53 protein-coding genes, 1 tRNA gene and 1 other RNA gene (1 of these 55 running past the window's edge) are annotated in these 57671 nt (G+C 54.7%); 32 read left to right on the forward strand and 23 right to left on the reverse strand.

Annotation, left to right across the window (positions count from 1 at the left end; all coding sequences use genetic code 11):
- From VJ369_RS02890 to VJ369_RS02920, 7 genes are all read left to right on the forward strand, one after another.
- Positions 1 to 1193, forward strand: a 1193-nt coding sequence (locus tag VJ369_RS02890) for a pseudouridine synthase (protein WP_324090644.1), incomplete at its 5' end; no start/stop codon positions are given.
- A 3-nt stretch (positions 1194 to 1196) separates the two neighbouring features.
- The gene (locus VJ369_RS02895; protein WP_324090645.1) at positions 1197 to 2300 is read left to right on the forward strand and encodes a prephenate dehydrogenase; all 1104 of its coding nucleotides are present in this window, start codon (positions 1197 to 1199) and stop codon (positions 2298 to 2300) included.
- Positions 2282 to 2980, forward strand: coding sequence for a (d)CMP kinase (cmk, locus tag VJ369_RS02900; protein WP_324090646.1), 699 nt, complete (start codon positions 2282 to 2284; stop codon positions 2978 to 2980). The genes VJ369_RS02895 and cmk overlap by 19 nt, the downstream gene beginning before the upstream one ends.
- Positions 2981 to 3083: 103 nt before the next feature.
- A complete protein-coding gene (gene der / locus VJ369_RS02905; RefSeq protein WP_324090647.1) occupies positions 3084 to 4616 on the forward strand; it encodes a ribosome biogenesis GTPase Der in 1533 nt (510 codons plus the stop codon).
- A 100-nt stretch (positions 4617 to 4716) separates the two neighbouring features.
- Positions 4717 to 4790 (forward strand) — tRNA-Pro (locus tag VJ369_RS02910).
- Positions 4791 to 5074: 284 nt separating this feature from the next.
- Positions 5075 to 6784, forward strand: a complete 1710-nt coding sequence (locus VJ369_RS02915) for an ABC-F family ATP-binding cassette domain-containing protein (RefSeq protein ID WP_324090648.1) — start codon at positions 5075 to 5077, stop codon at positions 6782 to 6784.
- Between the two features lie 247 nt (positions 6785 to 7031).
- Positions 7032 to 8921 (forward strand): FAD-binding monooxygenase, encoded by a 1890-nt coding sequence (locus VJ369_RS02920; protein WP_324090649.1) that lies wholly within the window; start codon positions 7032 to 7034, stop codon positions 8919 to 8921.
- A 244-nt stretch (positions 8922 to 9165) separates the two neighbouring features.
- Here the strand turns inward: VJ369_RS02920 and VJ369_RS02925 are convergent, their stop codons facing one another.
- Together VJ369_RS02925 and VJ369_RS02930 are read right to left on the reverse strand one after the other, a co-directional pair.
- Positions 9166 to 9525 (reverse strand): DUF488 domain-containing protein, encoded by a 360-nt coding sequence (locus VJ369_RS02925; RefSeq protein WP_324090650.1) that lies wholly within the window; start codon positions 9523 to 9525, stop codon positions 9166 to 9168.
- A 15-nt stretch (positions 9526 to 9540) separates the two neighbouring features.
- Positions 9541 to 10125, reverse strand: coding sequence for a hypothetical protein (locus tag VJ369_RS02930; protein WP_324090651.1), 585 nt, complete (start codon positions 10123 to 10125; stop codon positions 9541 to 9543).
- A 175-nt stretch (positions 10126 to 10300) separates the two neighbouring features.
- Between VJ369_RS02930 and VJ369_RS02935 the strand changes: the two genes are divergently transcribed.
- The 4 genes from VJ369_RS02935 (at position 10301) to VJ369_RS02950 (ending at position 12900) form a co-directional block, all read left to right on the forward strand.
- Complete coding sequence (locus VJ369_RS02935; protein WP_105678854.1) at positions 10301 to 10753, forward strand: FHA domain-containing protein; 453 nt, start codon at positions 10301 to 10303, stop codon at positions 10751 to 10753.
- A 77-nt stretch (positions 10754 to 10830) separates the two neighbouring features.
- On the forward strand, positions 10831 to 11586 hold the full coding sequence (locus tag VJ369_RS02940) for a MerR family transcriptional regulator (protein ID WP_324090652.1): 756 nt from the start codon (positions 10831 to 10833) through the stop codon (positions 11584 to 11586).
- Positions 11587 to 11626: 40 nt separating this feature from the next.
- A complete protein-coding gene (locus VJ369_RS02945; RefSeq protein WP_324090653.1) occupies positions 11627 to 12109 on the forward strand; it encodes a bifunctional nuclease family protein in 483 nt (160 codons plus the stop codon).
- Positions 12110 to 12309: 200 nt separating this feature from the next.
- The gene (locus VJ369_RS02950) at positions 12310 to 12900 is read left to right on the forward strand and encodes a MerR family transcriptional regulator (protein WP_324090654.1); all 591 of its coding nucleotides are present in this window, start codon (positions 12310 to 12312) and stop codon (positions 12898 to 12900) included.
- A gap of 85 nt (positions 12901 to 12985) precedes the next feature.
- On the opposite strand, the gene VJ369_RS02955 is transcribed toward VJ369_RS02950, so the two are convergent.
- Positions 12986 to 13801: a ParA family protein gene (locus VJ369_RS02955; protein ID WP_096256455.1), complete on the reverse strand. Its 816-nt coding sequence runs from the start codon at positions 13799 to 13801 to the stop codon at positions 12986 to 12988.
- A gap of 348 nt (positions 13802 to 14149) precedes the next feature.
- Between VJ369_RS02955 and VJ369_RS02960 the strand changes: the two genes are divergently transcribed.
- Both VJ369_RS02960 and VJ369_RS02965 read left to right on the forward strand, forming a co-directional pair.
- Entirely contained in the window at positions 14150 to 17602 is a 3453-nt protein-coding gene (locus VJ369_RS02960) for a pyruvate carboxylase (protein ID WP_324090655.1), read from the forward strand.
- Positions 17603 to 17818: 216 nt separating this feature from the next.
- The gene (locus tag VJ369_RS02965) at positions 17819 to 18364 is read left to right on the forward strand and encodes a hypothetical protein (protein ID WP_324090656.1); all 546 of its coding nucleotides are present in this window, start codon (positions 17819 to 17821) and stop codon (positions 18362 to 18364) included.
- Here the strand turns inward: VJ369_RS02965 and VJ369_RS02970 are convergent.
- From VJ369_RS02970 to VJ369_RS02980, 3 genes are all read right to left on the reverse strand, one after another.
- Positions 18337 to 20148, reverse strand: a complete 1812-nt coding sequence (locus VJ369_RS02970) for an AMP-dependent synthetase/ligase (protein WP_324090657.1) — start codon at positions 20146 to 20148, stop codon at positions 18337 to 18339. The genes VJ369_RS02965 and VJ369_RS02970 overlap by 28 nt on opposite strands.
- Positions 20149 to 20254: 106 nt before the next feature.
- Complete coding sequence (locus VJ369_RS02975) at positions 20255 to 20686, reverse strand: hypothetical protein (RefSeq protein WP_324090658.1); 432 nt, start codon at positions 20684 to 20686, stop codon at positions 20255 to 20257.
- Entirely contained in the window at positions 20683 to 21441 is a 759-nt protein-coding gene (locus VJ369_RS02980; protein ID WP_324090659.1) for an alpha/beta hydrolase, read from the reverse strand. The genes VJ369_RS02975 and VJ369_RS02980 overlap by 4 nt, the downstream gene beginning before the upstream one ends.
- 127 nt (positions 21442 to 21568) lie before the next feature.
- Here VJ369_RS02980 and VJ369_RS02985 point away from each other — a divergent pair, with 127 nt between their 5' ends.
- Together VJ369_RS02985 and VJ369_RS02990 are read left to right on the forward strand one after the other, a co-directional pair.
- A complete protein-coding gene (locus VJ369_RS02985; protein ID WP_324090660.1) occupies positions 21569 to 22243 on the forward strand; it encodes a lysophospholipid acyltransferase family protein in 675 nt (224 codons plus the stop codon).
- Between the two features lie 96 nt (positions 22244 to 22339).
- Positions 22340 to 23731, forward strand: a complete 1392-nt coding sequence (locus VJ369_RS02990) for a class II 3-deoxy-7-phosphoheptulonate synthase (protein ID WP_324090661.1) — start codon at positions 22340 to 22342, stop codon at positions 23729 to 23731.
- Positions 23732 to 23806: 75 nt separating this feature from the next.
- Here the strand turns inward: VJ369_RS02990 and VJ369_RS02995 are convergent, their stop codons facing one another.
- Together VJ369_RS02995 and VJ369_RS03000 are read right to left on the reverse strand one after the other, a co-directional pair.
- Entirely contained in the window at positions 23807 to 26086 is a 2280-nt protein-coding gene (locus VJ369_RS02995; protein ID WP_324090662.1) for a Stk1 family PASTA domain-containing Ser/Thr kinase, read from the reverse strand.
- A gap of 176 nt (positions 26087 to 26262) precedes the next feature.
- Positions 26263 to 26511, reverse strand: coding sequence for a WhiB family transcriptional regulator (locus VJ369_RS03000; protein WP_096256388.1), 249 nt, complete (start codon positions 26509 to 26511; stop codon positions 26263 to 26265).
- Between the two features lie 356 nt (positions 26512 to 26867).
- Between VJ369_RS03000 and VJ369_RS03005 the strand changes: the two genes are divergently transcribed.
- Positions 26868 to 27272 (forward strand): hypothetical protein, encoded by a 405-nt coding sequence (locus VJ369_RS03005; protein WP_324090663.1) that lies wholly within the window; start codon positions 26868 to 26870, stop codon positions 27270 to 27272.
- Here VJ369_RS03005 and VJ369_RS03010 read toward each other — a convergent pair.
- Positions 27269 to 30931, reverse strand: coding sequence for an FHA domain-containing protein (locus tag VJ369_RS03010; RefSeq protein ID WP_324090664.1), 3663 nt, complete (start codon positions 30929 to 30931; stop codon positions 27269 to 27271). The two genes, VJ369_RS03005 and VJ369_RS03010, sit on opposite strands and share 4 nt — an antisense overlap.
- Positions 30932 to 31214: 283 nt before the next feature.
- On the opposite strand from VJ369_RS03010, the gene VJ369_RS03015 reads away from it, so the two are divergent.
- From VJ369_RS03015 to VJ369_RS03090, 16 genes are all read left to right on the forward strand, one after another.
- Positions 31215 to 32441 (forward strand): CpaF family protein, encoded by a 1227-nt coding sequence (locus VJ369_RS03015; protein ID WP_324090665.1) that lies wholly within the window; start codon positions 31215 to 31217, stop codon positions 32439 to 32441.
- The gene (locus VJ369_RS03020) at positions 32438 to 33289 is read left to right on the forward strand and encodes a type II secretion system F family protein (protein WP_324090666.1); all 852 of its coding nucleotides are present in this window, start codon (positions 32438 to 32440) and stop codon (positions 33287 to 33289) included. Before VJ369_RS03015 ends, VJ369_RS03020 begins: the two co-directional genes overlap by 4 nt.
- Entirely contained in the window at positions 33286 to 34227 is a 942-nt protein-coding gene (locus VJ369_RS03025; protein ID WP_324090667.1) for a type II secretion system F family protein, read from the forward strand. Before VJ369_RS03020 ends, VJ369_RS03025 begins: the two co-directional genes overlap by 4 nt.
- An 81-nt stretch (positions 34228 to 34308) precedes the next feature.
- Positions 34309 to 34515: a hypothetical protein gene (locus VJ369_RS03030; protein ID WP_324090782.1), complete on the forward strand. Its 207-nt coding sequence runs from the start codon at positions 34309 to 34311 to the stop codon at positions 34513 to 34515.
- Between the two features lie 15 nt (positions 34516 to 34530).
- Positions 34531 to 34947: a TadE family protein gene (locus VJ369_RS03035; RefSeq protein ID WP_324090668.1), complete on the forward strand. Its 417-nt coding sequence runs from the start codon at positions 34531 to 34533 to the stop codon at positions 34945 to 34947.
- Positions 34940 to 35380 (forward strand): hypothetical protein, encoded by a 441-nt coding sequence (locus tag VJ369_RS03040; RefSeq protein ID WP_324090669.1) that lies wholly within the window; start codon positions 34940 to 34942, stop codon positions 35378 to 35380. The genes VJ369_RS03035 and VJ369_RS03040 overlap by 8 nt, the downstream gene beginning before the upstream one ends.
- Complete coding sequence (locus VJ369_RS03045) at positions 35373 to 35837, forward strand: hypothetical protein (protein WP_324090670.1); 465 nt, start codon at positions 35373 to 35375, stop codon at positions 35835 to 35837. Before VJ369_RS03040 ends, VJ369_RS03045 begins: the two co-directional genes overlap by 8 nt.
- Positions 35838 to 35885: 48 nt before the next feature.
- On the forward strand, positions 35886 to 37001 hold the full coding sequence (gene prfB, locus VJ369_RS03050) for a peptide chain release factor 2 (protein WP_324090671.1): 1116 nt from the start codon (positions 35886 to 35888) through the stop codon (positions 36999 to 37001).
- A gap of 660 nt (positions 37002 to 37661) precedes the next feature.
- Entirely contained in the window at positions 37662 to 39371 is a 1710-nt protein-coding gene (locus tag VJ369_RS03055; RefSeq protein WP_324090672.1) for a sodium:solute symporter family protein, read from the forward strand.
- On the forward strand, positions 39371 to 39496 hold the full coding sequence (locus VJ369_RS03060) for a putative transporter small subunit (RefSeq protein ID WP_324090673.1): 126 nt from the start codon (positions 39371 to 39373) through the stop codon (positions 39494 to 39496). Before VJ369_RS03055 ends, VJ369_RS03060 begins: the two co-directional genes overlap by 1 nt.
- A gap of 350 nt (positions 39497 to 39846) precedes the next feature.
- Positions 39847 to 40641 (forward strand): cell division ATP-binding protein FtsE, encoded by a 795-nt coding sequence (gene ftsE, locus VJ369_RS03065; RefSeq protein ID WP_188686595.1) that lies wholly within the window; start codon positions 39847 to 39849, stop codon positions 40639 to 40641.
- Positions 40638 to 41552 (forward strand): permease-like cell division protein FtsX, encoded by a 915-nt coding sequence (gene ftsX, locus VJ369_RS03070; RefSeq protein WP_096256401.1) that lies wholly within the window; start codon positions 40638 to 40640, stop codon positions 41550 to 41552. Before ftsE ends, ftsX begins: the two co-directional genes overlap by 4 nt.
- A gap of 59 nt (positions 41553 to 41611) precedes the next feature.
- Positions 41612 to 43075 carry a peptidoglycan DD-metalloendopeptidase family protein gene (locus tag VJ369_RS03075; protein WP_096256402.1) on the forward strand — a complete coding sequence of 488 codons (1464 nt, stop codon included), beginning with the start codon at positions 41612 to 41614 and terminating at the stop codon, positions 43073 to 43075.
- Between the two features lie 54 nt (positions 43076 to 43129).
- Positions 43130 to 43609 (forward strand): SsrA-binding protein SmpB, encoded by a 480-nt coding sequence (smpB, locus tag VJ369_RS03080; protein WP_096256403.1) that lies wholly within the window; start codon positions 43130 to 43132, stop codon positions 43607 to 43609.
- A gap of 106 nt (positions 43610 to 43715) precedes the next feature.
- Positions 43716 to 44084: a transfer-messenger RNA gene (gene ssrA, locus VJ369_RS03085) on the forward strand.
- Positions 44085 to 44198: 114 nt separating this feature from the next.
- The gene (locus tag VJ369_RS03090) at positions 44199 to 45332 is read left to right on the forward strand and encodes a site-specific integrase (protein WP_324090674.1); all 1134 of its coding nucleotides are present in this window, start codon (positions 44199 to 44201) and stop codon (positions 45330 to 45332) included.
- Here VJ369_RS03090 and VJ369_RS03095 read toward each other — a convergent pair.
- The 14 genes from VJ369_RS03095 to VJ369_RS03160 all read right to left on the reverse strand — a co-directional run.
- Complete coding sequence (locus VJ369_RS03095; protein WP_324090675.1) at positions 45329 to 45667, reverse strand: hypothetical protein; 339 nt, start codon at positions 45665 to 45667, stop codon at positions 45329 to 45331. The two genes, VJ369_RS03090 and VJ369_RS03095, sit on opposite strands and share 4 nt — an antisense overlap.
- Before the next feature lie 177 nt (positions 45668 to 45844).
- Complete coding sequence (locus VJ369_RS03100; protein ID WP_324090676.1) at positions 45845 to 46048, reverse strand: hypothetical protein; 204 nt, start codon at positions 46046 to 46048, stop codon at positions 45845 to 45847.
- A 3-nt stretch (positions 46049 to 46051) separates the two neighbouring features.
- On the reverse strand, positions 46052 to 46912 hold the full coding sequence (locus VJ369_RS03105) for a peptidoglycan-binding domain-containing protein (RefSeq protein WP_324090677.1): 861 nt from the start codon (positions 46910 to 46912) through the stop codon (positions 46052 to 46054).
- 2 nt (positions 46913 to 46914) lie between these two features.
- A complete protein-coding gene (locus VJ369_RS03110) occupies positions 46915 to 47049 on the reverse strand; it encodes a hypothetical protein (RefSeq protein ID WP_324090678.1) in 135 nt (44 codons plus the stop codon).
- Between the two features lie 62 nt (positions 47050 to 47111).
- A complete protein-coding gene (locus VJ369_RS03115) occupies positions 47112 to 47414 on the reverse strand; it encodes a putative phage holin (protein WP_324090679.1) in 303 nt (100 codons plus the stop codon).
- A complete protein-coding gene (locus VJ369_RS03120; protein WP_324090680.1) occupies positions 47411 to 47611 on the reverse strand; it encodes a DUF7620 family protein in 201 nt (66 codons plus the stop codon). The genes VJ369_RS03115 and VJ369_RS03120 overlap by 4 nt, the downstream gene beginning before the upstream one ends.
- Positions 47608 to 47883, reverse strand: a complete 276-nt coding sequence (locus tag VJ369_RS03125) for a hypothetical protein (protein WP_324090681.1) — start codon at positions 47881 to 47883, stop codon at positions 47608 to 47610. The genes VJ369_RS03120 and VJ369_RS03125 overlap by 4 nt, the downstream gene beginning before the upstream one ends.
- Positions 47884 to 48005: 122 nt before the next feature.
- Positions 48006 to 49085 carry a hypothetical protein gene (locus VJ369_RS03130; RefSeq protein WP_324090682.1) on the reverse strand — a complete coding sequence of 360 codons (1080 nt, stop codon included), beginning with the start codon at positions 49083 to 49085 and terminating at the stop codon, positions 48006 to 48008.
- A gap of 413 nt (positions 49086 to 49498) precedes the next feature.
- Positions 49499 to 51754: a hypothetical protein gene (locus VJ369_RS03135; RefSeq protein ID WP_324090683.1), complete on the reverse strand. Its 2256-nt coding sequence runs from the start codon at positions 51752 to 51754 to the stop codon at positions 49499 to 49501.
- A complete protein-coding gene (locus VJ369_RS03140) occupies positions 51755 to 52555 on the reverse strand; it encodes a hypothetical protein (RefSeq protein WP_324090684.1) in 801 nt (266 codons plus the stop codon).
- A gap of 53 nt (positions 52556 to 52608) precedes the next feature.
- Positions 52609 to 56307: a peptidoglycan DD-metalloendopeptidase family protein gene (locus VJ369_RS03145; RefSeq protein WP_324090685.1), complete on the reverse strand. Its 3699-nt coding sequence runs from the start codon at positions 56305 to 56307 to the stop codon at positions 52609 to 52611.
- Positions 56308 to 56383: 76 nt separating this feature from the next.
- Positions 56384 to 57124, reverse strand: a complete 741-nt coding sequence (locus VJ369_RS03150; RefSeq protein WP_324090686.1) for an HNH endonuclease — start codon at positions 57122 to 57124, stop codon at positions 56384 to 56386.
- A 119-nt stretch (positions 57125 to 57243) separates the two neighbouring features.
- Positions 57244 to 57480, reverse strand: a complete 237-nt coding sequence (locus tag VJ369_RS03155; RefSeq protein WP_324090687.1) for a hypothetical protein — start codon at positions 57478 to 57480, stop codon at positions 57244 to 57246.
- 143 nt (positions 57481 to 57623) lie between these two features.
- Positions 57624 to 57671, reverse strand: the 3' portion of a protein-coding gene (locus VJ369_RS03160) for a hypothetical protein (RefSeq protein ID WP_324090688.1). 255 nt of this gene lie beyond the right edge of the window; only the last 48 of its 303 coding nucleotides appear in the window; its start codon lies off the right edge, out of view; the stop codon is at positions 57624 to 57626.

Below are 57671 nucleotides of genomic sequence, written 5' to 3' on the forward strand. Positions count from 1 at the left end.
CCTACGGTGATAAGCCTTACGGCAATCGTTCCGAGGGTGGCAAGTCCTACGGTGATAAGCCTTACGGCAATCGTTCCGAGGGTGGCAAGTCCTACGGTGATAAGCCGTATGGCAATCGTTCCGAGGGTGGCAAGTCCTACGGTGATAAGCCGTATGGCAACCGTTCCGAGGGCGGCAAGTCCTACGGAGGCAACCGCTCTGAGGGTGGCAAGTCCTACGGTGATAAGCCTTATGGCAACCGTTCCGAGGGCGGCAAGTCCTTTGGCAACAAGCAGGGCCATCGTTCCGGCCGACCAGGAGCAAGCCGTGACAAGTCCAGCTCCTCGGCATTTGGCAAGAACTCCGAGGCAGCCTTCGGTAAGGAACGTTTCGGTAACTCGGTGCAGTCAAACTACGCCCGACCAACCCAGCGTGCCCGGGCTCAGGCTCGCGTCGAAAACCAGGCAAACCGCACTGACAGCCAGGACGGCGTCCGTCTGCAGAAGGCCATGGCCAACGCCGGAGTCGCATCCCGCCGCGTCTGTGAAGAAATGATCACCGAAGGCCGCGTTGAGGTCAACGGCAAGCTCATCGTCGAACTCGGTGCCCGCGTGGATCCGACCAAGGATTCCATCCACGTCGACGGCATGCGTTTGCAGTTGAACCAGACAAACAAGTACTTCGTTTTCAACAAGCCAAAGCACGTGATGTGCACGATGGATGATCCTGAGGGTCGTCGTACCATCGCTGACTACTTCCGTCACGAGCACGCTCAGTTGCGCCTCTTCCATGTGGGCCGACTGGACTACAAGACCGAGGGTCTGCTGATCCTGACAAATGACGGGGAACTGGCTAACCGCCTGCAGCACCCGAAGTATGAGGTTCCAAAAACTTACCTGGTACAGGTTCCTGGCCCAATTTCGCGTGCCGCGAGCAATGCTCTGCGCGAAGGTGTGCGCCTGGAAGACGGCTGGATCAAGGTTGACGATCTGAAGGTCATCGACACCACGCCGAAGTCCGTGATGGTTGAGGTGACCCTGCACTCCGGTCGCAACCGCATCGTGCGTCGTATGTTCGATGCAGTCGGACACCCAGTAGAGCGCCTCGTGCGCGTGGGTATCGGCCCGATCCAGCTCGGCGATCAGAAGCAAGGCGTCATCCGACCTCTGGGTAACCAGGAAGTCGGACATTTGATGTCCATGGTGGGGATGTAACCTATGCCCACTTCTCACCTTGCCGGCCCAGTGCTGGTGATTGGCACCGGACTACTGGGCACCTCGGTGGGTCTGGGGCTGCGCGCTAAGGGCGTAGCGGTTTACCTGCAGGACATTTCGCCGACCGCACAAGCTGTCGCTCATGACATCGGCGCCGGTCAACCACTGGATTCCGAGGCGCGAATTGCCCCGGAACTGGTGGTCATCGGTGCTCCGCCTGATGTCACCGCGACACTGGTGGCCGAATCGTTGTTAAAGTACCCGAATTCGACGGTGGTCGACATCGCTAGCGTGAAGGGTTCAATCCTCGCCGCGGTGAATGCCGATGCGCGGTTGAGCGACGCGGATCGTGCCCGCTATGTGGGTACGCACCCGATGGCAGGACGTGAGAAATCAGGTCCCGCCGCCGCGCGTGGAGCGTTGTTTACCTCGATGCCGTGGGTGATCTGCGCGCACCAGTTGGCTTCCGCCGCGAGCGTGAAAACCGCCGAGGCGTTGGCCATCGATCTGGGGGCGACCCTGCACCGCATGGACGTCACCGCTCACGACGAATCGGTCGCGCTGACCAGCCATTTTCCACAGGCAGCCAGTTCGATGATCGCATCGCGATTGTTAAACGCTCAAGCCCACCAGTTGGGTTTGGCCGGCAACGGGCTGCGGGACATGACGCGCATCGCTGCCAGCGATGAAAAGTTGTGGATCCAGATTTTCTCACACAACGCGAAAGCGTTGATCCCGATTCTTTCGGGTATGAAGGAAGACCTGGACCGGCTGATCAATACGTTGAACAATCCAACGGGCCATGGCGCCTTACTGGATTTGTCGCAATTGATGAGCGAGGGCAACGCCGGGCAGGCTCGAATTCCGGGCAAGCACGGTGCCCCACCGCAGGCATTCGCACTGGTTACCGTCGTCGTTGATGACAAACCGGGGCAGATCGCGGCACTCTTGGCAGATATCGGCGAGGCAGGTATCAACCTCGAGGATATGCGCATGGAGCACTCCGCCGGACACCAGGTAGGACTGGTGGACGTGTCGGTATTGCCCGGACGGCGCGATGAATTGATCAACGTATTGACGAACAACGGATGGAAAGTAGCCCAGTGACGCACGCAGCTAACCTAGAGAACCTGGTCATCGCCATTGACGGACCCAGTGGTTCGGGCAAGTCCTCGGTTTCCAAGGCAGTGGCCCGCGCACTAGGCGCTGCCTACCTGGACACCGGAGCAATGTACCGGGCGATCACCTACTCGGTGCTCGACGCGGGAACTGACCTATCCGATGGCGCAGCCATAGCTACCGCGGTGCGCGAAGCAAAACTCGAAATCTCGGTGGATCCGGATCACGAACACGTGGTCATCGGCGATACCGTGGTGACCGAAGCGATTCGTGAACCTCGCATCTCAGAGCAGGTTTCGGCGGTGGCAACCAATTTGGAAGCCCGTGCCGAGCTGGTCCGTCGACAGCGTGAAATCATCGCAGCCAACGCGCGCATTGTCGCCGAGGGCCGCGATATCACCACTGTTGTTGCCCCCGAAGCACATGCTCGAATTCTGCTGACGGCTTCCGAAGAGGCGCGCCTGCGCCGCCGCGGAATCCAGCTTGGCGGAACTCAGGACGCCAGCGCGCTTGCATCCCAGGTGCTTGAACGCGATAAGAAAGATTCGACGGTTGTGAACTTTACCCAGGCCGCCGATGGAGTGATTACGGTTGACTCCTCGGATCTGGATTTTGAGCAGACCATCAACGCCGTGCTTGACGCAATCAACACGGCTGCGAAAAAGTAGTACTAACTAAGCCTTAACCGGCGCCCATCCTCGGCGAGAGCCGATGAAGATTCACGTTCCGCCCGCCACCTTGGGCAGGACCTATCGCCTTGAAGGGAATATCATGAGCGACCACAACAACTCCCACGATGGGGAATACACCCCCCTCGTAGACGACGATATCGCCGAGCGCCTAGCCGAACTGAGCGAGGAAGACGCGGAAATCCGCACTCGCGCACTGCTTTCCGGACTCGATGACTACGATCTGGACGCCGAAGACGCCGCGCTGCTCTCCGGTCTGGACGACGACTCCGAGGATGATGCAGACGTCATCATCCCGCCGGTTCTGGCCATCATCGGCCGCCCCAACGTAGGCAAATCGACGTTGGTCAACCGCATCCTTGGCCGCCGCGAAGCCGTAGTGGAAGACGTTCCGGGTGTCACCCGTGACCGCGTTTCCTACTCCGCCGAGTGGCTAGGCCGCCCGTTCACCGTGGTGGACACCGGTGGCTGGGAACATGACGCGAAGGGCATCCACGCCTCGGTCGCCGAGCAGGCTGAAATCGCCGCAGACGTAGCCGATGCAATCCTCTTCGTAGTCGACTCACATGTGGGCGCTACCGCGACCGACGAGGCCGTAGTGAAGATGCTGCGCAAAAAGCGCAAGCCAGTCTTCCTAGTCGCCAACAAGGTCGATGATTTTAATCAAGAAGCCGAAGCAGCCTCGCTGTGGGGTCTGGGCTTTGGCCAGCCTTGGCCAGTTTCCGCACTACACGGCCGCGGTACCGCGGACTTGTTGGACGCGGTCATGGAAAAGCTTCCCGCCCACTCGGCCTTCGGTGGAATGATTCCTTCCGGTGGTCCGCGCCGTATCGCGCTGATCGGCCGGCCAAACGTGGGTAAGAGCTCGCTGCTGAACAAGCTTGCAGGTTCCGAGCGCGTGGTTGTTGACGACTTTGCCGGCACCACCCGCGACCCAGTCGATGAGCTTCTAGAACTAGGTGGCGAGGTCTGGCGCTTCGTGGATACCGCAGGTATCCGCCGCCGGCAGCACATGGCTCAGGGCTCGGATTACTACGCATCGCTGCGAACCCAGACTGCCTTGGAAAAGGCCGAAGTTGCCGTAGTTCTGCTGGCCGCGAATGAGACCGTTTCCGAGCAGGACGTACGCATCATCCAGCTGACCATCGAAGCCGGCCGCGCGCTGGTACTCGTGTTCAATAAGTGGGATGAAGTCGACGAAGATCGCCGCTACGTCCTGGAACAGGAAATTGAGCGCGATCTGGCCCACATCGAGTGGGCGCCGCGTGTGAACATGTCGGCGTTGACCGGCTGGCACAAGGACAAGATTGTTGCCGCCCTGCATACCTCGCTGGATTCGTGGGATAAGCGCATTCCAACTGGCAAGCTCAACGCGTTCCTTGGCGAGCTCGTTGCGGCGCACCCTCACCCGGTACGCGGTGGTAAGCAGCCACGCATCCTGTTCGGCACCCAAGCATCTTCGCGTCCGCCGAAATTCGTGCTGTTCACCTCCGGATTCCTGGATCCAGGCTACCGCCGTTTCATCGCGCGACGCCTGCGTGAAACCTTCGGTTTTGAGGGAACTCCGATCGAGGTATCCATGCGTATTCGTGAGCGTCGTAGCCGCAATCGGTAACGGTTCGAATATTATGCCTCTCTTGAGGTAGGGTAATTAAGGAGCTTTTCGTAGACGGCACCCTCGCCGTAAGGCGCAGGGATAACGGCTGCGAGAGCATCGGGCTATGGCGCAGCTTGGTAGCGCGCCTGACTGGGGGTCAGGAGGCCGTGGGTTCAAATCCCGCTAGCCCGACCGGCTGAAAACCCCGACGAAAATTCGTTTTCGTCGGGGTTTTTTCGTGCTTAAAATCTTCCTTCGCGCGCCACACCCTTGGCAGGTCGAATGCCCGAGCGTAGTGTTTAGCGTATGGGAACACTGTTTTTATAAACTAGATCGTCACGTTGAGTCCTACTCCGTGGCGAAATCTGCGCTGCCGCACCGAACTTTCGTTCGCGTTCCAGAGTTCCCTTTTCGGCCCGTGGCCAACAATCTTTTGCTAACTACGCAGCCTTGCCGAGGTCACTAAGGAGTATCAGATGACCCGCGAACCTCTAGTTGTACCTCCGACTCCTTCTCAAAATCATGGCTCCGATGATTTTGTTTGTTCCCTGCACCAAGTCTGCGTCAGCTTTGCTGAACGAGATGTTTTGAAAGTGGTAGATCTACATCTTGGTGCCCAGCAAAGAATTGCGGTGTTAGGAGAGAACGGTGCAGGAAAATCGACTTTGCTGCGTGTGCTCGCTGGAACACTTTCACCGACTTCGGGCCATCGCCACATGCAAGTGCCTGGTGGTATCGCGATGGCCAGCCAAAACCCAATGTTTGCGCAGAAGGCTACGATCCAAGACGTCATCGACGGGTACCATCATAGATTTCGCGACCTGGAACGACTGATCGAGGCCATTGGCACGCGGCTGGAACGCGCAGAGGAAGAAGCCTCTGAACACCTACTAAATCAATTGTCGCAAGTGACTGAGCTATATGAGTCGCAGCAAGGTTATTTGGTGAACCAGAGGCTGATGGTCGCCTTAGAACAACTTGGCCTTGGCGCCCTCGATAGAGGAGACGAGGTGGCAACACTGTCGGGAGGTCAACGTTCCCGGCTTGCCTTAGCAGCTGTGCTTTGTGCAGAATCTCAGCTCCTCTTACTCGACGAACCAACTAACGACTTAGATGACACCGCCCTAGCGTGGTTGGAAGACAAACTACAAAATTATCGCGGTGCCATGGTGGTGGTTAGCCACGATAGAGTTTTCCTGCGAAAGTTCGCACAAGATATCTTGCAAATCGAACAGGGCATGCCTCGGCATTATCGCGATGGTTACGATGGTTTCCTGCGAGCGAAAAAGCTGGAACGGGAACAAACTATCGCAATGCATCAAACGTGGACTCAGGAATTGGAACGCGCACGTCGACTTGTCGTGAAAAATACCCATCGAGTTGCTGCGGTCCCACGTAAACAGGAAAAAGCGGGGTATGGGCATGGGGCCTTTCGACAGCGCAGTCGCACGCATGGATCGATGAGTCGGATTCGGCAAGCAAAGTCTCGGATTGATGAACTCACTGCGCAACCGGCAATCGTTCCACCACAGCAGCTGCACTTTGCACTTCCGAGATCCACTGCAGAATATGAAGAGCCACGGGAAAAATTGATCGCCCTAGAGGCCATCTCACGATGCAATTTTCCGAAGCTTAGCGTTGACAGCCTGACTATTCGGGCAGGGGAGCGGTGGTTGATTTCAGGAGCAAACGGCGCCGGGAAAACTAGTCTCCTAAAAGTCTTGGCTGGACAGTTATCGGTGGAAAGCGGAGGAGTGTTTCACGCGCCAGGACTGAGCGTGCGTTGGCTTCGACAGGATCTGCAAAGTCTACCGGGTGACAGCCTGATTGAGGCCTTTGCTTTGGCCGTCGACGCTTATCTGCCGGAGGCATGGTTGCAATTGGCGGCATCGGGACTATTCGAACCGCAGGACTTCACCCGCCATCCGCGAACCCTTTCGGTAGGACAGCAGCGGAGGCTGGAGCTGGCCGTAGCGATATCTAGCGAAGCAGAGATCCTGCTACTAGACGAACCGACTAACCATCTGTCGCCGGAACTAGTAGAACAGGTGGAAAATGCATTGACTACTTACCCTGGAACCGTCATCACGGTTACCCACGACCGGCGTTGGCAACAAAAACTCATGGAGCACTCCCATGCTCATAGGCTGACGGTAGACGCAGGAGCAGTGGTTATCCGGGCCTAGCCGGGGCGCCTGAACTTGATGTGCTGCAGTTCTCTGTTTTCCTCAGCAACGATGCGAGTTGCCGGTGGCGCAATTTAATTTCTATTTTTGGAGCTTGACTTCGGCAAAGTTGAGACGAAGCCAATGCGGGCTTGTGTCGACGTTCACAATAGACTTATAGTTAGTGTGCGATATGCGAATCTGACGTTCTATTATCGAACACAAGAGTTTTGAATCTAAGCGTTCACAGAGAAGTGAGGATGAAGCTGTGCAGTTTCACCACAATGGATATGTTTCCGCGGATCCACGGGTCCAACCAGCAGCAGGAACCGGACTTAACCGTCCCGAGGAAATGCCTGACGTGATGGATGTGCTGATCGTTGGCGCTGGTCCGGCCGGCATTATCACCGCTGCCCAGCTCTCACAATTTCCAGATGTCCACACTCGGATTCTCGATCGCCGCCCGGGCCGATTGGAGATTGGCCAGGCCGATGGCATCCAGTCACGCACTGTGGAGACTTTTCAAGCCTTCGGATTCGCCAAGCACATCACCAATGAGGCGTACATCATCAAGGAGACCACCTTTTGGAATCCTGATCCGGCGAACCCAGAAAATATCATCCGCACCGACCGCACGGCTGATGATCCGACCGGCGTCAGCGAATTCCCGCACTTGGTAGTTAACCAAGCGCGAGTTATTGATTACTTTGCCGAGTTCGCCGAAAACTCGCCGGCACGAATCACCCCAGACTACGGCTGGGACTTCAAAGAACTATCAGTCGAAAATGGTCAGGAATACCCTGTCAAGGTCACCCTAATTGGATGCGGCGAGGACAACGAGGGCGTCGAGCGCATCGTTCGCGCGAAATACGTCGTCGGTTCTGATGGCGCTCGAAGTAATGTGCGTCGCTCTATCGGTGCCAAGCTCTCTGGTGACAAGGCCAACCACGCTTGGGGTGTCATGGATACACTTGGGCTAACCGACTTCCCCGACGTGCGCACCAAATGTGCCATCCACTCTAATGCCGGCTCAATCCTGCTCATTCCACGCGAAGGCGGACAGCTTTTCCGACTCTACGTCGATCTAGGCGAAGTTCCTGAGGGAGACGGCGGTAAGGTCCGCGAGACTCCGCTGGAAGAAATCATCGAGCGTGCCAAGAAGATTCTGCACCCTTACACGCTGGAAGTGAAGGACGTCGCCTGGCACAGTGTCTACGAGGTCGGGCACCGGCTCACCGACCGATTCGACGACGTACCAGTCGAAGAGATCGGCTCCCGCGAACCACGGGTCTTCATCACCGGCGATGCTTGCCATACTCACTCGGCTAAGGCCGGGCAGGGTATGAACGTGTCCATGCAGGACGGCTTTAACCTCGCGTGGAAGATCGGTTACGTGCTCACCGGCCAGGGGCCAGAGAGCCTGCTGCGCACCTACTCGGCGGAACGTCAGGTCATTGCCAAGAATCTGATCGACTTTGATAAGCAGTGGTCATCGATGATGGCCGCAATGCCCGAAGAGCTTGAGGGCAAGGAAGGCGTCGCGGAGTTTTACGTACGCACCGCCGAATTCCCTGCAGGTTTCATGACCGAGTACGCCCCATCTGAGCTGACCGGTTCCAAGGAACACCAGGATTTGGCCAAGGGCTTCCCGATTGGCAAGCGCTTCAAGTCGGCCGAGGTCATGCGTCTAGGCGACAATAATCCAGTGCATTTGGGCCACCACCACCGTGCCGACGGACGCTACCGAATCTATGTCTTCGCGGATCAGTCGGTCGCAGGTGTTGATTCAAGGGTCAGCGAACTTTCGAAGTGGTTACTTGAATCGCCAGAGTCGCCGGTTGTTAAATACACTTCGGCTGAGGCTGACATCGACTCGCGTTTCGACGTAAAGGTCGTTTACCAGCAGGACTACACCACCTTCAACCACAACGATGCACCAAAGGTGTTCCGCCCAAACCATGGGACGTTTGGGCTGATGGATTACGAAAAGGTCTATTCCGTACTCGAAGGAAACGATATCTACGAACAGCGTGAGATCTCGCGGGACGGCGCAATCGTAATTGTGCGTCCGGATCAGTATGTAGCTAATGTTCTGCCATTAGATGCTCGCGCCGATCTGGCAGCGTTCTTTGACGGGGTATTGCTCTCGCAGCGCTAGTCTCGAAGTAAAGTTTAAAGTAGTCTCGTACGTTATTCAATTGCCCTGTCACACACTCTTGTGGCAGGGCAATCGTTTTAGCCTGCGGAATATCAGAGGCCATTTCGTAGTTCTACTTGAATAGGAAGTTGCCCTAGAGGAGGACCTATGGAATTCAAGTTCGATCTTCAACAAGTCTCAGAATCCGAGATGGCCTGCGTTGACGGCGTCTGTTTTGTTCCGCCAACGAAAGCAACGGATGAAGCTACTGAACCAGCTGTTCACGCAGAAAGTCTCGAAGCACCATTGCATGGTTGATTTCCTCATTTTTGGCTGCATAGACGAAGGTGACAACCGGTTGCGCCTCGATAAGTTCTAAGAACTCGTCGACAGCAGGATTCTGGTTGAGCTCTTGGCGATAATGCTCTGCAAATTCCGAGAACCTGTCTGCATCGTGATGCCACGCCTTACGCAGTTCGCTAGAAGGCGCGATGCCTTTTGCCCACCGATTCAACTCGAGTACTTCTTTAGTCTGTCCCCTTGGCCACAACCGATCAACCAGGATCCTGTAGCCGTCAGACTCTTCAGCAGCTACGTAGGCACGTTTGAGTCGTATTTCAGTCATTGTCTTTCCTAATCCTTAGCCTTCATCATGAATTGTGGAGTCTAGTGGTACCTTCTGTTGTGCCTCTAGATCTCTGATGCGTGCGCCTCGTCGGCGGAAGACGAGCCAGCTAATGACGAGGATCAATGAGATGGCAGCGGCGCTTATCGCACCAACGAGGCTGGCCCCGCCGAACCATGTTGCCCCGGTATTCAAAATGGCCTGTGCCTTCTGTGCCGCATCCGAGGAGTTCCAGAAGATCCCAAGTGTTAGCCAATTAGGTAAAGCAAGAACAATCGCGAATATAGCGATTACCGCGCGCCCCCGCCAGCTCAACTTGCGGTAACGCACCTGCCAAAGTACCAACATAGGAATTAACGCAAAAACGAAACCGATGGAGAAACCGGAAACCCAGCCTGCCGTGGCGGAACCTGCATTATGGCTGGAAATTTTAGTCGCCCACCAAACAGGCATAAAAATCGTAGCGATCGCGTAAATTCCTAACAGGATGAGTAGCGCAATTACACCTAGGAACAATCGAATTTTCCAGTTTGAGCTCGGTTTAAGAGCCGGGGCTTCATCGCTTGTTAGGCCACTGGTAGCTCGCGTTTTCTCTTCCATGCAGGAATCATTGCACGTTTGAGCATGCCGAGCGTCAAAAATTTGTAATATCGTGTTATCTCTTGGGGGCTGAGTAGGCTAATCTGGAGATAGTCTGGTGTAAACCAATGATCACCCGTTTACCTAAAGGTCGACAAGCGCAAGCTTGAGAGCAAATTTTCTTGGAGGACCCCAAATGTCTGAACATGGGCCGGTTGACCCGCATATCGAGTCTGCCTCCGAAACGACCAATATCTTCTTGCCGGCGGCTCACAAGTCTGCGGAGCCTTCGGTAATCTATCCGTTGTCAGATGATGAACGTACTGCGGTCTCAGCCCTTCCTGCAGGATCCGCCTTGTTGATTGCCCATACCGGGCCAAACAAAGGTGCGCGCTTCTTGCTGGATACGGATTCGAATATCGCTGGTCGGCACCCGGATGCCGATATTTTCCTAGATGACGTGACTGTTTCCCGTCGTCATGCAAAATTTGAGCGCGTCGGCCAAGGGTTTACGCTCAGCGACATTGGGTCGCTTAATGGAACCTACATCAACGGTGATCGTATCGACTCGGTGACTTTAGCTAATGCGGTACAGGTGCAGATCGGTAAATTCCGACTCAATTTCTACCAGAGCGTGCCAAACGTTTAAGCTAGGTACTGAACTAGTTTCCTGGTGGCCTGCGGTTCGGGCTAACTTTCAACCTAACAATTTGAGGAGCCTCTCCTTTGCCACTCTTTGATGCAGCCCGTAGCCCACGACTCGAGGCAGTTCGCCACGAGAACGTGAGAGTGGCAGCACTGAATATTGGCGAAGTGCTCTCAGAGCTCAAAGACGAGTTTCCTCGAGTCACTGCCTCCAAGATTCGTTTCTTAGAGGACAAAGGTTTGATTATTCCGCAACGGACATCCGCGGGATACCGTAAGTACACAGCTTCAGATGTCAGTCGACTGCGCTTTATCCTCTCGGTTCAGCGGGATCAATACCTGCCTTTGAAGGTCATCAAGGATCACCTTGACGCGATCGATCGCGGGGAAGCTCCTGCAGCGCTTCCAGGAGGTGCTCCGGCAGCACCACAGGCAGTCAACAGTGAGATGGCTGAAGCGGTCGATCGGCATTCCCGACCGGTTTCCCTATCTGAATTGTGCGGGCTGACCTCTGCCAGCGAGGAACTAGTTAACGAACTAGTTAACTTTGGCTTGATAGAGTCGGAATCGGGTCGGTTCGATTCGCATAGCGTAAGAGTTACGAAGTCTGCCGTCGAGCTCTCAAATCACGGAATTGAACCACGTCACCTGCGCCAGTTCCGCACGGCTGCCGAGCGCGAATTCTCGCTCATCGAGTCAATCATTGGCGCGGACTTGAAAAAGCCTGAAGTTTCGGCGCGTGCTAGAGCCGCTGAAGAAGCCCAAGAAATATCTCGTCAGTGCCTGGAACTCCACGAGGCGCTGGTACAGCGTGCGATTTCGCAACTTGATCGCTAGGCTGAGCTTAGCAACGAGTTCGCAACACTAGGGGGAGTCCATGCTTGAACTAGAGTTTGCCGGGATTCGAATCCAGCTTCCTTCGAACCAGCCACTTCTGCTCTTAAAGCGTCATGAACAAAATCTCTATCTTCCGCTGTGGATCGGGGCACCCGAAGCCTCTGCGATAGCCATGTCTGAGCAGGGTCTAATGCCGCCTAGGCCGATGACGCATGATTTACTGATCAACCTACTGGAAGCGCTCGAAGTGAGCCTACAACGAGTTGAAATCGTCTCGGTGCAAAACGCGATCTTCACCGCGGAACTTGTACTCTCAAATGGCAAACGTGTGGATTCTAGATCATCGGATGCCATTGCTTTAGCGGTCCGCGCTCAGTGCCCGATTCTTTGTACCGAAGAGGTCATGGAATCTGCGGGGGTAGCTATTGAAATTGAATCCGAAGATGAAGAGCTTCCGGAAGATCAAATGCGGGAGTTCAGGGAGTTTCTGGACAATATTGATCCGGACGATTTCTCCGCCTAACCCAGCCTGCAACCCTTAAAAGCGACACGCCTTAAAGTTAAGCTTGAAGGTCTTTGACCAAAGGCACTTATAGCCGTACCGTCGAAGCATAGGGAAAATTCCTGTTGACCGATCCATGGTTCGCCATCACTCGCACCTATCAGTCGCTTGGAAATCTCTCATCTCTCAATGGATTTTGCTTACACACTAGGAGTATTTGGATGGACTCTAGCCAGACCGGTCCTCGTCTTGGGACCATCGGTGGCGTTCAGCGATCCAATACTCAGGGCTTGCTTTTCACTGATGATCTACCTGAACTTGATGAACATGCCGGATACCGTGGACCGGTAGTGTGCAAGGCGGCTGGGATTACCTATCGTCAGCTTGATTACTGGGCCCGAACAGGTCTGGTTGAACCGGCAGTGCGCGGAGCCAAAGGCTCCGGCACGCAGCGGCTCTACTCCTTCCGAGATATTCTGGTCCTGAAAGTGGTCAAACGCCTTTTAGACACCGGGGTTTCTCTACAGCAGATTCGGACCGCAGTCAGCCATCTTCGTGAACGTGGAGTTGAAGATCTAGCGCAAATTACTTTGATGAGTGACGGTGCATCGGTCTACGAATGCACGAGTGCCGACGAGGTAATTGATCTAGTTCAGGCAGGACAAGGGGTCTTCGGCATTGCCGTGGGTCGAGTATGGCGTGAAGTCGAAGGATCACTTGCGGCGCTTCCTTCCGAAAGTACCAGTGACCAATTAGCTACAGATGAGCTCTCTGCTCGCCGTGCCGCGAAGGCCGCTCGAAACGTCGGCTAAATACTTTATTAGAAACAAAAGCCTCGGCTCTAACCAACTTTTTCAAGTGGTTAGAGCCGAAGCTTTTTACGTATGGGTGGTGACTTTAGCTGTTTGGTGTGGGCGCAGCTGACATGAGTTCCTTGAGTAATGCATCGAACTGGCCAAGCATAGGAGCAGTGGCCTTACTTGGCCACTGATGCACCGAGTAAGCGGCGCCCTGGATCTGCTGCCACTCAGGGTGTTCAGGAATTTCTGGTTTAACCATGGAATCACCGAACATCTGACGCATTTCGTTGAGACGGAATGTATGCTCTGCGGAGTCTTTACGCACTCGGTTCGCGACAACGCGGACGGGGCCTAGTGACGGAGCGAATTCGCGGCGGAAGAGTTCCAAGGCACGCTGGGTGCGCTCGGTTCCTGCAACAGAGAATAAGCTTGGCTCGGCAACGAGCAATAGCTGATCCGACGCACTCCATGCCATGCGGGTCAGACCGTTAAGCGAAGGCGGGCAGTCGATAAGAACAAGCTGGTAACCGCTAGTACGACTCAATAACTGGGACAGGCGGCGTAAATCACGAGTACGTAAATCCGGACGGTCATAAATTCCGGTAAAGGCGTCGCCGACGGCAACGTCTAGTACTGGAATACGTGTACGCGATTTCTTTTCAGCCGCCTTGGACTGCCATGCGCTTGCTGCGACGTTGTCTTGAAGGCGTGCGCGGCGAACGTTCTTGAGCATTTGCCCAATCGGCTGCTTGCCGTTCACTCGTACTCCCAAGCCAGTGCTCGCGTCCGCGTGCGGATCTAAGTCGATCACGAGCGTCGGAATTCCGGCTGCGAGTGCTGCTGAGGCCAATCCGAGTGTTACGGAGGTTTTTCCTACGCCACCCTTGAGGCTGCTGATGCTCACTACATGCACGGACCAGACCACGCCTTTCACTGCTCGCTGATTATGTGTCCCACCGAATATTTAGTCTCCCTTTATCATAGTGTGCCGAGCCGTAATTCCCCGACTCCGCAACGTGGGATTTTTAGCACGAATGTACCTATGTCAAAAAAGATCCATAAATCGTCTAGTTGACATTGTGGTCAGACCACATAGCGAAATGTTTGGTAATTGTGTACCCGGTCACGGTAGGGTATCCACAGTAGCGGTTAAAAATATCCGCTATGCGAAGCCCAGCACCCGGGTAATACGCGATGAAGCGTCCACACAAGGACGCAACTCCGAACCCAAACGGGTGTGCTGAATCGATGTAGGGAAAATATGTTTGAGAAGATCTTGGTCGCCAACCGCGGTGAGATTGCAATTCGTGCTTTCCGCGCTGGATACGAACTCGGCGCTAAAACCGTTGCCGTCTACCCATATGAAGACCGAAACTCGATCCACCGGCAGAAGGCTGGAGAGGCCTACCAGATTGGCGAAGAGGGACACCCTGTTCGCGCCTACCTGGACATTGACGAAATCATTCGCGTCGCCAAAGAAGCCGGCGCAGATGCTATTTACCCAGGCTACGGTTTCCTCTCGGAAAACCCAGACCTGGCACGCAAGGCAGCAGAAAACGGCATTAAGTTCATTGGTCCAAAGGCGGACGTACTTGAGCTAGCTGGAAATAAGGTCGCAGCGTTGAAGGCTGCACGCAAGGCAGGCATTCCCGTGCTGGAATCCTCGGAGCCAAGCGACGACGTGGACTTCCTGTTAGCCGAAGCAGACCGTATCGGGTTCCCAATCTTCGTCAAGGCAGTTGCCGGCGGCGGTGGACGAGGTATGCGACGCGTTGACAAGCGTGAAGACCTACCCGAGCTGATGGGCGCCGCAATGCGCGAAGCCGGAACGGCTTTCGGCGATCCAACAGTTTTCCTAGAGCAGGCAGTACTTCGTCCGCGTCACATTGAAGTTCAGATCCTCGCCGACGAACAGGGCAACGTAGTCCACCTGCATGAGCGTGATTGCTCCTTGCAGCGTCGTCACCAGAAGGTTGTGGAGATTGCTCCTGCTCCAAACCTCGATGATTCGATCCGGCAGGCACTATTCCGCGATGCGGTTAAGTTCGCCAAGACTCTGGGATACCAGAACGCCGGTACCGTGGAGTTCTTGGTGGATACCGTGGGTGAGCGTGCAGGTCAGCATGTGTTCATCGAAATGAACCCACGTATCCAGGTAGAGCACACGGTGACTGAAGAAGTCACAGACATCGACTTGGTTCAGGCACAGATGCGCATTGCCTCAGGCGAAACTCTGAGCGACCTCGAGATCAGCCAGGACACCATTCAGGTTCGCGGCTGGGCAATCCAGTCTCGTATCACTACCGAGGACCCTGCTAATGGTTTCCGCCCGGACGTCGGAACAATTACTGTTTACCGTTCTGCCGGTGGTTCCGGCGTACGTCTAGACGGCGGCACGATCTACACCGGTGCAGAAGTTTCGCCGCACTTTGACTCGATGCTGGTCAAACTCACCTGCCGTGGCCGCGACTACGCCACTGCCGTGGCACGTGCACGACGGGCACTCGCTGAATTCCGTGTTCGCGGCGTAGCGACCAACATCCCGTTCATTCAGAACGTGTTGAACGATCCACAGTTCATCGCCGGCGATGTCGCCACAGACTTCATTGACTCGCGTCCGGATCTGCTGACCGGTAATGAATCTCAGGACCGCGGTACCAAGGCGCTCAACTACCTGGCGCACGTGACTGTTAACAAGCCCAATGGTGAACGCATCGATGGTATTGACCCTCGTAAGAAGCTTCCGAGCTTCCCAGGCGACAAGGCCTCCGAGCCTGAGCGTTCGCCATTTGATGGACCTTCGAAGTCGGTAACACCGCCAGCTGGCTGGCGCCAGAAGCTCATTGACCTAGGTCCTGAGGGCTTTGCCAAGGCGTTGCGCGATTCAACCGCCGTTGGTATCACCGACACCACTTTCCGTGATGCGCATCAGTCGTTGCTAGCAACACGTGTTCGTACTCGTGATCTGCTTGCAGCAGCTCCTGCTTACGCACACACCGTGCCGCAGTTGTTCTCCATGGAGGTCTGGGGTGGGGCAACCTACGACGTATCACTACGATTCCTAGGCGAAGATCCATGGAAGCGTTTGGAGCTACTGCGAGCCGAACTGCCGAACATTCCATTGCAGATGCTTCTTCGCGGTCGAAACACGGTTGGTTACACTCCCTACCCAACCGAGGTGACCGATGCCTTTGTGAAGCAGGCAGCTAAGAGTGGCGTCGATATCTTCCGTATCTTCGACGCACTGAACGACGTGGCACAGATGGCTCCGGCTATCAAAGCGGTCCGGGAAACCGGAACCGCGGTCGCCGAAGTGGCCTTGTGCTACACCGGCAACCTACTTGATCCCAATGAGAAGCTATACACGCTGGATTACTACCTGAATCTGGCTCAGCAGATTATCGATGCTGGCGCACACATCATCGCCATCAAGGATATGGCCGGTTTGCTTCGTCCGGATGCGGCGAAGAAACTTGTCACCGCCTTGCGAGCACGCTTCGATGCCCCGGTTCACCTGCACACCCATGATACTGCTGGTGGCCAGATGGCTACCCTCACGGCAGCCATCGAGGCCGGCGTGGATGCGGTTGACGTTGCCTCGGCCGCGATGGCAGGCACTACCAGCCAGCCATCTACTTCGGCATTGGTTGCTGCATTGGAGCACACCGAACGCGATTCTGGTCTATCACTGGCAGCAGTTGCTTCCCTGGAGCCATACTGGGAAGCAGTGCGTGCTATGTACAAGCCATTTGAATCCGGACTGCCGGCTCCAACTGGACGCGTTTACCAGCACGAAATCCCCGGTGGACAGCTCTCCAACCTGCGCCAGCAGGCTATTGCGTTGGGATTGGGTGAGCGTTTCGAAGCCATCGAGTCCATGTACGCCTCGGTCAACGACATGCTGGGCAACGTCGTGAAGGTGACCCCCTCATCGAAGGTGGTTGGCGATCTAGCTCTACAGCTCGTTGGCTCCGGTGTGCCAGCTGCTGATTTCGAATCCAACCCGCAGAACTTCGACATCCCAGATTCGGTCATCCAGTTCCTTTCGGGCGAATTGGGTAACCCTCCGGGGGGCTGGCCAGAACCGTTCCGCACCAAGGCTCTGCAGGGTCGCACCGTGCGCGATCACGTAGAGTCGGTCTCAGACGAGGACTTGGCGGCGCTGACTAGCGACGACGAGACCATCCGCGCAACGCTTAACCGCCTATTGTTCGCTGGTCCAACTCGCGACTTCGAAAAGTCGGTGGAGAACTACGGCGACCTCTCGGTATTGCACACCCGTGATTACCTCTTCGGACTGACCCCAGACGTAGAGCGCGTAGTTTCGCTTGGCACTGGTGTTCGCTTGCTGGTCAAGCTGATTTCGGTATCCGAAGCCGACGAAAAGGGCCTGCGCACCGTGGTGTTCTCGCTCAATGGTCAGTCGCGTCAGATCAAGGTTCGCGACGAATCCGTTGAATCAACCGTCAAGAGCGCGCCAAAGGCGGATCCGAAGAACTCCGGTCACGTCGCAGCTCCATTCGCCGGAGCGGTGACGATCAATGTCAAGGTCGGAGACTTAGTCGAGTCCGGACAATCGGTAGCCACCATCGAAGCGATGAAGATGGAAGCTGGCATTACCACTAATGCCTCAGGCGTTGTTTCACAGGTGACTTTCGATGGAACCAGCCAGGTTCAGGGTGGAGATTTGCTCCTGGTCATTGAACCTAAGTAAGCACCGGTATATGTAGCGTTTGGCAAACTACCAATGGCGTGGCGTCTGGGGGAGCAATCCCTTGGCACCACGCCATTGGTGCGACCTGTCGCTGTTTGTACAACTTCACGTACAAGCAAACTGGAACACTAGGGGCATCTATGGCACGATGCACACTGATGGTCCCGGAATCGTTCAAGGAAACGGTTCAAACTCAAATCTTGGGCAAGGAGAGCGATGCGTTTATCGCGTAAGCACGACGAAACACTTAAAGCAGCAACGCTACGGGCGAAGGCTCTCGCTGCAGGAAAAATAAGAGCAACCCTGAACGTCAGTCTTTTCGCCCTAGACTCATCGTTGCCAGCGGAGCCAATTGCAGGTGTCCTACAAGCCCAATTTCAAGAGCTCTCGTTGTCTTCTCAGGTGCGGGCGGCGGGTCCAGAACGAGTCCAAGCTGCGTTGACCGGGCACTTTAGTAAAGCAGACGTTCTGGTGGTATTAGGCGATACCTCCGCGAACGCAGAACCGGCGCTTATGGATCTAGTGCAATGGCTTTTGCTCAACGGGCAAACTAGTCTGGCAGAAAACTTGCTCTATGCGCAGCTGGGATCAGCTAAAGCAGGAACTGTAGCACCAGTCTTTGAACGCGTGATCCTTCCCCTAGATTTCGCTGAGCAGGTACAACAAAGCGGCCGCAGGTTTCCCTGGGCCGCTTCATCCCACGAACGGTGGGAACTTGCTGATGCAGTACTAACTTATGCGACTGGTTTGGCCGCCGAATAGATTTCGTCAATGACCTGTTCGTAGTCCTTGAACACCACCGCACGCTTGATCTTCATCGATGGGGTCAAATGACCGGAGGTCTCCGTGAAATCAGTGGGCACAATACGGAACGCCTTGATCGCTTCGGCGCGACTCACTGATTTGTTTGCTTTATCAACCAGCGATTGAATATGCGTCTTCACTACGTCGAGTTCTCCTGCTTGTTCGACAGTCAACGACTTATCCAATTGATTGCGTTCCAACCAGCCAGGTAGTGATTCGGCATCGAGGGTGACTAGTGCAGAGATGAACGGGCGACCATCACCTAGGACGACGCACTGTGAAACTAATGCGTCGGCACGAATCTGATCTTCGAGCAGTGCCGGGATAACGTTCTTTCCGCTGGCAGTAACGATAATTTCTTTCTTGCGGCCGGTGATTTTTAAGAAGCCGTCAGAATCGAGCTCTCCAACGTCCCCAGTTCTGAACCAGCCGTCGGTGAAGGTTTCTGCTTCGAGATCTGGCCGGTTGTGGTAACCGCGCATCACGCAAATGCCCTTGGTCAGTATCTCGCCGTCTTCGGCAATACGAACTGCGTTGCCAGGCAACGGGCGACCCACAGTGCCGATCTTGATCTTGGCCGGGGTGTTTACGCTGATTGGAGCCGTGGTTTCGGTCAGGCCGTAACCTTCCAGAATCGTCACGCCAATTCCGTTAAAGAAGTGTCCTAGACGCTGGCCCAGGGGAGCGCCGCCGGAGACTGCGTAGCGAATTTTTCCGCCCATGGCGGTGCGCAACTTGTTATAGAGCAACACATCAAAGAGTTTGTGCTTGGCTTTGAGAACTAGCGGAATGTTGCCGTTCTCCATCGCGCGAGAATAAGCAACGGCGACATCAACACCAGCGTGGAAGATCTTGCCCTTACCGCCGTCTTCGGCCTTCAGCATGGCTGAGTTGTATACCTTCTCGAACACACGGGGTACGGCAAGAATGAAGGTTGGTTGAAATGACTGGAGATCAGGCAGAAGGTTTTTAACGTCTGGGGTATGGCCGACACGGCAACCAACAGAAACGGCAAGTATCGAGATATAGCGGGCGAAGATGTGCGCGAGTGGCAGGAACATGATGGTCGCTGCGCCGGGGTAGACGCATTCAGGCAGTTCCGCGGCAGCGTTGTCAGAAAGCTCAACGAAGTTGCCGTGGGTCAATTCGCAGCCCTTGGGGCGTCCAGTCGTCCCGGAGGTGTAAATTACGGTGGCTACGTCTTTGAGCGTAGCCGCGGATCGACGCGCTTCGAGTTCTTCGTCGCTGACGTCTTTACCGAGATTGCGAAGCTCGTCTAGGCCAGCCTCAAATTGCCAGACATCGTCCAACTCATCTAAAGACTCTTGGTGGGCGGCTTGGCGAACGACATTCTCATGGTTAGCAGATTCCACTACCACCGCGCGGGCACCGGAATCGGCAATGATCCATGCGACCTGGCTGGGGGAGGAGGTTTCATAGATTGGCACGGTGATGCAGCCGGCATACCAGATGGCGAAGTCAACTAGCGTCCACTCATAGCGGGTGCGTGCCATCAAACCGATGCGCGAACCTTGCTCAATGCCCGAAGCGATGAATCCACGTGCGATCGCCGAGGCGTCGGCGGCAAACTGTGAGGCGGTGATGTCCTGCCAATCCCCATTAGCAGTTGGCACCGAGAAGAGCGCCGGATTGGCTGCTGAATTAGCATGCCTTAGGAGCAGATCGGTAATGTTCGAATTTTCCGGCGAGTGGATGCGAAGTGGCGAGCTGTATTCGCGCATCTGGTACTCATCTCCTGTGCTAAGTGTTCGGGCCATGTCAGTACGTAAGCTGTGTCACATCTATATTACTTGATAGTAACGTAGCTATGGAAGTGTTCCAAGTTGGTTAGACCTTAGCCCCATCATCTCCCGGATCCCGCTGAGTCGGAAGTCTTCGCAGCAAGTAAAAAATACCGACGATCGCTGCGGCCGCTAGGCCAAGATAAATAAAGCCCGGAGCGTTGCGAAAAAAGATTACACACAAAAGCAGTCCAAAAGGACCACCCACGGCACCAACCCACGCAAGGTTGAGCATTGGGTCTCCACTGCCGATAGCGGCAGGTTCTTCGGGAATGAATTCTTCCGGTGTTTCATCGGCCGAATAATCACGCGGACCGCGTGCCAGTGGACCGGTATTAAATAATTTTGCTAATTCGGCAGCGCGCTCTTCTGCGCTGGGCTCACGCGGGGCGGGTACCTCAAGGTTTCTGAAGTTGTCCACCAACTCATCCCAGCGTGGATCTTCGGTGTTTGATGGCTCATGTTCTGCCGGGTTCACTTAGCCTCTTCCCGCGCTGTCACATCGGTGAAAAAGCGCAGTGATTCTTTGAAAATTTTCGGCGCATCATAATCCAACGTCGCCACGTGTCTACTGCGTGACAACGCGATACGTTCGCGAAGAATTCCCGGCTGTAGTCCTTTGAGCAGCTCGTGTACGGATGCATCTGAAACGACGTTATCCACCGCCGAACGAAATAATTGAACTGGGGCGCTCACTAAGGGGAGTCGGGCACGAGTTTGCGCGAACAGCTTATGCAACTCGTGAACGGCGGCTACCGGCGTACGCGTATAGGCATTTTCGTCGGCTCCTGGCAGCGCAATGTCGTTGCTGATTGGCGCGACCGATCGAACGACTCGGCGCAGATATCCCGCGTATGGTGCCACCGGTGAATCGATAACCAGCCCAGGATTAACCAATGACACGCCGGCGACGTTTCTGCGTGTGGCAAGGTGTAACGCCAATGCGCCACCCATGGACAGGCCGGCGATAAATACCCTTCGATGTGTTGCGGCAAGTTCATCGTAGGCATCTTCGGTGCGTTGGATCCACTGGTGATAAGGACGTCCAATCATGTCTTGCCAGTGGGTTTCATGACCGGGAAGTATCGGAACGCTAGTGGGCACGCCATGCTCTTCTAGGGATGCAGCCCAGGGGTGCATAGCTGTAGTGGATCCGGTAAAGCCATGGATTAACAGCACCGCAAAATCCACGTCCGACGTGGTCCCCGGGATCGAAGTAGCGTCTTTCATCATGTGCACCCCTAATAATTTAACGGTTCATAGTCGAGCGTAGTGCACAATTGTATTGAGTGGAATCAACGCACGCAGCAGCGAACCCACTCATAGACGCTCGAAGACAAAAACGAAGGAATGCCACACCGTGCTCTACGACTTTCTCAAACGGTTCGCGGTTCGGCCCTTGTTGCGTATCTTTTTCAAGATCGACCTTCAAGGTATAGACAACATTCCCGCAGAGGGCGCGGCAATTCTCGCCTCAAACCACCTCTCAGTTAGTGATTCAGTATTCTTACCGGCCAGCCTCGAACGCCCGGTGATCTTTTTGGCCAAGGACGATTATTTCAACGGCAAAGGACCTAAAGGACGATTTGTCGCGTGGTTCTTCCGCAACATTAATCAGCTGCCGATGGACCGTTCCGGCGGTAAAGGCTCAGCGGCATCACTAGCGAGCGCCAACCGCGCATTGCAAGAAGGCAAGTTACTGGGTATCTACCCGGAAGGAACACGTTCTCCAGATGGCCGGCTCTACCGAGCCAAACTCGGAGTGGCAAAACTGGCTATTGAATCCGGTGCACCCGTAATCCCTATCGCCATGATCGGTACCGACAAGGTCCAGCCCATTGGCCGGGGGATCCCTAAACCTGGGCGGATCGGGATACATCTGGGAGCCCCCTTGGATTTCAGCCAGTATGCAGGGCAAGCTGATGACCCGCAGATCTTGCGCCTCGTGGCCGACAAGATCCGCAAGGCCATCAACGAGCTCTCAGGTCAGAACTACGTAGACGTATACGCGCCGAAAAAGGCTAAAAATAGCTAGTTCAAAGATTCTAGGTAGTGTCCAGAACTGGTGTGTTACGCCCAGTTGTTACATTCATCGCGGTGCTTTGATGCTCTCACACGTAGAATCTTTAGGGTGAGCGAAGAAAACCGAACCCCATTGCCTGGCTCCTCTGTAGCCGGCCCCGCCACCGACCCTCAACTTGATGCGTGGCGTGATCTGCCTATTGCCCAACAGCCCACCTGGCGTGAGCACCCGGACTATAGCGCCTCAATTTCCGAACTGGGTTCACGTCCGCCACTGGTATTTGCCGGTGAAGTGGATATTTTGCGTGAACGTCTTGCTGCCGCGGCACAGGGCAAAGCGTTCCTCCTTCAGGGTGGCGACTGCGCCGAAACCTTTGACGCAGCGACCGCAGACAAGATCTCTTCGCGTGTGAAAACTATTTTGCAGATGGCCGTTGTGCTGACATATGGCGCCTCGATGCCAGTCATCAAAATGGGACGTATGGCTGGGCAATTTGCTAAGCCACGTTCTTCTAACGATGAGACCCGAGACGGCGTGACTCTGCCGGCATTCCGCGGCGACATCGTCAACGGTTATGACTTCACCCCAGAGTCCCGCGCCCATGATCCTAAACGACTGGTGCAGGCCTACAACACCTCCTCGGCAACGCTGAACTTGATTCGTGCGTTCACCCAGGGTGGTTTCGCCGACCTGCGAAGCGTTCACTCGTGGAACGCCGGATTCATGGCCAACCCAGCGCACTCGGCTTACGAGCAGCTTGCCGGTGAAATCGACTCGGCGATCCGTTTCATGGATGCCTGCGGAGCCGACTTCGAAGCACTGAAGCGTACCGAGTTCTTTGCTTCCCACGAAGCATTGTTGCTGGATTACGAACGTGCACTAACGCGAACTGATTCACGGACCGGGCAGCCATATGACACCTCGGGACACTTCCTGTGGATCGGTGAGCGCACCCGTCAACTGGATCACGCTCACGTGGACTTCCTCTCGCGCGTGCGCAACCCAATTGGCGTGAAGCTTGGCCCGAACACCAAGCCTGAAGACGCGCTGGCATTGATCGAGAAGCTTGATCCGAACCGCGAACCAGGCCGCCTGACCTTTATTACCCGCATGGGCGCGCAGAACATTCGCGAGAAGCTGCCAAACCTGGTCGAAAAGGTCACCGCTTCCGGTGCGCAGGTACTCTGGGTCACCGACCCGATGCACGGCAACACCGTCACCAGCGAAAACGGTTACAAAACCCGCAAGTTCGACGATGTTATGGACGAAGTCCGTGGCTTCTTCGAAGTCCACGATTCGCTGGGCACCTTCCCCGGTGGCTTGCACGTGGAAATGACCGGCGACGATGTAGCAGAGTGCCTTGGTGGAGCCGATCCAATCCGTCAAGAACAGTTCGATGACCTCTACGAGTCGGTCTGCGATCCTCGACTGAACCACAAGCAGTCACTGGAAATGGCATTCCTCGTTTCTGGTGCACTGCAAAGCCGCGGCCGACGCTAACCCGTCTAACGCACAAAAATCCTGGCTCCTCTCACCATGAGTGGAGCCAGGATTTTTATTGCCACAAACCGAAAACTAGAACGTATACAGACTTACTACGCTCCCACGCTCAGCCTGTTTATTCAGCGGAGTTTGCATACGTACGGTATCTGAGAAGCCGCCGAGCATCGATCGATTAGAAACGGTAAACCCGGCAGCTTCAAGAGTGGCGGTGGCTTCCGTCAGACTCTGACCAAGGACCGAAGGAACCTGGAGAAGTTCTGGTCCCTTGGAGAGGTTCACGGTAACGGTGCTGCCGTAGGGTACGGTCTCATTCTGCGCGCTTTGCGCCACCACCAATTCGGAGGCAATATTAGAAGAATACTGTTTGTCTCCGACAGCCAGCTTTAGCCCTACATCTTTAAACTTCTGTTTGGCTTGTTCGTGGCTCAGACCGAGAACGCTTGGAACTTTGACTGGCGCAGGACCACGAGAAAGCGTCAAAGAAATGGTGTTCTTGCGGCTAGCCATTTCACCCGAGGCGGGTGAGCTGGAAATAACCTTGCCCTCTTCAACCGAGGATGAATACTCCCGACTCGTCGTCAGCTTCGTCAAACCCGAATCGGCGAGACGAGAGGTTGCTTCTGTTTGACTCAAACCTTGCATTGCAGGAATTTCAAAAAGTTCCGGACCACGGGAGACTAGCAGATTGACGCCCTGAAATTTCATCAAGCTTTCGCCGCTGTTTGGCTTAGACTGAACAACCCTGCCGACGGCGATTTCATCGTCGTAGACCGAGTTCACACGCACCGGGACACCTTGACTATCAAACTGGGAGACCGCCTGAGTTTGCAGCATTCCAGTGAGCGAGGGAACACGAATGATTGTTCCCGGTCCGCGGCCGAAGAACCATGCGCCGGCGGCGACTACGGCAACGACGAGGATTAGCACCACGGTGATTACCGCCCTACGCCCACCAGTTTGGGGCCTCACCAGCTGGTGAGTTGGAACCTGCGCAGTTTTTCTCCATTCCCTGGCCGCCCGCTTTTGTTCTTGCTTCTGTGCGCGAGCCGAAACTTTGCCCTGAGCGGCTGGGACCGCCAGATCGGTTGCGGTGGGAGCCGGACCCTCGAACTGGTCTAAGTCTTCTCGCGAATAAGCAGCAGTGGCCGAAGAAAGGGCGGTCTCTGGGTCATCGAGTTCATTGACCATGCGGGGCACCGTCGTTGTTTGGGCCTCACGCAGGTCTAGTACTTCGGTGGCGTCGGAGGTGCTGATTACTGTAGTGGCTTCATCCTCTGGCACGGCAGAGTAATCATCGGACGATGTCGCTGCGGTTTCCCCGAGGGTGTCTTCGTCCATCCACCAGGGTTGACGTTGTTCATCGCGATGACGCTGCCACTCATCGAGTCGCTGCTGCACCGTGGTCGGCATGGCAGCCGCGGCGAGGGGCGCGAGATCAGAGACATCACCTAAGGACTCGGCATCGAGATCCAGCTCGTCGTCAGTTAATGTTGACCGGATCTGGATGACATCATCGAGTAGAAATCCAGCATTTTGGGGACGTCGTTCAGGATCCTTTTCGGTGCAGTAACGCACCAGTTCATCTAGATCTTCACTCAGTCCTGGTACCGAATTAGACGGCATTGGCATGGGTGAATCGAGGTGGTGCTTCATCATGGCTGCTGGATTAGTCATGGGGAAAGGCAAGTGGCCGGTGAGCATTTGATAGATCATGATGCCCACTGCGTAGATATCGCTACGTGAGTCGGAAGGAGCGCCAGAAACCAGTTCGGGGGAGACATGGGAAAGCGTCGCCACCAGCGTGGCGGACTGGGTATGCGCACTGGCGGCCCGGGCCAAGCCGAAGTCGGTGATTTTGATTTCGCCGTTGTCGGAGAGTAAAACGTTGGCAGGCTTCATATCTCTATGTACGATGCCTTCGAGATGAGCTGCGCGAAGTCCACTGCAGATGCGCTCTAGAATGCTGAGCATCTGGCGTGGAGTGAAACGTCCCCGTTCTTCGATGACCTCTGCGAGATTCTGACCACGCACATATTCCATGACGAGATACACATGACTGCCTGAAATTGCATGGTCGCGAATGGACACCACATTCGGGTGAGAAATATTCGCGGCGATAATGGCTTCAGACTCAAAACGTTCGCGAACGAGGGATTCGCTAGCGAAGTTATCGTCCAGTACCTTCACTGCCACCGAACGGTGCAAGTTGAGATCCATGGCCCGGTAGACCCGAGACATCCCACCTAAAGCGATGAGAGTATCTAACCGGTATCGGTGACCTAGTACTTGCCCTACGAGTTGGTCTGGTCGTTCAGGGGTTATCAAGGACAAACTCCTGCCACAGGGGAGCACAGTTGAAGGGTCTGAGACACTGCACGGCTCCTTTCGAACACAGATACTAAGTGTAGGTTACCCAGCTGGCCTGAGTGTTTCACGAGTTAAAGTCGAAATCCGCCAGTAGGATTCCCATTGGCGGATTTCAGACAGCATCCCGGGTTGCGAGATCTACCTCGGGTGCAGCTTTTACTCTAAGAAGCGCGACGAGCCCGAGCGGCACGACGCTTTAGGGCACGACGCTCATCTTCACTCATACCGCCCCATACGCCAGCGTCCTGTCCGGACTCGATGGCCCACTGCAGACAGGTTTCGGTGACGTCGCATCGACGGCATACGCTTTTGGCCTCTTCAATCTGTAAGAGGGCCGGACCGGTGTTACCCACCGGGAAGAAAAGTTCCGGGTCCTTTTCCAGACACGCCGCGCGGCTACGCCAATCCATGCTTATTGATGCTCCTTGAAATATTTGGGGAAACGAAGGCCCTCCAGAAAACGTCACAAAGAGAAAACAACTGCGAATTGGAAAAGCAGGTGAGTTACGTTGTGAGTACTGAAATCATCTTCGAGGAGTCGGTCAGGTACGAACTGAGATGTTCATTTAACCAACCACATTAGGTTTTCATGTTACGAGAAAGTAAACAAGAGTCATGGAAGTGAAATGTGGCTGAATCCCTGAGTGCTTTCTCACATGGCTTTCCGGTGCCCTCTGCGCTATCTGAGGAACGCTTGGCAGAGCTGAACTTTCCTAAGGGCAACCCCCGTTTGAGTTCCTGAGACACTTGCACGAAAATTGGTCTCGTGAGCAACAACGAATCTTCGGTATCCCGTCCGACCAGCGTTTTAACTGTGGCAGCACTAACGATGCTCGAAGCAATAGCGGTTCTGGTTTACGCAGCGAACTACCTTTTGCATCTTTCGGACGAGGGAAACCTCAATATGGGCGGGCGCATTTTCATGCTCGTGCTGTGTCTAGCCGCGGGCGCTTGGCAGGTTAGTGTTTCGCTGAACTTCTTCAAAGGGAAAGCCTTCACCCGCGCTCCCATTATCGTGTGGCAACTCTTCCAACTAATCCTCTCGTTCTCATTCATGCAGGGACCTTTTACTGGCATCGCCATTGCTGCGATTGTGGTGGCCGCCGTGACTATCGTGATGTTATTTGCTCCGAAAACCACGGCTTTCCTCGGCGATCGTCCACAGTCTTAAATACCTTCTTTATCGATCAAAATGGCGCGTGGGAGTCCATGAGAACTTGCTATCGCGCGCCATTGGTTTTTAGTATCTAAATTCTTAGAGTCCCCTAAAGGTTCCCAGGGCAATGGTTGCAGATCGTGTGGATGATGGGCCTCAACTACCACCACACATCTATCGTCGAGGACCATCCCCGGAGCACCGACTTCGTAAGCGAGCCGACTTGAAGGCGGAGCGAAAAGAACGGGAATCACTGCACGGCTCACTGCGGAATTGAGTAACGGAGCAAGCCTCGGATCATTCGTATGTTCGAGAACCAGACCGATGCTTCCAGCGGTTGGGCAGTTTAATAATGCTTCGAGGTCTTCGATTTTCTCCATGCGCTCGATTCCCCACCGCTGGCACAAAACCTGACTCAGATCCTGTCGAATTGTGGTGTCCGCGCAAATTACGATGGACATTGCGGTGGCAGGCAATGAAATACTGGTGTCCTTCAACGCACGTCTACCTAAGTGAAGCAATCCAGGGGAGGTGGCCTTCTTCGCTTCTGAGATTCCCCCGGACCACTGACGATCCGTTGTGGCCAGCGATTGTGCGGTTCCAAGCTGAATGCTGAGTGCAGCGCCGGTTCCGCTCAACAGAATTCCGCGTCCAACGTGGTTGGCCACGACCGGTATTCGTGGCCAAGCCATCTTTAACGAGTCGGTGGCGTGGAATGGGAAATACCATTGCTCGGTGCATAGACCTGCTGCTTTGAGTAGCGCTTGGTCTCGATCTACAGCTATGACTACGGTTGGCCCAAGGCCGCTCTGGCGCAGGAGCGCCCCTAGGACCTCATCAAGATGCTGAAAATGTTGCGGGTGCAGTAGCGACTGTAATTGGCCGACTCCGTGGATAAGTACTAACAACTGCTCATCTTCACGTGGTTCAGCAAGGTAGTCGACGGCGTCGAGAAAATCGTAAGTGTCTTGCCCGGTCACCTGCAGCAGGTGAGGAAATCGAGTCCCGTCGAGGAGTAACTCCGGACCAAAACTTATAACCTTTCTCGGTAGTTGGCACAAACTGCTAAGCAACTGTCGGGGGCCAGCTTCGGGCAGTCCGCAGACCAGAAGACTGTGGCCGGCTTGCCCACTGATAAATAAGGGTTCCAACGTCCCGGAATCAAGCCGGTCCACAAGCCCACACCAGATTTCTTCTGTTTGAGCGTGCATCCACGGTGTTTCGGGTGGCATAGGGATTTGTGGTAAATCTTCAGCAAACGGCGAGCGCCTAACGCTGAAGGACTGCCACTCCACGGCCAAGATTTCTATCTGCTGGTGCAGTGCTTGCATACTCTCGTGCGCGGTGGGGAGACTGCCAAAGGTGCACACTTGCTTCGCGGTGAGATCCCATGGACCTCGTTCGGCTAATTCGCCGTGTGGTGGCGGATCATAAGCGAGTGCAAACTGAAATTTGCGGGTGGACCGTGTGGCGCAGTGAATGACGGCCTGTCCTGGGTTTGTCAATGATGCCGCGTCAGGAATGCCGACTAGCTCGATGGACTCACCGGGGTCATTGACGCGTAGGGCGATCACAGTATGTAGGTTGGCTCTGGTCTGTCCGGTTAAGGTGCCGGCCGGTCGCTGGGTGCTGAGCAAGAGGTGTATGCCCAATGCCCGGCCAACCGCGGCAAGGCGGTCTATCCGTGGGTTGGCTTCGGGGATGGAATCACTGAACACCCGGAATTCGTCAATTACCACTATGAGACTCGGAAGTGCAGGACCAGGCTGAACTAGTTGCCTGTACTCGCGCAGGTCACTACAACGATATTCGGCCAACAACTCCTCACGCCGGGTCACTTCGATTTCCAACTGGGCCAACGCGCGTTGAGCGGCGGCTGCGTCTAAATCACTGGCGAACAGCTGAACATGGGGCAACTGTGCAAATACGGATAGACCTGCACCTCCTTTGAAATCGATGAGTGCGAAAGCAACCTGTTCAGGTGAATACTCGCCGGCCAATTGCTTCACGATCCGGCGAAGTGCTTCAGACTTTCCAGAACCAGTCGTTCCGCAGATCAGCATGTGTGGTCCGTCTGCGCCGAAGTCGAGAATAATCGCTTCCTGCTGATCGGTAGCCCCAATAAGCGCCGTTAAGGCACGAGCTGGATCGCAGGGGGTAATTTCGTTGGCTTTTGTATGGCCTCGCATTGCTTGGGACTCGGCCAGGCTGAGGCAGCGGTCAATCAGCCGACCGAAGCGTTGTACGCTGAGCCGTTGTACTGTGTGCAGAGTCAGCTGCGCATCTTTGAGAGCGGCCTCGGGAGTCCGTGGATTCACCCACCATGTGCCGCTCGGTACTGGGCCTTGGCCTATGCCGATCACTATCGCCTGGTCACGTGTTTGGGCCGGGGCAGACACCACGTACAGAGTGCGTACCAAGCCGTCTGATTTGGTTGCCAGCGTGGTGGGGGCGGCCGGCAGTGGTGGCAGCCCGGTGCTGACTCCGGGTAGCAGCAGTAAACTCGCCGGGAGGCATCGCAATTTCGGATCGAGCACCAGTGCTAGGCGTCCAGATAATACCGCCGGTAGATAGCGAGCTAAGATCGCGAAGAGCAATTCGGTGCTTGGTTTGTCCTGCGCGCCAACGATCTGCCAAGCGCCCGGCACGCTGGGGGAGAATACTGGTGACGGGCACGGGGCGTCCAAGGAAGTATGCGATTTCCTCCGTCGCTTGGTCTTAGAGGTAGCTTCTTCGGCCGCCGGAGACCACAATCCCTGACCAAGGACCAATGGAGGCAAACTGGCTGTAGGGATCTGTAATTCGGTGCGAGCCATTCCTGCGAGCGTGCTGATTCCCAGGGGCGGGGCATAGGCTGCTCGGGCACTGATGATGTGGTCGCGGTACACCACCGCTTTGGCTTTCCACCGACGACGTTCGCCAAGCAACTGGATAGCAGGGAACACCCCGAGCAACGCCGAGGCACCACTGAGTAGTAGAAACAACATTGACCCGGTGAATACGGCCAGCATCACTCCGGAAAGCATAGGCAGAAGGGCTGCTAAACACAGGGCGATCAGGCGCTGAAGCTCTGGCTTATCCGGTAACGCCCAGTGGAGTTGCTCGGCATTGATCGACTGCGCGTTATCAAGCATCACCGGATCGCCCACACATAGCTCGGTATCACCCAGCCAGAAGTATGTGCCGCGTTCCAAAGTCAGTTCGCTCAGTGGCTCGCTGGAAGACCGTTGTGGAGAGATCCGCAGGGTGTTGGATGATTCGCAGGTCAGCAACAATTGGGATTGGTCCACTCGAATACGCGCATGACGACGCGCGATTTTGGGGTCTTGCAACCATAAGGGAGCACAACGCCCTACCTCATGGGTTCCTTGAACCAGTCGTAAGCTCGCGCCTGCATCCGGCCCGGAAGCGACAAAAAGCTGCAAAGCCGATGGCGTCTGGTGTTCGCGCGGAAGAACCGGACGCGGAAGGTCTGTCAGCAACAAGTAGGTGCGCGAGCTTAGCTCCGGAGCTTCTTCTAAGGCAGCTGGCCCAAGAAACCAGCGCGTTGAACCAAAACTTGCGCTGAGGATCTTCGATAACTGCTGACCGTCAAGGGCAGCGGAAACCTCCAGCTGAAACTGGCGCGGCTGAGCAAAAGATCGAGAAATAAGCAACAGCTCATAATGCACCATGATTTTCCTCCTCAGCCAGGCCCGCCACGTATAAGTACTTCAGCATCTACAGGTCACAATGCACCTGGGTGCTTCGCCGGATGTGGAGAACGTTGCTTTCGGGTTATCCACATCTTCACTCGGGTATTGAAAGACAAGGGATCTGGGGCTAGGCTCCCATCACATACCCACTTCTCCCAGAACACGAACAGAAATGGGCTGCACGATGTTGTGCTGGCGTTTCAGTGGCCGGTCTACCTCGATCATTCGGGAATATCTTCATAGTTTCGGCTGAGGACTTGACGTGGACGCCCTATCCATCGTGGAAGACGAAGTACGTGAGCTGGTCCGTCGACGCGGGCTAGACCCCGGCAAACAACCGGCCCTCATCCGGTCTTTGATTGACGATGTCTTGCATGACTACGACGAACGAGCGCTACTCGGCGCAGTGCCCGCTATTGGTCCGTTAGACGAGGCCCGCCGTCAGGTGTATGACAACGTGGCAGGGTTTGGGCCATTACAACCATTGCTCGATGACCCCACCGTCGAGGAATTGTGGATCAACTCGCCTCATCAGATTTTCTGCGCTCGCGGCGGGCAAAGCGAACTTACCCATATTCGGCTCGAAAGTTCCGAAGTGGCAGCGTTGGTTGAACGGATGCTGAAAGCCTCAGGGCGCAGACTCGATCTCTCTCAGCCTTTTGTGGACTGCCAACTACCTGATGGATCCCGGTTACAAGTGGTCATTCCCGACATCACCCATGAACATTGGGCGGTGAATATCCGCAAATTTATCGCGCGCGCCAATAAACTCGAAGACCTTGTAGAACTGGGATCACTCAGCGAGGATGCAGCGGCCTTTTTAGGGTGGTCGATCGGCGCCGGACTCAACGTCGTGGTTACCGGGCCCACCCAGGCAGGCAAGACGACGATGCTCAACTGTTTGGCTTCCTCCATCGGCTCTCGCGAACGCATCATCACCATTGAAGAGATTTTCGAATTGAACCTTGCCTTGCGCGACGTGGTGAGCATGCAGACACGGCTACCAAATCTGGAGGGTACCGGAGAAATCACGATGCGCCGGTTAGTCAAGGAAGCACTGCGCATGCGGCCCGATCGGATCATCGTCGGGGAGGTACGCGAAGCCGAATCGCTAGACATGCTGATCGCATTGAACTCCGGAATTGCCGGCCTATGTACACTCCACGCAAATTCTGCCCGTGATGCGATCACCAAAATATGTACGTTGCCGCTGCTTGCAGGCCCAAACATCACCAGTGACTTCACCGTGCGAACCGTGGCGGCCTGCATTGATTTGGTGGTGCACTGTACGCGCGATCCCCAGGGAAAACGCTATGTGCAAGAAATCCTCAGCGTGCGCGGACGCGTCGAAGACGGTCAATTCGAAACCTCCACGCTGTTCGACTACACCGATGGCGAGTTGAGCCAAGCACCAGGAGCCGATTGGTCACATGACAAATTCGCGCTCGCCGGTATCAACGTCGCACAATTGCTCATGGAGCGGTCATGATCGCTTTATGTGGTTTACTCGGCGGTTTGGGCGTGGCCCTCGTGGTGGATTGGCTGCTTTTTGACCCCAGTCCGCCCAAGCCCAAACGGCAGTCGCTCATTCGGCTATCACTACTGCGCGCAGGCATCGTAAATCTCAGCCCGGCAAAATTTGTCGCTATCTGTGCCGCCAGCGGAATAGTTTTTGTGCTGATCACGCTGGCCTTGACCGGTTCGTGGTTATTCGCCGCCGTATTTTTACTCTTTGGCTCCTGGGCGCCATGGGTATATCTTCGTCATCAAGCAGCTAAACGTCAGGCCGCATTGCACGAGCAATGGCCCGAGGTGGTCGATCATCTACGAAGCGCGATCCGCGCCGGGTTGTCATTGCCGGAGTCCCTCAGCCAGCTGGCCAGTATGGGGCCGGAACTGCTACGTCCTGCTTTCAGCGACTTTGCACTGGATTACCGGGCCACCTCAAATTTCTCGTTGGCACTCGAACAACTCGGTGACCGGCTTGCAGACCCGGTTTCCGACAAGATCCTTGCAACGCTGCGCATCACCCGCGAGGTGGGCGGCACCGACCTTGGCCAGACGCTGAGCACACTCGCCGCATTTTTGCGTGATGACGTGCGTACCCGTGGAGAACTCGCAGCCCGCCAGTCATGGATCGTTTCCGCGGCCAGATTGGCGGTGGCGGCGCCCTGGATCATGCTGCTCGTCTTAGGCACTCAAGAAGCCGCAAAAAACGCCTACCTGACCCCCGGCGGGGTAGTGGTGCTGGCCGCCGGTCTGGTGATTTCACTGTTGTGTTACCGGGTGATGCTGCGCCTAGGCAACTTACCTGTGGAAGAACGGGTACTGGCATGAACTCACTAGTTCCATGGGCGGTGCTCTGCGGTTTCGGACTAGGTCTGGGACTGTGGATGATCGTGGTGAACCTGCCATCGTGGCGCCCGATGTCCTTTGCCGAAAGGGTCGCCCCGCACATCCGGGTGGGAACACGCTCCTCACGAATGCTCGAAGATTCATGGCGTGCAGAATCGCGCAGTCCGGCCTTAGTGCAATTTGCGGCCCCGGTCCTCCAACAGATTAAACGCTTGGCCAGTTTGCACAACCCCGGCACCGGGACCGTCCGCAAACGCCTTCGTGCGGCCGGGCTAAAAATGAACGTCGTGGACTACCGTTCCCAAGAGATCATATGCGCGCTACTGGGACTGCTGACCGGCGCCGCACTGATGGCGCTATTCGCACTGGGGCGCCCGACAAACTTCGCGTTCGCTCTCATCGTGGTTCTTGGCTGTGGCATCGTCGGATTTCTTGCGCGGGGCTGGTGGCTGAATGAGCAAATTCAACGTCGCGCACGCAGAGTCTTGACGCAATTTCCAACAGTTGCCGAGGTTCTGGCACTGACAGTGGGCGCTGGAGAATCAACCACCGGAGCGATCGAACGTATTTCACGTATCTGTCACGGGGTGATCGGTGAGGAATTTACCGAAACATTGAATGACATCCACGCGGGAAATTCCATGATTCAGGCCATGCAGAATATGTCCGATCGCATCCAAGTCGGTGCGATGACGCGCTTTGTTGATGCCATCGTGGTCGCCACTGAACGCGGTACACCACTGGCTCAAGTGCTCCGTGACCAAGCACAAGATGTCCGCGACGCCTCAAAACGCGAGTTGATGGAAGTAGCCGGAAAACGAGAAATCGGCATGCTCGTTCCCATAGTTTTCGGCGTGCTTCCGCTGACGATTGTCTTTGCGGTATTCCCTGGATTGGCCTTATTGGAGATGAGCTATTGACAGCTAACCCACCTGCACAATATCTACACTCCGCAAAAGTTAGGAAGAATTCCGATGTCCAGCATCCACTCTTGGTTCATGATGATAGCCCTAAACCTGCTCGACGCAGGACAGAGATTCTGGAGACAACTCACGATCAAACTGCGTGACGAGCGTGGCGATGTCCCAGGATGGGTAATGATCACGCTTATGTCCGCCCTGCTTGTTGCAGCGCTGCTGGCCATAGCAGGGCCACGGCTACAAGACCTGTTCAATCAGGCGATCGATCGGGTATCCGGCCTAGGCTAAGCCGGTGTTCTCAAAATGAATCGGGTTACACGCGCCAATGCCCGCCGCTTCTGGAGGCTGGGACCAGAAGAGGTGGGCTCGGCCGTGGCCGAATTTGTCATGATCACTAGTCTGCTGATTGTCATCGCCGTGACCTTGATTCAATTGACGCTTGTGCTTCATGTACGCAATACCCTCATCGACGCGGCTGCCAATGGAGCGCATTATGGTGCGTTGGCTAACCGTTCACCCGGGGACGCTGCCGTGCGCACCCGGACACTGATCGCCGAATCTTTGCACAGTGGGTTTGCCCGCAACGTGCAGGTATCAACTAGCGCTGTGGGGGAGGGACAATTAGTCTCCGTCACCGTGAGCACCCGAGTCCCACTCATCGGTCTGTTGCCTAACGGGTGGGACCTAACCGTGCATGGTGATGCGGTGCGCTATGAATGAAACTGGTTTGGCGAGGGCCGCACAGAGAGCTGGTGAAGCCGAAAAAGGTAGTGCCATCGTCGAATTTATTTTTGCGTCTACGGTGTTGCTGATCCCCATGATTTATCTGATCCTTGCCGCCGGGCAGCTTCAAGCCGGATCGTATGCAGTTGTTGGCGCCGCAGACCAGGCTGCCAAGGTTTTTGCGGTTGCGGAAAATCCGGTGCAAGCACGTTCGAACGCCCATCAAGTCGTCGAGCGAGCGATGAATAATTTTGGACTCGCGGGAGCCAACACAGAAATTTCTTGTGACAACACCTGCCTTAGCCCAGGCAGCGTGGTCACGGTCAGGGTTTCGCTACGGGTTCAGTTACCTTTTATCTCTGAGTACCTTGATGCCTCCGTCTTCACCGTTGACGCTTCGTCGACCCAACGAATTGATCGTTTTGGATAGCGAAAACTGGTGGGCAAAATTGCTCCGCAGGATTCGTTCCGAGGATGGGCAGTCCTTGGTACTTGCGATTGGGCTATGCGCGATCACCTTGCTAACAATTTCAGTCGTGCTCGCAGCGAGCGCCGTTAATCTCAAGGCCCGCCAGCTCTTATCGGTCGCCGATGGGGCTATCGTCGCGGCAGTAGACGAATTCGAGTTTGTTGGCGATGGAGGTCAACCACGTATTGAATTGAATCATTCACAAGTGCGGGCCGCCGTTCAACGATACCTACAGGATGTGGATGCCGGACAGCGGATTGATAACCTTACGATCGGTTCCGTCCAAATTCTGCCTGATGGACAGGGTGCGACGCTCTCGCTCACCGGTTCGGTGCAACCACCAATCATTGGTTGGATCGTACCGTCTGGGGTGAGCATTCATGTCAACTCAACGGCACGCACGGTCCTGAGCCGATAGCGTCTCGAACTTAAGCCGTTAGGCTGCATGGCGTAGGCTTAGATAACCATGGCAAAAACTGACTTCCCAGCTGAAATCCGTTCGCTCCGATCCACTTTCTCTGCGATTGAGGACGTGAGCGACGTTGCTCAAATTAAGGCCGACATCGCCGTACTCTCCGAGGAGGCCGGGGTGCCGGACTTATGGGACGATCCGGCCAGCGCGCAGATTGTCACGAGTAAATTGTCTCACCGGCAATCGGAACTTGAACGTCTGAACAAGATCCGTACAAGAATCGAAGATCTTGAAGTGCTGGTTGAACTCGCCGAAATGGAAAGCGATGATGAGACTCTGGCCGAAGCTGATAAGGAATTAATCTCCATTCGCAAGGCACTCGCCGAGTTGGAGATCGTCACCTTGCTCAATGGTGAATTCGACTCACGCGGAGCCGTCGTAACGATCCGTTCCGGTGCAGGTGGAGTTGACGCGGCAGATTTCGCAGAAATGTTGCTGCGCATGTACTTGCGATGGGCTGAAAAACACGGATATAAAGCCACCGTGATGGATACTTCTTATGCTGAAGAAGCCGGCTTGAAATCCGCGACCTTTGAAATCGATGTTCCTTACGTTTTCGGCACGCTTTCGGTGGAAGCTGGCACTCACCGGTTGGTGCGTATTTCACCGTTTGATAATCAAGGGCGCCGCCAAACTTCGTTCGCAGCAGTTGAAGTGGTTCCTTTGATTGAGCAGACCGATACCATCGAAATTCCCGAGTCGGAGTTGCGCGTAGACGTCTTTCGATCCTCCGGACCTGGTGGACAGAGCGTGAACACCACCGACTCCGCTGTTCGCATGACACATATTCCTACCGGCACTGTGGTGTCGATGCAGAACGAGAAGTCCCAGATTCAAAACCGGGCCGCGGCCTTACGCGTCATGCAGTCCCGTCTGCTATTGCTGAAGAAAGAAGCAGAGAGCGCACAGAAGAAAGAATTCGCTGGAGATGTTAAGGCTTCCTGGGGCGATCAGATGCGGTCCTATGTTCTTAACCCGTACCAAATGGTTAAGGACCTGCGTACCGACCACGAGGTTGGTAATACGCAGGCTGTGCTAGATGGAGAAATCGATGACTTCATTGATGCAGGAATTCGATGGCGTGCGGGTAATCGACGCCCCTCGAATTAAGATGTAAAATTACTCAAAAAGGCCTGAAAACTGAAAAGTTTTCAGGCCTTTTTTGCGCCGATTTCTATCGTATTTCTGTAACATAAACTTTCGACTGAGTGTTTGAATTCGAGCACGAATAACTGACCTCATAGACTCGAAATCTGAGTACATGCTAGGATGGCTAAGTCGTTGAGTGATCTATACCATCCACTTTTCGCGAATCGCACCGTGTCAAACATCGCATGATGTAGGCAATTTTCTCATTGCCACCCTGCCGGAGACGCGACTAATAGCTGAGATTTCGCTAGAAAATTAGATGCATCTTTTGATGCTCACAAGACGGCAAATGAACGAACGTGAACCTTTAAGCAATCATGGATTTCTGCATGTAGTTTTGCATTGGAATTCAGTTCGTCAATGAAAAAACGCATTTATACGGCGGTGCTGTCCTGAAGAAGGGGCAGCACTTTGTATGCCGGGAGTTCGATGCGACTTAGATAAAACGATACGTAACTGGAGTGAAGGAAGTGGTTGATGGGCGTAGAGCTTAGGTACGTCGGCTAAACGAATCCTCGTGGAGTATTCCCCGGAATGAGACGTGCGAACCACGCATCAAAAGTTTCAGGTAAGACCTGGACGATGCCAATTCACAACTACGTCGTTTGAAGGAGGTGGCGTGTGAACAACCCGGAAACGGTCGGTTTCAGCGCCTTGGTCATCATACTTTTATTGGTCCTTTTCTATGGTGGAACATTCTTAGTGTCCACAAAGATCGGCCAGAAAAATGAAAACGCTGACGGTTATATGACCGCTGGCAACAAAATCGGATTCGGAATCTCTGCGGCCAGTATGACCGCAACGTGGATTTGGGCTTCATCAATGTACGCCTCTGCATCTTCGGGCTACACCTATGGCATCAGTGGACCTATCCACTACGGGCTCTGGGGTGCACTGATGATTCTGTTCATTTACCCATTCGGTAAGAGAATCCGTAAAGTTGCTCCGAAGGCTCACACCCTCGCAGAGGTCATGCACGCGCGACATGGACGTTCCAGCCAATTAATGCTGGCCGGCTCGAACGTGGTCGGTTCAGTCATCTCATTGATGTCTAACTTCATTGCCGGTGGCGTGCTTATTTCGATGCTCTCCCCATTCAATTTCATCCAGGGCGTGCTGGCCGTAGCCGGTGGCGTATTGCTCTACACCCTTTGGTCGGGATTCCGTGCCTCTGTCTTGACTGACTTCATGCAGGTCATGGCAATGCTCGGTGCAGTAGCAATTATTGTTCCGTTCATTTTCTTCGCAGCAGGGTTCCCTGCAGCATTCGAAACCGGAGCAGGAAACCTAACCGCCCAACAGTCGAACTTCTTCTCGTCAGACGCATTTTTGAACCAGGGTGCACCATATATCGCAGCGGTTCTGGCCTACGCGATTGGTAACCAGACCATCGCACAGCGTCTCTTTGCGGTCCGTGAAGACCTGATAAAGCCAACCTTCATTACCGCCACCATTGGCTACGGTGCCATGGTGATCGGTGTAGGAATGCTCGGCGTACTTGCCCTGTACCTTGGTTTTGAACCCACAGGCGGGGATCAGAACAACATCATTCCTGAAATGGCCATGAGTTATCTGCCGGGAATCCTACTGGCATTGTTCTTCATCATGATCATTGGTGCGCTTTCCTCCACCGCTGACTCGGATCTTGCGGCGCTATCTTCCATCATGATGGCCGATGTTTACGGCCAGAACGTTGCTGGTAAGAAGAAGGCTAATCCAAAGACCATGTTGTTGGTCGGACGTGTGACCATGATCGTCGCAACCGTGCTTGCGGTCTGTCTGGCCAGTTTGCAATTAAACATATTGGATCTTTTGGTCTTCGTAGGTGCGCTATGGGGGGCCTTGGTTTTCCCAGTGCTCGCCAGCTTCTACTGGAAAAAGGTTACGAACAAGGCATTCACAACTGCAGTCTTGGTAGCTCTCGTTGTATTCATTCCGGTGCGTTTCGAGCTGATCCCTATGACCGGTTTTACCGCGGTAATCATCGAGCTGTTGGCAATTCTTGGTATAGGAATCGTTTTGGGCCTGATGTCATTCGGATTCTTCGGGCTTCGTGTTGCAATTATCGTTGGCACAATGGCCACGCTGGTAGCTGCACCGTTCTGCTTCGGATTCCTGCGTGACTACACGACGCTATCGGCATCACTTGTCGCCTATTCAGTCAGTACATTGATCTGTTACTTCATGTCGTTCCGTTCAAAGATGGACTTTGACTTCTCGGTCATCGCAGAACGAGCCGGAGATTTTGACCCCGTTGAAGAAATTGTCGTCAGTGCGACTAAGGGTGCCGCTCGTAGCAACGATTCGAACAACTCCGAAAGGAATGAATAATGTTAGCCCTGACCATTTATGTACTAGCCTGGCCCGTCGTTGTCGCGGGAGTTGCCTTCTTTATTGCCAGGGCGTTCATTTCCGAAGCGCGGGAAGCCAAACGCAACGGTGAGCCACTGATTTAAGCCATGAATTGTACGGTAAGCATCGGTTTGCGCCGGTGCTTACCGTTCAATTTTTAGACCTTGGTATTGGCTTGCGTCCGCGGAAAAGATAGTCGGACGGCAGGAGCTTTTGCTGGTGTGCTAAAGGTCACCGAGGGATCTTGCGGTAGTCAAAATCTTGCAAGTCAATGCGTTACCTTGCGCAACGTCGAGTCTGTATAAACGGCATGAATGTGGCAACACACCACACTATCGGCGCCTGTTGTACATGTTGCCCCTATAAGGTTTGGAAGACTGGCGCATCAAAAAACGTTCGATCTCGACCTGAGTTTCCGTGGGTCGCGCCCCGACGGCAACTAGCGATTGAAGACATGATTAAATTCGAAAATGTCTCGATGGTTTACGAGCCAAAGCAACGAAATGCTGCTTTGAACGACGTAAACATCGAGGTAAACCGTGGCGAGTTCGCCTTCTTAGTCGGAGAATCTGGCTCTGGAAAGTCTACTTTTCTAAGCTTGATCCTGCGCGAAAAGCGCGCCACAAATGGAGCGGTCTACGTCGCAGGGCAAAACCTGAACCGTATACCGAGTCGACGTGTGCCAAAACTGCGTCGCGATATTGGTTTCGTGTTCCAGGATTTCCGTCTCCTTCGTGAACGTACCGTGTTCGATAACGTTGCTTTTGCAATGGAAGTTATTGGTGCCTCACGCGCACAGATTCGCGATCGTGTGCCTGACGCGCTGCGTATGGTGGGCTTGGAAGATAAAGCCCGCCGTAAGCCCACCGAACTTTCCGGTGGAGAGCAGCAACGCGTCGGCATTGCCCGAGCGATCGTTAACAAGCCTTCGATCCTGCTGGCCGATGAACCGACCGGTAACCTCGACCGTAAGAACAGCGTCGAGGTAATGAATGTGCTCGATCGCATTAACCAAAACGGCACCACCGTGCTGATGGCCACTCACGCTCACGAACTCGTCAGCGAGTTCCGCCACCGAGTCATTGAATTGAGCAAAGGCAGCGTTGTGCGCGACGAAGCTGATGGTCAGTACACCGCAATGACGACCGTGATCAATCAGGACGGTTCACGTGAGCTCCTAACTGGTGAGGCCGCCATGGAAGCATCTAGTGAAGCTGCAATGAATGAAGAGAAGGACGAGCGCCAGTGAGATTAGGATTTATTCTCCGCGAGGCTGCGAAGGGCCTTCGTCAAAACATCATCATGGTCGTATCCGTGGTTTTGGTGACCTTCGTATCGCTGACCTTTGTTGGTGCTTCGGCACTATTGCAACTACAGATCAACCAGATGAAGGGCTACTGGTATGACCGCATGGAAGTTGCGGTCTTTCTCTGTGACGACAACACCGCTGCGCCAAACTGCGCGGGTGAAGGCGTCACCGACGAGCAACGCACAAGCATCAAGCAACTGCTCGAATCAGATGAGATGGCTCCATACATCAAGGAATTCGCGTATGAGTCAAAAGCCGATGCACTCAAAAACTTTAAGGAACAGTACAAGAATTCTTCCTTGGTTGATCAGGTTACCGAAGATCAGCTACCAGAATCGTTCCGTATCGGTCTAGTAGACCCCGAGAAGTATCCCGTTATCAATGAAGCTTTTTCGACCGTAGCGGGCGTTGATTCGGTCGTGGACCAACGCGAACTCTTGGAGAAGGTCTTCCAGCTAGTGCGAGTGGCCTCCGCCGCCGCAGCTGTGGTGGCAATTGTGATGATTGCCTGTGCCGTGTTGCTGACAGGCACAACTATTCAACTCTCGGCCATGCATCGACGGCTAGAAACCACCATCATGAGACTAGTTGGCGCATCAAAAACGACTATTCAGTTGCCATTTATCATCGAGGGTGTGATCGCATCCATTATCGGTGGTGTCCTTGCATCAGGCACACTGTGGTTGTTAGTTAAGTTCCTAGTTCAAGACAAATTGGCGAGCGAAAATGTTGGCGTGGCCTTCATTTCAACCAATGAAGTTCTCTTAGTTGCACCCGGGCTCTTGATTATTGGTATCGTTTTGGCCACAATTTCTTCAGTGGTAACGTTGAAGCGTTACCTGAAGGTATAGCCAATCGTTATCTTGAGTGTTCGGTTATGCCTGAAGCACGAAAATCTTTAAGGAGCAGTATGCTATCCAACGCCGTGCGACGTAAGTTCCTGCGCGCCACCATTGGTGGAGCCCTAGCATTGTCACTTACCTTGCCTGCGGGGATTGTTATTGCCGATGAACTCGATGACCGTAAGGTTGACGTCGAGAAAAACATCGACAATTTGGAACAGGACATGGAAGTTCTTGATTCGGATATTGTTGCCACAGATAAGAAACTTCGGGCCCAACAAGCTCAGGTTCCAGCTGCCGAGGCAGCTCTCGCAGATGCCCAAAGCCGTGTCTCCAATGCACAAGCTACTGTCGCGGATCTAACGAACCGGCTGATCAGCGCTCAAGCCACGAGGGACAAGGTTGCTAAGGCAATCGAAGAGAACGCCGCCAAGATTGCAGAAGCGGAAAACACCATGGCGCAGATCGCCTCCGAAGCGTATAAGCGCGGAGGGGTGTCCAGTGGGTTAGACATGATCTTGAATATGGATTCGGCGACCGCAATGGCTGATGGCTTAGACATGGCTAACCGTGCCATGGATTCACAGAACGCCGCATATAACGATCTAGCTCAAGAAAAAGCCACCGACGAGAGCAACAAACTGCGTTTGGTTGCTGTCGAGGATGAAATCTCTTCGCTCAAGGGCCAGGCTGAAGAAGCTTTAGCTCAAGAGCAAAGCGCCCGTGATGCGGCCCAGTCTGCCAAAGATGAGTTGAATGCCTTGGTTGCAAGCACCGAATCTCTTAGCGCCGAATTGGAAGCAAAAAAGCCGCAGATTCAAGCGAAGCTAAAAGTTCAAGAGCAGGAATCTGCTTCGATCAACCAGCAGATCAAAGAACGCCAAGAACGCCTGATCAAAGAAGCCGCTGAACGTAAGCGTAAGGCAGAGGAGAAGGCCCGTAAGGAAGCCGAAGCGGAGCGTCAGCGCGTCGCCAAGGAAAAAGCCGCCTACGAAGCCGAGCAGGAGCGTCAGGCAGCGGAAGCCAAGCGCAAGCAGAAGACTTACAAGAAAAAGCAGTACGTGGCTCCTAAAGCGAAGCCAAAGACCGAAACATACTCGGAACCAAGCAGCTGGGGCTTGGTCAAGCCCACGAGCAGCGCGCGAATTACCTCCAGCTTTGGATGGCGTCCAACTCCTGCAGGAACGATTGACTACTCGGGACAGGGCGGCTACGTCCACGCAGGTGTCGACTGGGGCTTCGGCGGCCAGTGTGGCTCACCGATTCGTGCGGCTGCCAGCGGAGAAATTTGGTTCGCCGGCTGGGGCGGTTCCTCGGGTAACAAGGTGACCGTGTCGCACGGCGTCGTAAAAGGCAAGGCACTAGCAACCAATTACCACCACATGTCACGCATCGCTGTGAGCAATGGCCAGCACGTAAAACAGGGCCAGGTCATCGGGTATGTGGGCACCACCGGTAACTCCACTGGCTGCCACCTTCACTTCGAAACGATCATCAACGGTTCGCATGTGAATCCATTGGGACTGCTCTAACGCTAGACTTGGTAGTTGTGCGCGGGAATCCGCCCGCGACATGCAAGGAGTGTCATGGCTAAGAAGAACCAAGAAGATCGCATTATCGCGAGCAACCGCAAGGCGCGCCACGATTTTGAGATTCTAGATACCTTCGAAGCGGGCATGGTGCTGACTGGGACCGAAGTTAAGTCGCTACGTGAAGGTAAGGCTTCGTTAGTGGATGGCTTTGGTCAGTTCTACCGCAATGAACTGTTCATTGAGAATTGCTACATCCCGGAGTACCTGAACGGTTCGTGGACCAACCACACCGCTCGTCGTCGTCGTAAATTATTGCTGCACCGTGCAGAGCTGCTGAAAATTGAACGTAAGATCTCCGAAGCGGGCCTGACTATTGTTCCGCTGAAGATTTACTTCAAGTCAGGTCGCGTAAAAATTGAAATCGGTGTCGCTCGCGGTAAGCGTGAGTATGACAAGCGTCAGACGTTGCGCGAGCAGCAGGATAACCGTGAGGCACTGCGTGCCATGCGTGAACGTAATCGCGGACAAGCCTAGGCGTGGCGTGAATCTCGTTGGGTTAGCAGAGCAGATTGCGCTATGATTATTTAACACGCCTTTTGGTGTGGTTGTACCCGGGAAACAGGGACTGACAACAAAATACGGGGATGATCGGTTTCGACGGTGTGAGTCGCGACAGATGAAGCGGGCCGAGGATGCAAAGTTATCTCGTAAACGCTCTTTGCAAAACAATAAGTGCCGAATCAAAGCGCACTGACTTCGCTCTCGCTGCCTAAGCAGCCAGACAGTCCGTTAGCCAGGGGATGCTATCGCCCCTGATCCTAACGTCATTTAGGTAGCCCCTGTGTTCGGCGGACGTTACCGCTACCGAACACATACTTAGGTAACTGTGCCTGGATCAACCACATGTTTGCGTGATGGTTGGGGCAGAGAAATTCCGCAGCAAACTGCGCCCGGAGAAGACCTGGCAACACCACATCGGACGGGAGTTCAATTCTCCCCATCTCCACCCCTATAAAGTAGAATAGCCCCTAGATCATGCGGATCTGGGGGCTTTCTTTTTTCCGTGTTACCACAGAACGCTTAACTGTTACCACGGAGCAAGTTAGATAGGGGATAGATGTAGATGGCAACGATACAGACGCACGTCGCGAAAGATGGCAAAGAGTCATACAAGGTTGTGTGGCGAGAACCGGGGGCTAAGAAGATTAGGTCTCGGAGATTCCCCGACAAGGACAAGGCCATAACACTCAAAGACTTCCTTGATGCTAATGGCAACAGCTATGCCGCAGCTACCGAAGTCAAAACACGCATGGACAACCGACTGCCCACGGTCTCCGAAGTTGTTGATCGCCACATCAGCTTGCTGACTAAACCGCAGCCTGGGACTATCCAGCGTTACAAGAATTTGGCGAAGGCTCACATTCACGGGTCACCCCTCGGGCATATGCCAGCAGAGAAGGCAACCAAGAGGGACGTGATCGAATGGATGGCCAGCTTGCGGGCAACGAAAGGGTCAAACATTGAAGAGGGGAGTGAGCTAAGCCAGCGCACCAAGAAGAACGTCCACGCTCTTCTCTCTACCGCGTTCAATACTGCGGTAGAAAACGATGACGTAGAACGAAATCCCGCTAAGGGTGTCGGTGATCCCGACCTGCATAAGTCTCGTGAACCCGTGTATTTGTCGGAAGATGACCTTGAGATCATCGAAGAGGCCATGCCTGAGCGATACCAGCTGTTCATCCGCTTTCTTGGTAAGACCGGTCTCCGGTACAGCGAAGCAACAGCACTGCGCAAACGAGACATACGCGTATCGGGGGAGCGGTGCACGGTCATGGTCACCCGCGCCTGGAAGAACACCGGGGCCGGCGAAGAAATCGGCCTACCTAAAACCAAGCAAGGCGAGCGTCAAGTTAACTGCGGTCCGAAGCTCTCCGCGAGCTTGATCGAGGTCATGAAGGACATGCGACCAGGAGAGTTTGTGTTCACTCGACCAAATGGAGAGTTCCTGCGCAACAGCTACTTTCATAAGAACGTGTGGCAACCAGTGATCAGTAAGCTCGTGGAAGATGGGGACTTGGATGATAAGCCTTGGATACATGAGATCCGCAAGGCCCACACGACACACCTTCTACAAAAGGGCGTGCCAGTGAAGGATGTTCAGACACGGCTAGGGCATCAAGATCCACAGACAACCCTACGCATCTACGCGCAGGTAACTACAGAGTCAGATGTGCGCGCAGCTGACCTCGTGGACTAATGCCCGTGTGGGTCTTGCCCTAGGACTGTCCAGGGATCGGGCCGGTACTTGATCTTTGCGTCCTCGCGCTCGTGCCATTCAGCGTCATCTTCGATGCTCGCCCAGTGGCTATCCACGCTACGTATCCGGCGCGCTTGATCCTTGTGTAGCCACTGGACTTCTGACTGATCATACGAGTACCGGTCAAGGAGTTTGGTGGGCGCGCTGATCATGATCATGTCGCTGTTCCATCCAAGGATCTGCGCATGGATGGGCATCTTGTCCGGGAAGCGCACTTCTACGTATGGGTAACGATTCACCTCGTAACGGTGCATGCCTTGGGTTAGGTCGGTCATGGATAGATTGTCTCTTAAATAGGAATAGCGCCCCACCTCGCAATGAGATGGGGCGTTTCTTCTATTCAGCTACGTGCTCGCCGGTCGACGAGGTAGCGCGCAGGTTGGCTGTTTATCATATTCAGGACAGGGTGAAAATGATGCTGACCAGTGGTTTTACCTAGCGCGCAGGGTCGGCTATTCAGCTACGTGCTCGCCGGGTTCTTTCTTTGCCGGAACAAGCCAGCCAGCAATAACGACGATGAGGACGGTCACCGCGCCTTGCACCTCGTTCGGCGCTTCAATACCGAGCGTAGACAGCACCCAGAACAGGATAGTGGTTACTGCTGCGGCTGATGCGGTTGCGCCCGTTACAGGGCCAATAGAGCGTTGTTCAGACATGGGTTACTTTCCGTTCTGCTGGTTCATGTAGCGCTGGAACGCCTTGATGGTTTCCTTGCCGAACTTGCCGTCAATCAACCACTTCTTGGCGTCCAACGTTTTCTTCTGGGCGAGGAACTGTTGCAACGCCTTATAGGTCGCTGCGCCTGCCTTGCCATCAATGACGTACTTATTCGATGGGTAGTAGCCGAGTCCGCGCAACCACTTCTGCAACGCGATAACGGTGTAGTAACCGAAGTCGCCGTCTACAGCACGGTTGTAATGCCCTACGGCGCGCATGAGGATCTGGAACGCCTTGACGGACTGCTTGCCAAAGATGCCGTCTACTGCGAGATCCTTGTAGTCGGTCGGCTGCTTAGCTACGGAAGGCTTAGGATTCGGCTTGCTTCCGACCGGCTTCACGTTGCCAGCGCCGCCCAGTTCGCGCTCCCACAAAGCAATGGTGTCTTCGAGGTCACGGTTTGCAGCACCCCATGACAGCTCCACATGTAAGTGGTCAGTGTGAGGGTTGACTCCGCCGTAACGATGCCAGCCCTTGTTTGCGTAACCGCCGGAGAAGATCTTGCGGTTGAAGATGATGCACTGGATTCCCAGCTCAGCCGAGTTGAGTCGCAACTGTTCGGCGAACTCTTCGAACACGGAGATCTTGTCGTACCACTTTAACCCGAAGTCAACAGCGCGCCCTTCACCATGCAAGGAGGTGGTGCGGGATGAACCGCGAACGTTACGGCAGTTATAGATACCGGAGTTACGTCCGCCAAGTTCCTTATACTTCGCCAGGAACCACGACATGGCACCCTTAGCGCCGTCCGCTGGCCCCTTGGTGCAAGTGTTAGCGCCCTTATAGCCGTTGTATACCGCCATGGTTAGTTGCCTCCCAGTGGCTTGATACCCTTGGCCGGCACAACATAGTCCGGGTGTTTCGGGTCGGTGACTTCCTCGGGGTTCGGGTCGTCGTATTCCTCTTGGTCAATTGCTTCTAGCGGGTCAAGATCAGACATGGCGTTCCTTTCGGGCATAAAAATAACCCTCACCGTGCGGTGAAGGCTTGGAGCGTTGGGGGTTAGTCTTTGTTGTGTTTTCGTTGCTCTCGGATGATCGTGTAGCCGAGCCATCCGACCACGAGTATCAGGATTGAATACAGGGCAAGGTAGACGTATGGTCTGCCGGGGAACGCTGGGAAGAAACCCGATAGTGTTGCCAAGAGTAGGATCGCGGACTGGACACCGAGCAGGGCCATGAGCACACGACCTGCAGGAAACCCGGTCCATGCGCCGCGTGTAATCCAGTTCCACCCGAACATGACGATGACCGTTTCGATAAGGACTACCGCCATGAGGATCGCGGTCGTTGGTTGCACTGTCATACTGGCCTTCCACGGAATGAGCGTTGAAGCCCCTCGCTGAAATGGTTTTGTCGGTTGATTTCACGGATACGGTCTGATTGCACGGTTACCTCACGTTGCGTCTGCTTGGCTTCTTTGAGGTCGAGTTCCGCCTCAATCTTCGCGGCCAACGCTTCGTCTGCTGCTTCCTGTGCTTGTTTGCGTCGTCCCCAGATCATCGGTCATCACCCGGTTTGTTAGCGTCTTGGATGGAAGTCATGATCTTCGTGACCGTCTCGTTGACAACCATCTGCTCGCGGATCGTCTCAGACTGGGTGTGGATGATTTCTTGTTTCTTCTGCGCTGTTTCCTGCCACGAATCACGCGCTTTCACCATTACGTCATACGTTGATTTAGGGATGATGCGCCCGGTCAGGATCAGCCACACCGCGAGCATCAGCATGGCGGCGGGGCTCAGTGACCCTAGCGCCGTCCACGGTATTGCATCCATGAGCACCACCTCGGCGGGTTACGTTTGGGCTGAAAAACATGAGTGGGCAACGTGGCCTCCTAAAAGTTTTGGGGGGCAACGCTCACAGGGGGACATATAAAATGCGCCCCCTGTGAGCGCTTTTATAGTGTTACTATGGCCTGCTTCGAATTGCCACCGCTATTTAGGTGCGCATTGCCGGGAGCTGCTTGCCAGCGAGTATCAGTAAGGCCAGTTGACGGACTGGCGATCGCAGAATATTGGTCCGAGCACACTTCTGAATTCATAGGCAGTGACATTAGCCAGTCGTTGAAAGGCCATCGCACTTCGTTTAAGCTAGGCTCCGTTGCCTTGGGAAGGATCGTAGCCAGGTAAAGCTCATTGCCATAGTAGTTCATGACGTTCTGCGCGAACGTGTTGAACCGTTCTTTCATCGTGGCCAAGGTTGCACCGTTGCCCAGGTCGTTGTATCCGTTGGCAAGGTACACGCGGTCAGGTTTATCGAGATGCGACCACATGCGTAGCTTCGGAGTCATGACGTCCGAATAGTCAGCCATTGATCCACCCGGCTGTGCCAGCACGGACGCGATAGCCCTCTGTGCTTGCGCGTGCTTTTGAGCCCACGAGTCACGGCACGGGTATGTTGCATTCAGTGCTGCTAAGTGGGAGTCTCCTATATACATGTTCACCCGTGTACTCTTCGGAACTTCCACTTCCAGCATCACGCTGAGCGGTGAGTAGTTCTGCCGAACCGAGGTAACGGACCCCGGGCGCACCCATGAACTTAGGATTTGGTTGGTGAAGCACACCCCCAACTGATACGCATTCACTTGCCCTTCTTCCGCTGATTCGTAGGCGTAGGAAAGAAGGTACTCCTCTCCGGCCTTTAGATTGACGTTCTGCCAGCCAGATCCAAAGCTACTGGCGTCACCGGGGCTAGCAAAAGCATTCCGAAGCACTTGAGGCGTTTCCCCTTCGGGGAATCGTCCAGTCATCGATCCGTCGGCGTTCATCTGATGTTTGCCTATAGCGATTCCAGAAAAATTCAATACTCCGAGATAGGGAGTATCGGTGTTGTAGTCGTAGTTGCGGAAAAGTGCCCGAATGCGAGGAACGTCCACCGCAAACTTTACGGGTATGCGAACCTGCACCAAAGGACGTGAGTCAGTATCAGTGCCGCGTGGGTGGTTAAGCGCGACCGGTGCGCGACGGGTTTCAATCATGGGTGGGTATATCCTTGTCGGTTTAGGTTCTGAAAACACTCCATTTCCGTGAGAAGATCTAACCCACACTTCTGGACCGTAGGTTCCAGGAGCTGTGCCGGTTATGAAAAGGTGCGTTCTTCCTAGCCCAAAATCTGCTACTAGAAGCGTTCCTTGGCGATCTTCTGGGGTTCCGGGTCGGCCTCCTGTTGTGCTGTAGAGCCCCGGGGGAAGGGAATCAACCTGCGATTGAGTAATGCTCGCGGGCAAAGAGCCACCCATTGGAAATTTGCCTGCCAAGATATCTCTTATGCTGGTGGCTTCTATGCCTAATTCAGAGTCTACCTTTAGGGCCAGCTTCCAAACGTCCCCGGACGTTACTACTGGGCTTGTCAGCTCTGGTGCGGGTAAACCGTATTGTGGCGTGTACCGTGTCATTGGTTTGGTGCCCCTCTCAATGGGTCATTCTCGAAGTTCGTGTAGTTGAGACCAGCCCATGCCGCTTCAAAGGCCGCGTAGTTACCGCCAGACCAAGCAGCCTCAAATTCTGCGTAAGTAATCTTGCGTGTGCTGGTCACGCTGATGATTCGGACCGTAAGCGTCTGCGAGTGATCGCCAGGAGCATGAGATTCACTGATGCCAACAACTAGAGCCTTGAGTGTCACGTCCAAGATTCCTGATTGGATAGTGATCACGTCACCCAACTGCCGGCGTGGGTCATACAAAACGCCCACACCAGATAACGTGGGAGTAGGGGCCGTGACCATTCCAGCGATAAAATCAGCCAGTCGTTGCGCGACTGAGCCACCCTCAAAAAGCGGGTGACCCCAGAACCCAAGATCATGCGTTAGCTCTGGCGCGTAACCTGGACCCACAGTCGCCGAAACCGTCACCTCGTCAATCCACTTACCCTCCCCGTACCCGCGTATCACAGGAAGGTTTTGGTTGCGTAGATAAGACCACAGCGCGGTAGATGTTGGGCTTGTCCCCAAAGTTGCTTCAACGTCTGTGGGGTATGTTCCCGCAACGTGGTTGATCTTCACCCCGGCGGTGCCGATATTCTCGGTGCTCACCGTCATCGTTAGCCCGGATTCTGTGGCGGTCTCCCCGTTGGTGGAATAAAAGTATCCTGCAAACGATCCACGGCGACTGTTGTAAACCCCCCAATTGCTCGTGTTGAGGATAGTCAGGGCACGGTCTACGCCAAGCCATTCAGTTGAATCATCCGGGGTTGCGAATACTTCAACGTTGTCAGCCGAAACGAGCGAATCCCCGCTTCCCCGAAACAGCTCTTTACGCTGTTGCAGGCTCTTGGATATTGATGCATCTTTCCACGTGACTTCAACGCGAGAGCGGACAGACAGCAGCGAATCTTCCCAACCGAGTTCCGTAATGTCATCCAACGTGGTGATGGTCTGCGCTGGCGAAGCGTTGCGCATCGTATCGGCAGAAACTAGCTGCAACACACCGGACTCATCGAACCAAGCCGCCGTGAGTGTCGCCTTACAAATCTCATCTACAAGATCCGCAATGTTCCGATTCTCCAGCCGTGGCATCATGTCCATCGTTGAAGCGAGATTGCCTGGCACGAAGCGCATCGAAGGCGTGAAAGAAAGGGACGAGAACTCATGACTCGTTCTCAATGGCCGACCCACTTGGATACCAGCGATCCGTGCACCATTTTCAGCAGTCACACGGATCGTGCCCATGACTACAGCAGGCAATACCTGCGAACCCATTGCGGTATAGCCCTTGTCCGTTCGAAGCGTCCACACCCCGTTCTTGACCAGCAGCGTCACCGCCGTCATCCCAACAATTGACGATGGCCCCAACTGTGCGACCAGCACGCCATTCAACTGCGCGTAAACGACCCGGTTCGGGTGAACGCGCAGACGAACATGATCCGCGCCGTAGTTCACATAGATGTTTGCGTTAGCGGCGTGATCGGGAGCGACCATCACCGTGATCTGCAGAGGTTCCGATCCGTTATACGAGGTGCGAGGCTGGTAGGTTGCATCGAATGCTCCGGCAGCGTAACCCCACGGTGCAGAGTAGAAGCCAGCGTGGATAGTTCCAGTGCTCCCCCCGCCGCTGGCAAGCGTAACGGTGCCACCCTCCGGCCACACGGACCCTTGCAACGGAACCGACACCGCAACATCAGCAACAGGCGGCGGAGTGTTATAAAACCCTGCCTTACGCAGCGCCATTGTCAGTGGGTACCAGTGGCTCAACCCTATCGATCGGTACGCAGCCCCCTCACTGAACGGCACATGGTGACGCAGCAACGCTTCATGGGTGAAGCTCGCGTTGAGTTTGTCCCGGTCATCGATCACCGTTGACTGGATGCCACCACCAACGGTTCCCGAAGTCTTATCAATCGCACCAGTGAAACGCGGGAAATCAGTGGCACCATCAGTCACATAAACAACCACACGATCACCCGACGACGGAGGCCAACCAGAAGGCTTATGCCACGGCGAGATCTCACGAGACTGCACGTCCTCCAGCTGAGCCCACACGATTGTGCCAGACCCGCCAGAAACACCACCGCCAGCCGCAACCTGCTCAGGCAAATCCCCCGCCAAATCACGATCGCTGCTGAAAGATTCCACCTCGCGGCGAACACCATTCACCAGCGCATAAGTGACCAGCTCGCGAACATCACCGCCTGTAAAAGAACCAGGAAGCAACTAGCCCACCTCCGTCACTGTGAAAGAAACATTGCTGAACGTGTGACCGACAACAGCCAACACCTGATCACGCGACACCGAATGAACCACAGCCTTCTCGCACCCCTGACCATCCCCATAAGGCTGAACACTGTCAGTCCAACTAATAGCCGGACGAGCAGCAGCGGTCACCGAAGCAGTCACCGTCAATCGCGCAGACACCGCACCAGCAGGAGGCAAAGCCGACACCGAACGACGCGCCACAGCCGTAGTAGCCGCCACAGAATCAACCTGCGACACCACAGCACCAGCCGCATTCAAAAACAACAGCCGAACAAAACCACCAGAACCAGCCACATACGCAGAACCAGTAACCACGCGACCAGCCAACACCGGAACAGCACCCCCGAAGAACGCGCCATTTACCGTGTCCTTCCACACCGACCGAGCAGCCCAGCCATCAGGCGTCAACAGAGGCGGCGAACCCAAGAGAGTTGCGCCCGAGCTCATTACGACCGACGCCGGATCGCACGAAGCAGCAGCAGGCGTAAGAAGATTAGTAACCGACGCATCAGCAGACACAAACCAAAACGGCCCGCGACCCCAACTGCCATTAGTGAACTCCTGAAGGGTGGCGGATTCAGCGGGGTCAGCAAACTGTGCGTTCAAAGACCAAGCACGCCGGCCGCCTGGAATGACCTCAGCCTTGCGTCGCCCCTCGATTGTCCGCTTGAAATTAAACCGATCCTCAATTTCTAACTGCGCGGAAGGGGTCGAATAAATGGGGATCATGCGACCCAACGTGCCTAGATAAACAGTCACAAAACCCTCCAAAATGGAAGTGGCTCACCGTTTCCAGTGAGCCACTTCAATCATTATTTGAGACGCAATTCCTTGCGCCCCTTGATGTTCGCCTTAGCGACTTCCTTGGAATCAACCTGAACGCTGACCACTTGCTCGCGATCTCGAATAGCTTCAATCAGCCGGTCAATATCCGACTCACGGAAACCACCCTCAACCGTGTTGTTCACAGCCTTTGTCACGGTGTCCCACTGACCCGGATTCAAGATAGCTTCTGGCTTGCGCGTCTTGTTCACAATCGTGGAAACGCCCGGCTGCAACCAACCACCAGAGTCGTGCAGGTAAGACATGTAGTTGAACGGTGACCCGTTCTTCCACAGCTCAGCGTGCAAGTGAGGGCCAGTAGACCGACCAGTGTTACCCGAGTTGGCGATGCGCTCGCCGGCAGACACCTTGTCACCCGGTTTCTTGCCCCATCCGGACAAGTGCCCGTAGTAGGACGAGAAGCCATCGGCGTGATCAACGACCATGCCTTTACCAGTACGCCCGGTAACAGCGTTCCAGCCGATCTTGCGGACAACACCGTTGAGCATCGAACGCACAGCCGAACCGATACTTACTGCGAAGTCGATACCAGCGTGAGGATAGGCCCCACGCGAAGTACCGAACCCCGAAGTAATCGGACCATTAGCAGGCTTGGAGAACGCGCCTAACGGACCATCGAAGAACATCGCACTATCGGAGCCAGAGCCACCGCCAGCGCTCTCGTCCTTCTGCGTCGCCCAACCAGTCAACCCATCGATCACCTTGAACCCAGCACCACGGATCAACTCGTTAAACCCGCCACCAGGAATCAACGAAGACATTGAATCCTTGAGCGGTGCAGTCACAGCACGAACACCAGCTGCGAGCATGCCCACAGCCCAGTCCTTCACCTTGCCAACAGTGTTCTTCACACCGCCCCAGAGGTCATCCCAGAAGCCGCCAATAGGCATCTGAGACTTCTTCTCGTCGTGCCCACCGTTCATTGACGACAACGCGGCCATAGGTGCTTGCTGCTTACCTGCAAGCATCTGCTGAGTCTCGTTAGCCGTATAAACGTAGCCGGGGCCGGTGTTGATAAGCTCGGGGCCTTCTTCGCCGACGAGCTTCCAACCGTCCTTCATGTGCCCGCCCTTGGCGAACGCAGGAATGTTGACCTCAGGAAGTTTCCAATCCAACCCGAGCTTGCTAGACATGGTGTTGACCATCTCACGCAAACCGTTGTTGTAGACCGTGTTTACAACGAAATCAATAGGCTTGTACGCGATCGACTTGATCGTGTCCCAAACCTTCTTGATCCCATCAACGCCACGCTGGAACGCAGGCTTTACGTGCTCATTGATGAAACTGCCGAGAGCTTGGAAGACCGGCTTGATGTTGTTATTCCAAACATCTTTGATCTTCCCTGAGACCGAGTTCCACGTATCAATAGTGAACTTCTTGATCTTGTCCCAGTTGGCAATCACAATCGCCGCGATACCGACAATGGCAGCAATCGCCCAGCCAATTGGACCCATCGCAATCAACCAAGCGGCAGCCATGCGGCCAGCCTGCAAGAGCGACTGTGTGCCCATGAGTAGCCAGCCAGCAACGACCTTAGCCGCCTGAATGCCCATTGCAATAGCAGCCTTGCCAGCAGGAACAAGTACACCGACAGACCACGAAACGGCCATCTTGAGCGCCTGCACCATTGAGCGGGTAGCCATCAAAGCCCAGCTAGCAATAACCTTGCCAGCTTGCACACCGAACGCCACAGCGCCCACAGCGGCTTGCTTGATCACCGTGCCAGTCCACACCGCAGCAGTCTTTGCGCCAGACACGACGGCGGCGGCAGACATAGCAACCCACTGAGCAGCGATCTTGATGCGAGTCGCGATCATCGCCGCAACAGCCTTCGCAGCCTCGATCTTGTACAACGCCCAAACCGCAACAGTTTGCGCGCCAGACCGGATCGCAGCAACGCCCATTGCTACCCATTGACCAATCATCTTGTACGACTGAGCAACGAATACCGCTGCCGTCTTGATAGCTTCGGCCCTCACGAGCAGGAACGCGGCAACATTCTTCGCGCCAGCAATAGTCGCCTGGATGCCCCACTTGATCAGCATCGGAATCATCAGCGCACCAATAACGCCAGCACCAATAGTTAGCGCCGTGCTATTGTCCTGAATCCACCCGGTAGCACCCTGCAAAATAGGGCCAAGAGTCTGACCAATAGTGTCACCGGTACGTCCAACCCAACCGCTAAACGATTCAAGCGCAGGAATAGCAGTCTCATTGATGAATCCGAAAGCCGTAGTCATGGCAGGCAGGAAAGCCCCGCCAACCTTCTCTTTCAGATCCGCAAACGCCGCCGACGCTTTCTGCTGCTTGTTCTGCAAAGTGTCAGCTTCACGCGCAAAGTTACCCTGAGCATCAGCGCCCTGCCCATAAAGAGCAGACTGCACAGCAAGAGCCTTAGACTCAGCGTCAAGCTTTGGAACCTTGCCAGCAGTCGCCTTGCTATAGGCCTCCTCAGCGGAGGTCAAAGTCAACTGAGCGCGCTTTACCTCGTCAGAATCCTTGCCGTACTTCTTCAAGGTTTCGTTGTATTTGTTCTGCGCAAGAGTCATCTTCGTAGACGCAGTGGCAACCTTGTCAGCATCAACAACAGGCTTCAAAATACCCTTGGACAACGCCTCAGCTTCAAGAGTCGCCGCCGACAAAGTAATGCCGTACTTCTCAATCGGGTCCATCTCGCCCTTGAGCGCAGACGAAATAGCCTCGATAGCTTCCTTCGTCGTACCGCCAAACATGGAAGCCATGTCCGCGCCCATGCCGATCAGACCATTAGTCTTATCAGCAATCTCATCCATAGGCGTGCCCATGTTTTTCAACTGGGAACCAAGGAGCGTACCAAGCTCGCGGTACTCGTTACCCGAGATACCTACAGTTTGAGCAGCAGTAGCCGCCCAGTCATGCATCGTCTGAGCGTTTTCCTTGAACACGGTATCGATAGCGCCGATGGACTGTTCAGCGTCACCGGCCATGCCAACAATTTCCTTGACACCGCCAGCAACCGCCGCGATAGAGAAACCAGCAGCAAGACCACCCAGAGCGCCCTTGAACGAACTAGAGAACCCGCCGCCAGCACGCTTGCCGCCATCCTCTGCCTGCTTGTTAGCCGCAGTCGTGGCGGTCTTCATGCCCTTGGATAGGTTGGCCTTGAGCTTCTGCCCAACACCCTTCCAGCCTTTGGCATAGGTAGTAGACGCAGTGGATGATGCTTTAGTAGCCGAAGCTAATGAATCCTTGGACTGCTTCAACTCATTCTGCAAACGATTCTGAGCGTCCGCAGCACCCTTAGTTTCTGCTTCTAGCTTCTGCTCAGCAGTCGCCAAACGATCAACGGCAGATAGTGCCTGAGAAGACTTCGGACCAAACTTCTCCGTAGTCTCATTTAGCTTCGCCTGGGCAATCTCAGACTTCCTCTTCGCGGCCTCGACCTTACGCGCCGAAGTCTCAGCCTGAGCAGCCACGCGCTTCTCAGCACGCTCCACATCAGCAGCCAGCGAATCAACGTCCGGTTTATTCTGCTCAAAGCCCTTAGCAATAGCCTTGCCCATTCCCAGGCCAGCTTTAGAAGCCTGAGACTCTGCGCCCTTGAAAATCCCGCCAACCTGCTTAGCGAGCAATGAAGTTTCGGCGGCCAGCGTCAAATATCCGGTCGCTAGCTCAACTGAACTGGCCATATTTTATCCCCCTGCGATACTTTTAGGAAAAGCAAAAGGCCCCACAAAAAAAGTGAGGCCTAATACCTATCTGCTCCTACTGCATTTCCAATCCGGCAGGAACTTTATTATTCTTACTCTGGTTGCACCGCATATGGGCCAGTTGCAGATTCTCTAACTCATGACCACCGCCGAGCGAAAAAGGAATTATATGGTCAACGCTTGGACTGGCAGGGTTTGGCATACTCAGGGTTAGATTCACCAAATCACCGCAAAGTCGGCAGGCATTGCCGTCCCTCGCCAGGATCTCACCGAGTGAAGTTTTATGCCTGCGGTACTTTGCCTTTGCGCAAAAGATGCACAATTTTATGTCGGATCTTCTGCGCCTACCAGATGAATGCGTGATTGACATATCCACTGGGTAGGAACATCTTTCGCAGGGCTTCCACTCAGAGGGAATATCCGCGACGCTCGGCGTGCAAAGTTCACCGCAATACCTTTTGCCCTGCGACGCTCCATATGGCAGCGCCTCCCCGCATCCACGACACCACCTATCTGGTAGGCCGCCATGCCTACTCATATACTGATGATGAGTTGCGCAAATACCGCGAGCGATAGGATTTCGCGGGCATCCAGACACGGAGCATCGGGGACCTTGGACTTCTGGGTAGCATCCCGGGGAGCAATACTTGTTAACGGTGGTGTTGTCCTTGCCGCAGGACGGGCAAGGATTCAACAAAGGTTTTCCGGCTAACGATCTCCGATAATGAGAGGTGCAATAACCTTTACACCTGACTATCTTTTCGCATTCAACAACCGAGCAGGTAGACTTACCCATAGCGAATCCTCCAGATTCGTTAGGCCTCGGGTAACAGTGTTGACGCACTGCCGGGGCCGTTTTGATTAATTACCTAATTATACCGTGACGAGCCGACATTATCGACTCGCCACGGTCTTTTAGTCCCAGCCCAGCAACTTCCGAAGATCCTCGATCTTCGACGGCTTGACCTTGAGAACTTCTGTCTCAGTTTTCTTGTCCCACGGCCTACGTGTAGGCTTCGGAACCTCGGACTTCTTGATGCCACGGCGACGAGTCACCACAGCGACAAGCTGACCGATACCGTCGTAAATACCAACGATGTGATCGACCACGGGGTTGTACCACCACCAGTCCTTACCATTGATGGCGCGCATCAAAGGGTCATCGTAAGGAAGGTTGTCGATAACAGCCCAGCAATCAGACCAAGTGAGATCCTCAGTAGAAATATCCCGCCAACGAAGCCCCCTATCAATCAAGGAAGCTTCGAAAGCAGACGGATATTCAGTGTGGAGCCGGATTAACTCTCGGATTTCCCTAAACCCACAGGCTGGCCCTTGCCCCAAAC

It is taken from the genome of Glutamicibacter sp., assembly GCF_035257265.1.
Classification (GTDB): Bacteria; Actinomycetota; Actinomycetes; order Actinomycetales; family Micrococcaceae; genus Glutamicibacter.

What these genes read in the sequence shown, in the direction of transcription:
- VJ369_RS02895 (WP_324090645.1), top strand. Translation starts at nt 1,197, where the DNA reads ATGCCCACTTCTCACCTTGCCGGCCCAGTGCTGGTGATTGGCACCGGA.
- cmk (WP_324090646.1), top strand. Translation starts at nt 2,282, where the DNA reads ATGGAAAGTAGCCCAGTGACGCACGCAGCTAACCTAGAGAACCTGGTC.
- der (WP_324090647.1), top strand. Translation starts at nt 3,084, where the DNA reads ATGAGCGACCACAACAACTCCCACGATGGGGAATACACCCCCCTCGTA.
- VJ369_RS02915 (WP_324090648.1), top strand. Translation starts at nt 5,075, where the DNA reads ATGACCCGCGAACCTCTAGTTGTACCTCCGACTCCTTCTCAAAATCAT.
- VJ369_RS02925 (WP_324090650.1), bottom strand. Translation starts at nt 9,525, where the DNA reads ATGACTGAAATACGACTCAAACGTGCCTACGTAGCTGCTGAAGAGTCT.
- VJ369_RS02930 (WP_324090651.1), bottom strand. Translation starts at nt 10,125, where the DNA reads ATGGAAGAGAAAACGCGAGCTACCAGTGGCCTAACAAGCGATGAAGCC.
- VJ369_RS02935 (WP_105678854.1), top strand. Translation starts at nt 10,301, where the DNA reads ATGTCTGAACATGGGCCGGTTGACCCGCATATCGAGTCTGCCTCCGAA.
- VJ369_RS02945 (WP_324090653.1), top strand. Translation starts at nt 11,627, where the DNA reads ATGCTTGAACTAGAGTTTGCCGGGATTCGAATCCAGCTTCCTTCGAAC.
- VJ369_RS02950 (WP_324090654.1), top strand. Translation starts at nt 12,310, where the DNA reads ATGGACTCTAGCCAGACCGGTCCTCGTCTTGGGACCATCGGTGGCGTT.
- VJ369_RS02960 (WP_324090655.1), top strand. Translation starts at nt 14,150, where the DNA reads ATGTTTGAGAAGATCTTGGTCGCCAACCGCGGTGAGATTGCAATTCGT.
- VJ369_RS02965 (WP_324090656.1), top strand. Translation starts at nt 17,819, where the DNA reads ATGCGTTTATCGCGTAAGCACGACGAAACACTTAAAGCAGCAACGCTA.
- VJ369_RS02970 (WP_324090657.1), bottom strand. Translation starts at nt 20,148, where the DNA reads ATGCGCGAATACAGCTCGCCACTTCGCATCCACTCGCCGGAAAATTCG.
- VJ369_RS02980 (WP_324090659.1), bottom strand. Translation starts at nt 21,441, where the DNA reads ATGATGAAAGACGCTACTTCGATCCCGGGGACCACGTCGGACGTGGAT.
- VJ369_RS03000 (WP_096256388.1), bottom strand. Translation starts at nt 26,511, where the DNA reads ATGGATTGGCGTAGCCGCGCGGCGTGTCTGGAAAAGGACCCGGAACTT.
- VJ369_RS03010 (WP_324090664.1), bottom strand. Translation starts at nt 30,931, where the DNA reads ATGGTGCATTATGAGCTGTTGCTTATTTCTCGATCTTTTGCTCAGCCG.
- VJ369_RS03020 (WP_324090666.1), top strand. Translation starts at nt 32,438, where the DNA reads ATGATCGCTTTATGTGGTTTACTCGGCGGTTTGGGCGTGGCCCTCGTG.
- VJ369_RS03025 (WP_324090667.1), top strand. Translation starts at nt 33,286, where the DNA reads ATGAACTCACTAGTTCCATGGGCGGTGCTCTGCGGTTTCGGACTAGGT.
- VJ369_RS03030 (WP_324090782.1), top strand. Translation starts at nt 34,309, where the DNA reads ATGATAGCCCTAAACCTGCTCGACGCAGGACAGAGATTCTGGAGACAA.
- VJ369_RS03035 (WP_324090668.1), top strand. Translation starts at nt 34,531, where the DNA reads ATGAATCGGGTTACACGCGCCAATGCCCGCCGCTTCTGGAGGCTGGGA.
- VJ369_RS03040 (WP_324090669.1), top strand. Translation starts at nt 34,940, where the DNA reads ATGAATGAAACTGGTTTGGCGAGGGCCGCACAGAGAGCTGGTGAAGCC.
- prfB (WP_324090671.1), top strand. Translation starts at nt 35,886, where the DNA reads ATGGCAAAAACTGACTTCCCAGCTGAAATCCGTTCGCTCCGATCCACT.
- VJ369_RS03060 (WP_324090673.1), top strand. Translation starts at nt 39,371, where the DNA reads ATGTTAGCCCTGACCATTTATGTACTAGCCTGGCCCGTCGTTGTCGCG.
- ftsE (WP_188686595.1), top strand. Translation starts at nt 39,847, where the DNA reads ATGATTAAATTCGAAAATGTCTCGATGGTTTACGAGCCAAAGCAACGA.
- VJ369_RS03075 (WP_096256402.1), top strand. Translation starts at nt 41,612, where the DNA reads ATGCTATCCAACGCCGTGCGACGTAAGTTCCTGCGCGCCACCATTGGT.
- smpB (WP_096256403.1), top strand. Translation starts at nt 43,130, where the DNA reads ATGGCTAAGAAGAACCAAGAAGATCGCATTATCGCGAGCAACCGCAAG.
- VJ369_RS03090 (WP_324090674.1), top strand. Translation starts at nt 44,199, where the DNA reads ATGGCAACGATACAGACGCACGTCGCGAAAGATGGCAAAGAGTCATAC.
- VJ369_RS03095 (WP_324090675.1), bottom strand. Translation starts at nt 45,667, where the DNA reads ATGACCGACCTAACCCAAGGCATGCACCGTTACGAGGTGAATCGTTAC.
- VJ369_RS03100 (WP_324090676.1), bottom strand. Translation starts at nt 46,048, where the DNA reads ATGTCTGAACAACGCTCTATTGGCCCTGTAACGGGCGCAACCGCATCA.
- VJ369_RS03105 (WP_324090677.1), bottom strand. Translation starts at nt 46,912, where the DNA reads ATGGCGGTATACAACGGCTATAAGGGCGCTAACACTTGCACCAAGGGG.
- VJ369_RS03110 (WP_324090678.1), bottom strand. Translation starts at nt 47,049, where the DNA reads ATGTCTGATCTTGACCCGCTAGAAGCAATTGACCAAGAGGAATACGAC.
- VJ369_RS03115 (WP_324090679.1), bottom strand. Translation starts at nt 47,414, where the DNA reads ATGACAGTGCAACCAACGACCGCGATCCTCATGGCGGTAGTCCTTATC.
- VJ369_RS03120 (WP_324090680.1), bottom strand. Translation starts at nt 47,611, where the DNA reads ATGATCTGGGGACGACGCAAACAAGCACAGGAAGCAGCAGACGAAGCG.
- VJ369_RS03125 (WP_324090681.1), bottom strand. Translation starts at nt 47,883, where the DNA reads ATGGATGCAATACCGTGGACGGCGCTAGGGTCACTGAGCCCCGCCGCC.
- VJ369_RS03130 (WP_324090682.1), bottom strand. Translation starts at nt 49,085, where the DNA reads ATGATTGAAACCCGTCGCGCACCGGTCGCGCTTAACCACCCACGCGGC.
- VJ369_RS03145 (WP_324090685.1), bottom strand. Translation starts at nt 56,307, where the DNA reads ATGGCCAGTTCAGTTGAGCTAGCGACCGGATATTTGACGCTGGCCGCC.
- VJ369_RS03150 (WP_324090686.1), bottom strand. Translation starts at nt 57,124, where the DNA reads ATGGGTAAGTCTACCTGCTCGGTTGTTGAATGCGAAAAGATAGTCAGG.
- VJ369_RS03155 (WP_324090687.1), bottom strand. Translation starts at nt 57,480, where the DNA reads ATGCGCGCCATCAATGGTAAGGACTGGTGGTGGTACAACCCCGTGGTC.